The following is a 53,522-nucleotide window of genomic DNA, read 5'->3' as shown; positions in this document are numbered from 1 at the left end:
CGCCGACTCGGCCGACCCGAACATGGCCTCCTACCGCATCAGCGTCGACAACCTCGCCGACTGGATCGCCACCCGCGGCTACAGCGCCTCCTGACCGGCTATTCGCTGACAGGAGCGAGCACGAAGGGCCGGCCCCCACAAGGGGCCGGCCCTTCGTCGTGTCTCAGGACTCCGCGAGGACGGCGAGGATCCCCTCGCCGTACTTGGCCAGCTTGTTGTCGCCCACGCCGCTGATCCGGGACAGCTCGGCCAGCGAGGCCGGCGCCTCGGTGGCGATCTGCCGGAGGGTGGCGTCGTGGAAGATCACGTACGCGGGGACGCCCTGTTCCTTGGCGGTGGCCGCCCGCCAGGCGCGCAGCCGCTCGAACACGGGAACGGCGGCCGGGGCGAGGTCGGCCACCACGGTGGCCGCGCCGCGGGGCTTGGCGGACCGGCCGGCGGGCCGCTCGGGCTCCCGCCGCAGGGTGACGGTGCGTCGGCGGCCCAGCACCTCGGCGCTCGTCTCGGTGAGGGCCAGGGTGCCGTAGTCGCCCTCGACCGCGAGCAGGCCCTCGGCGAGCAGTTGCCGCACCACGCCCCGCCACTCGGCCTCGCGCAGGTCGGTGCCGATCCCGAAGGTGCTCAGCGAGTCGTGGCCGTGCTGGTCGATCTTGTCGGTGTGTTTGCCCAGCAGGATGTCCACGCAGTGCCCGGCGCCGAACCGCTGGTGGCGTTCCCGGTCGAGCCGGTAGACGGTGGAGAGCAGCTTCTGCGCGGCGACCGTGCCGTCCCAGGACTCCGGCGGCTCCAGGCAGGTGTCGCAGTTGCCGCAGTTGGCCGTGCCGCCCTCGCCGAAGTATTCGAGGAGCTGCGCCCGGCGGCACCGTACCGTCTCGCAGAGCGCCAGCATGGCGTCGAGGTGGGTGGCGAGGTTGCGCCGGTGGGCCAGGTCGCCCTCGGACGTCTCGATCATCTTGCGCTGCTGCACCACGTCCTGGAGCCCGTACGCCAGCCAGGCCGTCGACGGCAGCCCGTCGCGCCCGGCGCGGCCGGTCTCCTGGTAGTAGCCCTCCACCGACTTGGGCAGGTCGAGGTGGGCGACGAAGCGCACGTCGGGCTTGTCGATGCCCATGCCGAAGGCGATGGTGGCGACCATGACGAGCCCGTCCTCGCGCAGGAAGCGCTGCTGGTTGGCCGCGCGGGTCGCCGCGTCGAGCCCGGCGTGGTAGGGCAGCGCCGGGACGCCGTTGGCGACCAGGAACTCGGCGGTCTTCTCCACGGAGGCCCGGGACAGGCAGTAGACGATGCCGGCGTCGCCCCCGTGCTCGTCGCGCAGCAGGGCGAGCAGCTGCTTGCGCGGCTCCCGCTTGGGCACGATCCGGTACTGGATGTTGGGCCGGTCGAAGCTGGCCACGAAGTGCCGGGCGTCGGTGAGGTTGAGCCGGGTGGCGATCTCCGCGCGGGTGGCCCGGGTGGCGGTCGCGGTCAGCGCGATGCGCGGCACCCCCGGCCAACGCTCGTGCAGCATCGACAGGTTGAGGTAGTCGGGCCGGAAGTCGTGGCCCCACTGCGAGACGCAGTGTGCCTCGTCGATCGCGAAGAGAGCGATCCGCCCGCGCTCCAGCAGCGCGACCGTGCCGCGCGTGGCCAGGGCCTCCGGGGCGAGGTAGAGCAGGTCCAGCTCGCCGGCGAGGAACGCCGCCTCGACCCGCCGCCGCTCGGCGAGATCCTGGGTCGAGTTGAGGAACCCGGCCCGGACGCCGACCGCGGTGAGCGCGTCGACCTGGTCCTGCATGAGCGCGATCAGCGGCGAGACGACCACCGCCACGCCGTCGCGGACCAGCGCCGGGATCTGGTAGCAGAGTGACTTGCCGCCCCCGGTCGGCATCAGCACCAGCGCGTCACCGCCGGCCACCACGTGCTCGACGACCTCGTGCTGGAAGCCGCGGAAGGCGTCGTAGCCGAACACCCGGCGCAGGACCCGCAGCGCGTCCTCGGTCCGCTGATCGGTGGGGGAGACCATCCGCGCAGTCTACGAGCGCCCGCCGACAGCCCCCCGCCCCGAACGGCCGCGTGGCGGCAACCGACGGCCCCCGCAGCGACAACGGGACCTCCGTGCAGCGGCAGGCGGCCGCACCCCGGAGCAGCATCCGCACCTCCCGCGGAACGGCCACCGGACCTCGACAAAACGGACAAGCGCCTGTTCCGGTCGTCACCCCGTGGAATCCCGGGTGGGGTCGGAGCCGTTAGAGTCGCTGACTGACCACGCGCGGCCGACCGGCCGCGGCGCCACGGCTGGGGGTACGGGTGAGCGAGGCGCGGACGGCGGGAGACCTGGTGCCGACCAACGCGGAGACAGCTCTCGGGCGGCCGGCGCCGGCCGAGGCGGACACCACCCTGGTGGTGGTGACCGGCCTGTCCGGCGGTGGCCGCAGCACGGTGGCCCGGGCACTGGAGAACGTCGGCTTCTACGTGGTGGACAACCTGCCCCAGGCCCTCATGCTGGACATGGCCGAGCTGGCCTTCAAAGCCGGCGGCGCGGCCCGGCGTACGGCGATGGTGCTGGACGTCCGCTCGCGGGCCTTCTCCACCGACCTGGCCGGGGCGATCCGGGAGCTGCGCGAGCGCGGCTTCCAGCCCCGGGTGGTCTTCGTCGACGCCGACGACGAGGTGCTGATCCGCCGCTTCGAGAGCGTCCGCCGCTCGCACCCGCTGCAGGGCGACGGGCGGCTGGCCGACGGGATCGCCGTCGAGCGGGCGCTGCTGGAGGAGGCCCGGGACCAGGCCGACGTGATCATCGACACCAGCCACCTGAACGTGAACCAGCTCCGCCGCCGGGTCGAGGAGCTGTTCGGCGGCGAGGACTCGCGCCGGCTGCGGATCACGGTGCTCTCGTTCGGCTTCAAGTACGGGCTCCCGCCGGACGCCGACTTCGTGATGGACGCCCGGTTCCTGCCGAACCCCTACTGGGTGCCGGAGCTGCGCGAGCACACCGGTCGCGAGGAGGCGGTCAGCGCGTACGTGCTGGGCCAGGAGGGCGCGGACGCCTTCGTGGCCGGGTACGCGGACCTGGTCAACGCCACCACCGCCGGGTTCGAGCGGGAGGGCAAGCGCTATCTGACCGTGGCCGTCGGCTGCACCGGCGGCAAGCACCGCAGCGTGGCGATCGCCGAGGAGCTGGCCGCAAGGCTGCGCCGCTCCGGCATCGCCGCCAACCCGCAGCACCGGGACCTGGGGCGGGAATGACCCCGACGAGGGTGGTCGCCTTCGGCGGCGGGCACGGGCTGTCGGCGTCGCTGCGGGCGCTGCGGCACTGCGTACCCGGACTGGATCTGGACATCACGGCGGTCGTCACCGTCGGCGACGACGGCGGCTCCAGCGGGCGGCTGCGCGCGGAGCGCGGCGGCCTGCCCCCGGGCGACCTGCGGCAGGCGCTCGTCGCCCTGGCCGGCGATCATCCGGCCACCCGGCGCAGCGCGGCGCTCTTCCAACACCGCTTCGCCGCCGCCGGTGGCGGCGAAGCGGTGGACCCGCCCGCCGGCCAGGCCGTCGGGGGCAGGGGAGCGGCCGATCCGCTCGCCGGCCACGCGGTCGGCAACCTGCTGCTGCACGGGCTGACCGAGCTGCTGGGCGACCCGGTGGTGGCCCTCGACCACGCGGGCGCGATGCTCGGCGCGGTCGGCCGGGTGCTGCCGATGTCCCGGCAGCCGGTCGGCATCGAGGCGCGGGTGCGCGGCGCCGACCCGGAGCGTCCCGACGAGGTCCGCACGGTGCGCGGGCAGCACCAGGTGGCGGTCACCTCCGGCACGGTCGAGTCGTTGCGGCTGACCCCGGCCGCGCCGGCCGCCTGCGCCGAGGCGGTGGCCGCGGTGCACGCCGCCGACTGGCTGATCTTCGGGCCGGGCAGCTGGTACACCAGCGTGCTGCCGCACCTGCTGGTGCCGGGCCTGGCCGACGCGATCGTCTCCAGCCCGGCGCGCCGGCTGGTGACCCTCAACCTGGTGGCGGAGAAGGAGACGCTCGGCCTCTCCCTGCCCGACCATCTGGACACCCTCGGGCGCTATCTGCCTGAGTTGAAGGTGGACATGGTGCTGGCCGACTCCAAGGCAGTGGGTGACCCCGTGGCGGTCGAACGTGCGGCAGAATCGCTGGGTGCCCGGCTGGTCCTCGCTCCCGTCGCCGTCACCGACGGCACGCCCCGTCATGATCCGGCCGCCCTGGGCGCCGCGCTGGTGCCTGTCCTGGGCGCCGATCGTTAGACACGTACGTAATCACCGGCGACACGCCGGAACCGGTCCGTGAGGGGGCGCGCAACATGGCGATGACGGCTGCGGTCAAGGACGAGCTGAGTCGGGTCGACGTGCCCAAGCCCTGCTGCCGGCGGGCGGAGATGGCGGCCCTGCTCCGGTTCGCCGGCGGCCTGCACATCGTGTCGGGTCGCGTCGTGGTCGAGGCGGAGCTGGACACCGGCGCGGTGGCGCGGCGGCTCCGGCGGGAGATCGCCGAGGTCTACGGCTACCCGAGTGAGATCCACGTGCTCGCCTCCGGCGGCCTGCGCAAGGGCAGTCACTTCATCGTGCGGGTGGTCAAGGACGGCGAGGCGCTCGCCCGGCAGACCGGCCTGCTGGACGTGCGGGGCCGCCCGGTGCGTGGGCTGCCCCCGCACGTGGTGGCCGCCAACGTCTGCTGTGCGGTCTCCGCCTGGCGGGGCGCGTTCATGGCGCACGGCTCGCTCACCGAGCCGGGCCGGTCCAGCGCCCTGGAGATCACCTGCCCAGGCCCGGAGTCGGCGCTCGCCCTGGTCGGGGCCGCCCGCCGGATCGGCATCACCGCCAAGAACCGTGAGGTGCGCGGCGTGGACCGGGTGGTGGTCAAGGACGGCGACGCGATCGCCGCGCTACTCACCCGGATCGGCGCGCACTCCAGCGTGCTGGCCTGGGAGGAGCGGCGGGTGCGCCGCGAGGTGCGGGCCACCGCCAACCGGCTGGCCAACTTCGACGACGCCAACCTGCGCCGCTCGGCGCGCGCCGCGGTGGCCGCGGCCGCCCGGGTCACCCGCGCGCTGGAGATCCTCGCCGAGGACGCGCCCAATCACCTGACCTCGGCCGGCCGGCTGCGGCTGGAACACCGGCAGGCCTCCCTGGAGGAACTCGGCGCGCTGGCCGACCCGCCGCTGACCAAGGACGCCATCGCCGGCCGGATCCGCCGGCTGCTCGCGCTCGCCGACAAGCGGGCCCGCGACCTGGGCATCCCGGATACCGAAGCGGCCGTCACGCCCGACATGCTCGTGGTCTGATAGGACCGGTGAGGCGTCGAGCTGCGAAGGGGATCACCACCCGCCGCAGCGCGGCGGCGCGCGCTCGGATAAGGTCGCTGCGTACGGCAAGGGGGCCGGCAAAGGCACTCCTCGCCGTGCTCACCGCCTCGGGCGGTCTGGTCTCCTGGGACCGCGGCGGGGTGGCCGAGATGAACCGTCAACGGCCGGCTCCACCGGTCGGCGAACAATCTCCGCCGGCCGGGGTCTGACGCCGGCGGACCAGAACGCGAGGAGATGGGACCTGTGACCATCCGGGTTGGCATCAACGGCTTCGGCCGGATCGGCCGCAACTTCTTCCGGGCAGTGCTGGCGTCCGGCGCTGACATCGAGGTCGTGGCGGTCAACGACCTGACCGACAACGCGACGCTCGCCCACCTTGTCAAGTACGACAGCATCCTGGGTCGCCTCCCGCACGAGGTGAAGGCCACCGCCGACGAGATCACCGTGGGCGGCAAGACCATCAAGGCGTACGCCGAGAAGGACCCGGCCAAGCTGCCGTGGGGCGAGGTCGGCGCCGATGTCGTCATCGAGTCCACCGGTTTCTTCACCGACGCCACCAAGGCGAAGGCGCACGTCGACGGCGGGGCCAAGAAGGTCATCATCTCCGCCCCGGCGAAGAACGAGGACGTCACCGTGGTCATGGGCGTCAACCAGGACCAGTACGACCCGGCCAAGCACACGATCATCTCGAACGCCTCCTGCACCACCAACTGCCTCGCCCCGATGGCCAAGGTGCTGCACGACACGTTCGGCATCCAGCAGGGTCTGATGACGACCATCCACGCGTACACGCAGGACCAGAACCTGCAGGACGCGCCGCACAAGGACCTGCGCCGCGCCCGGGCCGCCGCGCTCAACATCGTGCCGACCTCGACCGGCGCCGCGAAGGCGATCGGCCTGGTCCTGCCGGACCTCAAGGGCAAGCTGGACGGCTACGCGCTGCGTGTGCCGATCCCGACCGGCTCCGTCACCGACCTGACCGTGACGGTCGGCCGGGAGACCACGGTGGACGAGGTCAACGCCGCGCTCAAGGCGGCCGCGGACGGCCCGCTCAAGGGCATCCTGGTCTACAACGAGGACGCGATCGTCTCCTCGGACATCGTCACCGACCCGGCGTCCTGCATCTTCGACGCTCCGCTGACCAAGGTGATCGGCAACCAGGTCAAGGTCGTCGGCTGGTACGACAACGAGTGGGGCTACTCGAACCGCCTCGTGGACCTCGTGAAGCTGGTGGGTAGCTCGCTGTGAGCATCCGCAACCTCGACGACCTGCTCGGCGAGGGGGTGTCGGGTCGGCGCGTGCTGGTGCGCGCCGACCTGAACGTCCCGCTCGACAAGCAGACCGGCGAGATCACCGACGACGGCCGCATCCGGGCCGTGCTGCCGACCCTGAGCGCGCTGGTCCAGGCCGGCGCCAAGGTGGTCGTCTGCTCGCACCTGGGCCGCCCGAAGGGCGCGCCGGACCCGCAGTTCAGCCTCCGCCCGGTCGCCGGGCGGCTCGGCGAGCTGCTCGGCGCGCCGGTGCACTTCGCCGAGGACACCGTGGGTGACTCGGCCCGGTCCACCGTGGAGGGCCTGGCCGACGGCCAGGTGGCCCTGCTGGAGAACCTGCGCTTCAACAAGGGTGAGACCAGCAAGGACGACGCCGAGCGGGGCGCGTTCGCCGACCAGCTCGCCGCCTTCGGCGAGGCGTACGTCGACGACGCCTTCGGCGCGGTGCACCGCAAGCACGCCAGCGTGTACGACGTGCCGGCCCGGCTGCCGCACGTCGCCGGCCGCCTCGTGCTGCGCGAGGTGGAGGTGCTCAGCAAGCTCACCGGCGCCCCGGAGCGGCCGTACGTGGTGGTGCTGGGCGGCTCCAAGGTCTCCGACAAGCTGGCCGTGATCGAGGCGCTGCTGCCCACGGTCGATCGGTTGCTCATCGGCGGCGGGATGTGCTTCACCTTCCTCAAGGCCCAGGGCCACGAGGTGGGCACCTCGCTGCTCGAGGAGGAGATGGTCGAGACCTGCCGCAACCTGCTGGAGCGCTCCGGCGGCAAGATCATGCTCCCGGTCGACGTGGTGGCTGCGGACGCGTTCGCGCCCGACGCCGCCCACGACACCGTGCCCGCCGACGGCATCCCGAGCCACCGGCTGGGGCTGGACATCGGCCCGGAGACCGTGGCCGGCTTCGCCGCCGCCCTGTCCCAGGCGAAGACGATCTTCTGGAACGGCCCCATGGGCGTGTTCGAGATGGCCGCGTTCGCCAACGGCACCCGGGGCGTCGCCGAGGCGATCACCAAGACCGATGCGTTCAGCGTGGTCGGCGGCGGCGACTCGGCCGCGGCGGTGCGGGCGCTCGGCCTGGACGAGTCCTCGTTCGGCCACATCTCCACCGGTGGCGGCGCCTCCCTGGAATACCTCGAGGGCAAGACCCTCCCCGGCATCGCGGCCCTGGAGAACTGAATGGCGAGCACCCCCCGCCGGCCGCTGATGGCCGGCAACTGGAAGATGAACCTGAACCACCTCGAGGCCAACCTGCTGGTGCAGAAGCTGGCCGCGAGCCTCAACGAGAAGCAGCTCACCGACGTCGAGACGGTGGTCCTGCCGCCCTTCACCGACCTGCGCACCGTGCAGACCGCGGTGGACGGCGACAAGCTGTTGATCGGCTACGGCGCGCAGGACCTGTCGCCGTACCAGTCGGGCGCGTACACCGGGGACATCGCCGGGCCGATGCTCGCCAAGCTCGGCTGCACCTACGTGGTGGTCGGGCACTCCGAGCGGCGGCAGTACCACCACGAGGACGACGCCCTGGTCAACGCCAAGGTGGCCGCCGCGCTGGCGAACGGGCTCACCCCGATCCTCTGCATCGGCGAGGGCCTGGAGATCCGCGAGCAGCTCAAGCACGTGCCGCACTGCTGCGACCAGCTCGACGGCGCGCTGAAGGGGCTCACCGCGGAGCAGGTCACCAAGGTCGTCGTGGCGTACGAGCCGGTCTGGGCGATCGGCACCGGCAAGACGGCGACCCCGGAGGACGCCCAGGAGGTCTGCGGCGAGGTGCGCAAGCGCCTGGTGGAGACCTTCGGCCAGGACACCGCCGACCAGGTCCGGATCCTCTACGGCGGGTCGGTGAAGTCCTCGAACGTGGCCGCGATCATGGGCCAGCCGGACGTGGACGGGGCCCTGGTGGGCGGCGCCAGCCTGGACGCCGAGGAATTCGCGCAGATCTGCCGGTTCCCGGAGCACATCGCCCGCTGAACGCTCGCTATCCTTGACGCTGCCCGTCCACCGGTCGGTGCCGCCGTGCCCGACACGACCGGGCAGTGATCGCAACGAGAGGACTGACCCCCGCCATGCCGATCTGGTTCGCCTACACGATGATCGTGTTGCTGGTCATCACGAGCGTGCTGCTCACCCTGCTGATCCTCCTGCACCGCGGTAAGGGCGGCGGGTTGTCGAGCATGTTCGGCGGCGGCGTCAGCTCCAGCCTGGCCGGCTCCTCGGTGGCCGAGAAGAACCTCGACCGCTACACCGTTCTGGTCGGCATCATCTGGTTCGCGTGCATCGTCGGGATCGGGCTCTGGCTCCGCCTCCAGACGGGCAGCGGCGCCTGAGCGAGCGCTCCGAGTCGTACAATCTGCGCGCGGTCCGTCACGGACCGCGCGCAGTTTGTTTCTCCGCACGTCGCCCGTCGCCCACCCCTTCGAGCGGCGGTCCCCTCCGACGACAGGAGCGAGCAGCCGTGTCCAGTGGCAACGTCATCCGCGGCACCCGGATCGGGTCCGCCCCCGAGCGGTTCGAGCAGCGCATCGAGCCGGCGCCGCGCCGGCCGGTCACCTACTGGTGCGCCAACGCCCACCGCGTCCAGTTCCTCATCGCCGCCGAGGCCGAGACCCCGGAGACCTGGGACTGCCCGCGCTGCGGCGAGCCGGCCGGCCGCGACCCGGGGAGCCCGCCGGGCCGGACCCGCGCCGAGCCCTTCAAGACCCACCTGGCGTACGTGCAGGAGCGGCGCACCCCGGAGCAGGGGGAGGCGCTGCTCGCCGAGGCCCTGGAGACGCTGCGCCGGCGGCGCGGCCGGGCCTGATGACGCGGGAGCCCCGACCCGCCCGGGCCGGGGCTCCGCCGTCGTTCAGCGCAGGCTGCGCAGCCGGGGCGGCACGTCGGCCGCCGCGGCCCGGTCCAGCAGCCAGAGGGTGCGGGACACCCCGCGAACCCCGGCCGCCGGAAGCTGCACCGGCCCGGCCCCGGCCAGGGCCATCCCGACCGCCCGGGCCTTGTCCGCCCCGGCGGCCACCAGCCAGACCTCCTCGGCCGTGTTGATCGTCGGGAGGGTCAGCGTGGTCCGCACCGGCGGCGGCTTGGGGCTGCCGCGCACCGCGCTGACCGGGCGGTTGTCGTGGTGCACCGGGTGCTCCGGGAAGACCGAGGCGACGTGCCCGTCCTCGCCCACGCCGAGCATCAGCACGTCGAAGTGGGGGAGGGCGGCCGTCCCCGGCCGGGCGGCCCGGGCCAGCTCCTGCGCGTAGCCGGCGGCGGCCGCCTCCGGGTCGTTGCCGGCCGGCCCGTCGGAGGCCGGCATCGGGTGGATGCGGGCCGGGTCCAGCGGGACCGCGTCCAGCAGCGCCGCCCGGGCCTGGGTCTCGTTGCGCTCCGGGTCGCCGGCCGGCAGGAACCGCTCGTCGCCCCACCAGACGTCGACCCGGGACCAGTCGACGGCGTCGCGGGCCGGCAGCTGCGCCACCGCCCGGTACACCGCCGCCGCGATCCGCCCGCCGGTCAGGACCACCGACGCCTGGCCGCGCTCGGCCTGCGCGTCGAGCAGCTTCACCACCAGCCGGGCCGCCACGGCCTGCGCCAGCAGGTCCGGGTCGGCGTGTACGGCGACACTCGCCTCAGTCATCCATCGCGCCTTCGTGCTCCGACCGCCCCGCGGCGGCCACCTGTGCTGTCCGACCGCCGAGCGGTCCGCGCGGCCCGCTCACTCGTTGGCGGTCGCGCCGGCGTGCGCGGTGACCCCGGCCTCGGCCCGCTGGGCGGTCGCCGGATCCTTCCACACGTGCACCCGCTGGGCGGGTCGCTGGTCGAGCGCGGTCAGCCCGGCGGTGGCGCCGAGCGCCTCCGCGTAGACCTGGTCGGCGTCGAGCCGGCGCAGCTCCTCGGCCAGCTCGTCGCCGAGCGGCCGGCGGACCAGCGGCAGCGTCCGGTCCTCCTGGCCGGTACGCCGGAAGACCGCCACGTTGTCGTCCCGGGTCAGCGTCAGCTGGTCGCCGTTGGCGCAGCGCAGCTGCACCTCCCGCATCCGGGGGAACTCGTCGGTGTGCTGCCAGACCGGGTCGATGCCGAGCCGGGCGACCAGCCAGCCGCGCATCAGCGCGGCCGTCGGGTCGGTGCGCGGCGCCACCACGGTCGCCTCGGTGACGCGGGCCTGGGTGGTGTCGAACGCCCCGGCGACCAGGGTGCGCCACGGGGTGATGCGGGTCCAGGCCAGGTCGGTGTCGCCCGGGGCGTAGTCCGCGGCCCGCTGCCGCAGCGCGGCGATCGGGTCGGCGGCCTGCGCCGCGTCGGTGATCCGGCGGTCGGCCACCACGCCGAGGAAGTCGGTGGCGATCTCCTCCGGCGGCTCGCCGTGCCACCAGGTCACCACCGGCACGTCCGGCACCAGCAGCGGCATCACCACCGACTCGGCGTGCAGCGCGAGCCGGCCGTACATCCGGGTCACCACCGCCTCGCACGGGCCGAGCCGGCCGCCGACGACGATCTCCGCGTCCAGCCGGTTGCGGTCCCGCTCGACGTCGGAGCGGACCACCACGAGCAGCCGGCACGGGTGGGCGGCGGCCGCGATGGTCGCCGCCGCCTCGGCCTCCCGGACCCGCTTCTCGTCCACCACCACGATCAGGGTGAGCGCCATGCCGCTGGCCACCCCGCCCGCGCTGCGCCGCTCGGCGGCGAGCGCCTTGACCACCTCGTTCCCGGTGGTGTCCCACAAGCCGATCAACGGAACCTCCTGGTTCGCTCGCTGTGCCCGCTCACGCTCTCCGCCAGGACCGGCCCTCGCGGGCCAGCATTTCGTCGGCGGCCCGGGGGCCCCACTCGCCGGCCCGGTACGGCTCCGGCTTCGTGCCCTCCCAGGCGTGCTCCAGCGGGTCCACCACCTGCCAGCTCTGCTCGACCTCGGCGGCGTCCGGGAACAGCGTCCGGTCGCCGATGAGCACGTCCAGCACCAGCCGCTCGTACGCCTCGGGGCTGGACTCGGTGAACGCCTCGCCGTACTGGAAGTCCATCGCGATGTCGCGGACCTCCATGGTGGTGCCCGGCACCTTGGAGCCGAACTTCAGCACCACGCCCTCGTCGGGCTGAACCCGGATGACGAGCTGGTTGGGGCCGAGGGACTCCATGTCGGCGGGGTTGAACGGCAGGTGCGGCGCCGTCTTGAAGACGATGGCCACCTCGGTGACCCGCCGGGGCAGCCGCTTGCCGGCCCGGATGTAGAACGGCACCCCGGCCCAGCGCCGGTTCTGGATGCCCAGCTTCACGGCCACGTACGTCTCGGTGGTGGACTCCGCCGGGACGCCCTCCTCGTCGAGGTAGCCGACGGCGCGTTCGCCGCCCACCCAGCCGGGCAGGTACTGGCCGCGGACGGTGTCCGCGGCGACGTCCTTCGGCACCGTGATGGCCTTGAGCACCTTGAGCTTCTCGGTGCGGATCTCGTCGGCGTCGAAGCTGGTCGGCTCCTCCATGGCCACCAGGGCGAGCAGCTGGAGCAGGTGGTTCTGGAGCACGTCGCGGGCGGTGCCGACCGAGTCGTAGAAGGCGGCCCGGGTGCCGATGCCGACGTCCTCGGCCATGGTGATCTGCACCGAGTCGACGTACTTGGAGTTCCACAGGGGCTCGAACAGGTTGTTGGCGAAGCGCAGGGCCAGGATGTTCTGGACCGTCTCCTTGCCCAGGTAGTGGTCGATCCGGAAGACGTCCTGCCGGGTGAAGACGTCGTCGACCAGGTCGTTGAGCGACTTCGCCGAGGGCAGGTCGTTGCCGAACGGCTTCTCCACGACCACCCGGCGCCAGCCGCCGGACTTGGCGTTGTCCGCCATGCCGGTGCGGGCGAGCTGCTTGAGCACCACGGGGAAGGCCGCCGGGGGGATGGAGAAGTAGAAGGCGGCGTTGCCCGGGATGCCGTGGGTGTCGCGCAGTTCGTCGAGGGTGGCGGCGAGGTGGTCGAAGGCGGCGTCGTCGTCGAACGAGCCGCCGACGAACTTGATGTTGCCGGCGAGCCGGGCCCAGACCTCCTCCCGCCAGGGGGTACGGGCGTGCTTCTTGGCCGCGTCGTGGGCCAGCGACTCGAAGTCGCCGTCGCCCCAGTCGCGCCGGGCGAAGCCCAGGACCACGAAACCGGGCGGCAGCAGCCCCCGGTTCGCCAGGTCGTAGACCGCCGGCAGGAGCTTCTTCTTGGCCAGGTCGCCGGTCACCCCGAAGATCACCAGAGCGCACGGCTCCGGGATCCGTGGCAGCCGGCGGTCCTGAGGATCGCGCAGCGGGTTCATGCCGCCTCCTCGCTCCGCCGATGTCACGTCATTCATCGTCACGTCAGTGTCCGTCCGGCCGCGTCCAGTAGCTGGGCGACGCCCGCCGCCCGCTCGGTCAGGTGCAGGCGCAGCACCGGCCGCCCGCGATCGGCGAGGGCCCGCCGGTCGCCGGCGGCCTGGGCCGCCTGAAGGTCTCCGAAGGTGTACGGGCGGCCGGGCACCGGCAGGTCGTCGGTGACCGCGCCGGTCACCTGGAGGTGGCTGCCGGCCCGCGGGCCGCCCTTGTGGTACTGCCCGGTGGAGTGCAGGTACCGCGGCCCCCAGCCGAAGGTGACCGGGCGCGCGGTCGCCCGCGCCAGCAGCGGGCGCAGCCCCACCACCGCCGCGTCGCCCCACCGGGCGAGGTAGGCGGTCACCGCCAGGTAGCCGTCGTCGCCCAGCCCGGCGAGCAGCCAGCGCAGCGCGCCGGCCAGGTCGGCGGGCGCCCCGGCCGGGGCGTACACCTCGATGGCGCCCTCGGTGGCCGTGGGCGGCCCGGCCGGCGGGCCGGCGGCGAGCAGCCGCGCCGTGTGCTCCTTGCTCTCGGCGACGTCGGGCTGGTCGAACGGGTCGACGTCGAGCACGGCGGCGGCGATCGCGGTGGCGTACTCCCAGGTCAGGAACTGCGCGCCGAGCGGACCGTTGACCGCCACGTCGGCGGGGGCGGGCGCGGTGCCCGGGCCCAGGGCGCCGCCGTAGCCGACGGTCAGCACGTCCGGCCCGCGGGCCCCGGGGGCGTCCGGGGACTCCACCACCACCGGCAGGATGCCGCGGCCGGCCTTGCCGGTGGACTCGGCGAGCAGTTGCTCGGCCCAGTCGCCCAGGCCGTCGAGCCCGGTGCCGTCGGACACCAGCGCGACGGTGGCCCGGCCGCTGGTGGCCGCCGCGGCGAGCGCCGCACCGAGGGCCAGGCCGGGGTTGTCCTGATCCCGGCCGAGGGCGCCGGCGAGAGCGTCGGCGTCGTCCAGCAGGTCGGCGACCGGCGCGCCGGCCAGCGCCGCCGGGACCAGACCGAACGCGGTGAGCGCCGAGTACCGGCCGCCCACCTCCGGGTCGGACTGGATCACCACGACGCCCAGCTCGTCGGCGAGCGCCTCCAGCGGGGAGCCGGGATCGGTGACCACCACGAAGTGCCGTGCGGCCTCCGCCCCGGTCAGCCCGGCGTCGAGGAACGCCTGCCAGTAGGCCCGCCGGATGCTGTCGGTCTCCACCGTGGCGCCGGACTTGCCGGCGACCACCACCACGGTGCGGTCCAGCCGGTCGGCGAGGGCCGCGCGGACCTCGCCGGGATCGGTGCTGTCCAGCACGGTCAGCGGCCGGCCGAGGGTCCGGGCGATCACCTCCGGGGCGAGCGAGGAGCCGCCCATCCCGGCCAGCACCACGTGGTCCAGGTCGGCCAGCTCCTCGGTCAGCTCGGCGAGCTGGGGGAGCAGCTCCCGGGCCCGCGCGTGGGTGTCCAGCCAGCCCAGCCGGGTCCGGGCCGTGGCCTCGGCGGCCGGCCCCCACAGGGTCGGGTCCTTGGCGGCGAGCCGGGCGGGTAGGTCGGCGGCGACGAGCGCGGCCCGCACGGACGCGGGCGCGGACGCGTCGACCGCGTCCGCGCCGTGCACGGCCAGCCCGGCGGCGATGTCCGCCCGGCCGGCCAGCAGGTCGCTCACCTCACCACTCCGTCCTCTCGGCGTGGCGCGTCCCACGGCACTCCCGTGGGACGCGTCCGGCGCCGTCCGTCACGCGTTGCCCCCGGCCTTCTCGGCGGCCTTCGCGTTGCCCTTGGCGGCCCGGCCCGGCCGGCCGATGCCCTTGGCCGCCTCGGCGAGGGACTTCTTGACCCCGTCGAGCAGTTCCAGCCAGCTCGTCTCGAACTTCTCCACGCCCTCCCGCTCCAGGGTGGCGATCACGTCGGACATGTCCACGCCGGCCGCCTCCAGGTCGGTGAAGACCTTGCGGGCCGCGTCGTACGCGCCGGTGACGGTGTCCTTGCGGGTCTCGCCGTGGTCGGCGTAGGCGTGGATGACCGGTTCCGGCATGGTGTTGACCGTGCCGGGGGCGATCAGCTCCTCGACGTAGATGACGTCCCGGTAGTCGGGGTTCTTGGTCGAGGTCGAGGCCCACAGCGGGCGCTGCGGGTGGGCGCCCGCGTCGGCCAGCTTCTTCCACCGGTCGGAGCCGAAGACCTCGCTGTAGCGCTCGTACGCCAGCTGGGCGTTGGCGATGGCGGCCTTGCCGCGTAGCGCCTTGGCCTGGTCGGAGCCGATCTTCTCCAGCCGCTTGTCCACCTCGGTGTCGACCCGGGAGACGAAGAACGAGGCGACCGACCCGATCTTCGACAGGTCGTGGCCGTTGGCCTTCGCCTGCTCCAGACCGGCCAGGAACGCCTCCATGACCTCCGAGTAGCGGTCGAGGCCGAAGATCAGCGTCACGTTCACGCTGATCCCCTCGGCCAGGGTCGCGGTGATCGCCGGCAGGCCCGCCTCGGTGGCCGGGATCTTGATGAAGAGGTTCGGCCGGTCGACCAGCCACCAGAGCGCCTTGGCCTCGGCGACGGTCCGGTCGGACTCGTGGGCCAGCCGCGGGTCGACCTCGATCGACACCCGGCCGTCCACCCCGGCGCTCTTGTCGTAGGAGGGGCGCATCACGTCGCAGGCCCACCGCACGTCGTACGTGGTGAGCATGCGGACCGCCTCCTCGACCTCGATGCCACGGGTGGCGAGGTCGCGCAGCTGCCAGTTGTACTCGTCGGCGTCACTGAGCGCCTTGGCGAAGATCGTCGGGTTGGTGGTCACCCCGGCCACGTGGGACTCGCGGCGGAGCTTGTCGAGCCCGCCGGAGCTCAGTCGTACCCGGGAAAGATCGTCGAGCCAGATCGCCACACCGGCGGCCTGGAGCTCGCTCAGCCTGTCCGTCATGCTGTCCACGCTCCCCTCAGTTGCCGGTCGTGAAACCGGTGATGTCGCCCACCCGGGTGAGCGCCGCGTGCGCGGCGGCCACGATCCGGTCGGGGGTGAACCCGAACTGCTCGAAGAGCACGGTGTGCGGCGCGCTCGCCCCGTAGTGCTCGAGGCTCACGCACTCGCCGCTGTCCCCGACGATCGCCCGCCAGGACATGGCGATGCCCGCTTCCACGCTCACCCGTGCCTTTACCCCGCGCGGCAGCACCGACTCCCGGTACGCCTCGTCCTGCTCGAAGAACCACTCCTGGCAGGGCATGGAGACGACCCGGGTGGGGGTGCCGTCGGCCTCCAGCCGCTCCCGCGCGGTGAGGCAGAGCTGCACCTCGGAGCCGGTGCCGACGATGATCACCTGCGGCTTGCCGCCGGACGCCTCGGCCAGCACGTAGCCGCCCTTGGCGACGCCCTCGGCGCCGGCCAGCTCGGTGCGGTCGACGGTCGGCAGCGCCTGCCGGCTGAGCGCCAGCGCGGTCGGCCGGTCGGTGTGCTCCAGGGCCTGCCGCCACGCCCAGGCGGTCTCGTTGGCGTCGGCCGGGCGGACCACGTCGAGGCCGGGGATGGCGCGCAGCGCGGTCAGGTGCTCCACCGGCTGGTGGGTCGGGCCGTCCTCACCGAGGCCGATCGAGTCGTGCGTCCAGACGTAGACCACCGGCAGCTTCATCAGCGCGGCGAGCCGCACCGAGGGGCGCATGTAGTCGCTGAACACCAGGAACGTGCCGCCGTACGGGCGGGTGCCGCCGTGCAGGGCCATGCCGTTGAGGATCGCGCCCATGGCATGCTCGCGGATGCCGAAGTGCAGCGTGCGGCCGTACTCGTCGCCCGGGAAGTCCTTGGTGGCGTGCTCCGCCGGGACGAAGGACGGCTCGCCCTTCATGGTGGTGTTGTTGCTCTCGGCGAGGTCGGCGGAGCCGCCCCACAGCTCGGGCAGCACCGGAGCGAGGGCCTCCAGGACCTTGCCGGAGGCGGCCCGGGTGGCCACGCCCTTGGCATCGGCCGGGAAGGTGGGCAGCGCGTCGGTCCAGCCCGTCGGGAGCGTACGGGTGGACATCCGCTCCCACAGCGCCTTGCGCTCCGGGTTGGCCTTCGCCCACGCGTCGAACGTCGTGGTCCACGCCGCCTGTGCCTCGGCGCCCCGCTCCATGACCTGGCGGGCGTGCTTGAGCACCTCCTCGTCGACCTCGAAGGTGCGCTCCGGGTCGAAGCCGAGGATCTGCTTGGTGGCCTTCACCTCGTCGGCGCCGAGCGCCGAGCCGTGGATCTTGCCGGTGTTCTTCTTGTTGGGCGCGGGCCAGCCGATGATCGTGCGCAGCGCGATGAAGGAGGGCCGGCCGGTCTCCGCCCGGGCGGCCAGCAGCGCCTGGTAGAGGGCTTCGACGTCCTCGTGGTAGTCGCCCTGGTCGGCGTCGCCGCGGCGCCAGTCGACGGTCTGCACGTGCCAGCCGTACGCCTCGTAGCGGGCCGCGACGTCCTCGCTCTTGGCGATGCGGGTGTCGTCCTCGATCGAGATCTCGTTGTCGTCGTAGATCAGGCAGAGGTTGCCGAGCCGCTGGTGGCCGGCGAGGGCGCTCGCCTCGTGGCTGATGCCCTCCTCGATGTCGCCGTCCGAGGCGATGCACCAGATGTCGTGGCGGAACGGGGAGTCGGCCCGGTCCGGCTCGGGGTCGAAGAGGCCGCGCTCGCGGCGGGCCGCCATCGCCATGCCGACCGCGTTGCCGATGCCCTGGCCGAGCGGGCCGGTGGTGGTCTCCACGCCGGGGGTGTGCCCGTGCTCCGGGTGACCCGGGGTGAGCGAGCCCCACTGGCGCAGCGCCTTGAGGTCGTCCAGGGCCAGCGGGTAGCCGGAGAGGAAGAGCTGGATGTAGAGGGTGAGGCTGGAGTGCCCGGCGGACAGCACGAAGCGGTCCCGGCCGGGCCAGTTCGGGTCGGCCGGGTTGTGCCGCATGACCCGGTTGAAGAGCAGATACGCCGCCGGGGCGAGGCTCATGGCCGTGCCCGGGTGGCCGTTGCCGGATTTCTCCACGGCGTCCATGGCCAGCACGCGGACCGTGTCGACGGCCCTGCGGTCGAGGTCGGACCAGTTGAGAGCGGGAAGCTCGGGTCGGTTGGCAGCCACGATGGTTGTGCTCCTCGGCAGATGGGCGGAACCCTCACTGATGACCCTATCGAGCGGCGCTAAACGTCCGCCCGGGGATCTCTGCATGCTGGTCTGTACGTCTCCGACCGGATCAGCCGTTCAACCCGAGGTGTGACGGCCCGCACCGTTGCCGGGTCTCCGGGGCAGCCAAAACGACGCCGCGTAGTGTGTGGGGCGGTGTGTGGACCCGGACGGGTCCGAGCCGACACCGACCTCCCCCGCCGAAGCCGGAAGGTGGCAATCCGTGAGCATGATCACCGAGCGCCCCGTCAGCGACTCTGCCGGGCACCCGCCGGTGCGCACGGTGGCGGAGGCACGGGCGACCGGCCGGCGGGACGTGCGGGCCGTGGTGGCCGCGTACGTGGCGCTCACCAAGCCGCGGATCGTCGAGCTGCTGCTGGTCACCACCGTGCCGGCGATGATGCTGGCCGACGGCGGCATGCCCTCGCTCTGGCTGGTGGCCGTGGTGCTGGTCGGCGGCTCGCTCGCCGCGGGGGCGGCCAGCGTGCTCAACTGCTACATCGACCGCGACATCGACCAGCTGATGCGGCGCACCAAGCGCCGGCCGCTGCCCGCGCACACCGTGTCGCCGCGCAGCGCGCTGATCTTCGGCCTGGTGCTCGCGGTGGTCTCGGTGGCGCTGATGGCCGCCGCCACCAACTGGCTGGCCGCCGGGCTGACCCTCGCGGCGATCGCCTACTACGACCTCGTCTACACGCTCTGGCTGAAGCGCACCACGGCCGCCAACACCTTCTGGGGCGGCGCCTGCGGGGCCGCGCCGGTGCTGATCGGCTGGGCGGCGGTCACCGGCTCGCTGGCCCCGGCCGCGTGGGGCCTGTTCGCGGTGGTCTTCTTCTGGCAGATGCCGCACTTCTACGCGCTGGCGATCAAGTACAAGGCCGACTACGCGCGGGCCGGCATCCCGATGCTGCCGGTGGTGGCCTCGGTCCGCCGCGTCAACGCGGAGATCATCCTCTTCTCCTGGCTGACGCTGCTCTCCTCGCTGGCCGTCTGGCCGCTCGGGATGAGCCCGATCTACGGTGTCACCGCGCTGGTGGTGGGCGGGATCTTCGTCGTGGAGGCGCACAAGCTCTGCCGGCGCGCAGCGCGCGGCGAGGCGGTCAAGCCGATGCGGCTCTTCCACTGGTCCACCACCTACCTCACCATCCTGTTCGCGGCCGTCGCGCTCGACGCCCTGATCTAGGTCCCTTTCCCGCTCTGACCGGGGTGGATGAGTTCCCCCTGTCGCGGATTTCATCAGAATTTTTTTCGGCCTGAGCCGGACGGGCTCAACCCGGACAGAATGTGACGATCTCCCCCGACCGATTTGGCCGGTCATAGCCGACATGTCTGGGCGAATTACCTGTGGTCTTCCTTAAACCTGTAGGTAATTGGCATCACATTCAGTTCATCGTTCTCGCACATCCGGGTGGATGTCTGCTTAGGCTTCGCGTCATGGCAGATGGTTCCGATACGACGCTCACGGCTGACAAGACCGCCGAACAGGCCCCCAACGGCCTGGTCGCGGGCATCAAGTCGTTCGCCGCCGGACACGGCGGAGCGAAGGCGGTCATCGAGTACGTGGGCAAGCGCGGCGCACGGATCGTCCTCGTGGGTGAGGACGGCGCGTGGGCCGACCAGTTCGCCGACGGCACCGACGTCGCGCGGCAGGCCTGCGCCACGGCAGGGGTCGCCGTCGAGAACGCCTGGGAGCGTGAGCTGATGGACCAGATGCGTCCGAGCAACGACCTCTGGCGGTCGATGGCCCGGCGCACGATGGCCCGTTGACATAAATTGACCAACCACCACCAGTCGACCCGGGGGGAACCCCGGGTCGCTCTCGTCACCTGCACCGCACTGCCCGACCTCGACCCGGACGACCGCCTCGCCCTCGCCCCGCTCGCCGCCCGCGGCGTCGCCGCCGAGGCGGTCGTCTGGGACGACCCGGCCGTGGACTGGTCCCGCTACGACCTGGTCGTGCTCCGCTCGCCCTGGGACTACGCGCTGCGTCGCGACGAGTTCGTCGCCTGGGCGCGCACGGTGCCCGCCCTGGTCAACCCGGCCGACGTGGTCGCCTGGAACACCGACAAGCGCTACCTGGCCGAGCTGTCCGCGGCGGGGGTGCCCACCGTGCCGACCGCCTGGGTCGAGCCGGGGGCCGACTGGACCCCGCCCGCCGGCACCGGGGAGTACGTGATCAAGCCGGCGGTCAGCGCCGGCAGCCAGGACACCGGCCGGTACGACCTGGCCGACCCGGAGCACCGGGAACTGGCCGTGGCCCACGTACGGCGGCTCTCCGCCGCAGGCCGGGTCACCATGGTCCAGCCGTACCTGAGCGCCGTGGACACCGCCGGGGAGACCGCGCTGCTCTTCCTGGCCGGGCCGGACGGCCTGGCGTTCAGCCACGCGATCCGCAAGGGGCCGATGCTGACCGGCCCCGACCGCGGCGTGGCCGAGCTGTACAAGGAGGAGCGGATCGACGCGCGGACGGCCACTCCGGAGCAGCTCGACACGGCGGAGAAGACCCTGGCCGTCGTGCCCGGGGGCACCGACCGGCTGCTCTACGCCCGGGTGGACCTGATCCCCGGCCCGGACGGGGCGCCCGTTCTGGTCGAGCTGGAGCTGACCGAGCCGAGCCTGTTCGTGGGTCACGCCGACGGTGCCCCGGACCGGCTCGCCGCGGCGATCACCACCCACCTGGCACGGCGGTCCTGACCCCGCGCTCCGGCCCGCTCCGAGCGGGCCGGAGCGCGGGGTCACTCCCCGTCGCAGTGGTTGCGCTCCCAGCGGCCGCCGATGGGAGGGGTCTCCAGCCGTACGGCCGCCTCGTTCCCGGCGAGGTCGTTGTCCTCCACCCGGCAGGACACGCAACTGCCGGAGCCGGTGATCCACAGCCCGTAGGTCTGGGTGTGCTCGTCCCGGTGCCAGATCCGGTTGCCGCGCACGGTGGCCGAGTCGAACGGGGCGTTGATGGCGATCCCGGCGCGCTCCGGCGGGCCGGCGGGCAGCTCGTACGGCGTGCCCGGCGCCGGGATGGCCTCGTTCCAGCCGGTGGCGCCGTCGGGCCGCACCTCGGCCAGGGACAGCTCGTTGCCGGTGTTGTCGGCCACCACCGCGGTCCGTGAGTCGACCCGCAGGATCTTGCCCCGGTGCCCACCGGGCGGCCAGTCCGCCGACCCGTCGGTGACCTGGCGGGGGGTGTACCGCACCGTGGCACCGGAACCGCCGCAGGCGGGCGCGGACCGCCGCCCGTTGTCCCGGATCCGGTTGTCCACCACCGCGGCGTCGCTCATGGGCCGGTCGATCCGGATCCCGTCCAGCGCGTTGTCCCAGATGTCGTTGCCCTGGATCACCACGTCCGCCGCCGCGCCCCGGTACCCGTGGCCCAGGTCGTGCTCGTGGTACCCGTAGCCGCCGTTGCGGCTGATCCGGTTGCCCCGCACCACGTACGGGCCGGGGGTGTTGCCCATGCTGATCCCGTCGCCGACGTTGCGGTCGATCACGCAGTCGACCAGCAGCCCGCCACGACCGGCGATCCCCGCCGTGCCGTTGGCCGAGACGTCGAAGCCCGCCTCCAGGTTGTTCGTGAGCGTGCAGGCCGACACGATCAGCCCGTCGGCGCCCCAGTCGGAGATGCCGAACCGGTTGGCCTGGCTGTGGCACCCGACGATGCGGAAGCCGCGCGGCCGGGCCCAGTAGTCCTTCTGCAGCTCCAGGAAGATCCCGTTGGTCCCGTTGCCGAGGGTGGTGCAGTTGGCGATGGTGAGCCGCTCCACGTCGCCCCAGCCGCCGATGCCGACGCCGATGCCCGCGCCGCCCATCTGCTCGCCGTTGTCCAGCCGGCCGCAGCCCACCACGACCACCCCGTCGATCAGGCTGTCCTGAAGGAAGTCGCAACCCAGGCCGGTCGCCCCGGTGTGGTGGATGTAGAGGTTGCGGAAGACGCCGCGCACCACGTACTGGAGCCCGAGGCCCTTGGCCAGGTAGTTGTACTGGGCCATGCCGACACCGGAGCCGTCGATCTCGAAGTCGGCGAAGGTGCAGTCGGCGATGTGCCGGTCCCGGTCCGCGCCGTGCTGCACGGTGGTCCAGTACGCCAGCGGGACCGGATCCCCCCGGTTGCCCTCGTTGCTGAGCAGGAACCGGGTCGCCGCCGGCCCCGCGCCGATCAGCGACACGCCGCTGCGCCAGACGGTGCCGGCGTCCCGGATCGAGTAGATGCCCGGCGGGCAGTAGATGACCCTGGCCCGGCCGTCGGCGTCGTACCCCTCGCCCAGCCGGTCCACCAGGGCGGCGAGCGCCGGCTGGTCGTTGGTGACGCCGTCACCGGTGAGCCCGAAGTCGTGGGCGTCGCACCAGAGCGGCGCGCCGGCCACCGGCGTCAGCCGCTGCGGGACGGTCGTGGACAGACCCTTGCGCGACACCGGCGGCTCCCCTCGGGCGGACGGTCCGTGGCGCGGACCGCATTCCCGCTGCCGGCGGGGGGTAACGCCGGGGGTGTCGGCGCCCGGTCGCGGGCCTCAGACGGCGGCGGTGACCGGCTGGTCGGCCGGGGCGGGGGGCGCCGCCGGAGCCGGCCAGGCGGCCGGGCGCCGCTCCCGGGTGGCCCAGAGCACGCCCAGGGTGGCCAGCAGCACGAGGCAGGAGCCGAGCATGTGCGCGGCGACCAGCACGGCGGGCAGGTGGGTGAAGTACTGCACGAAGCCGATGAGGCCCTGGCCCAGTTCGACCGCGACGAGCACGCCGGCGGCGCGGGCGGCCGGGGTGGCGCCCACCGCGCGGAACGCGAACAGCAGCGCCACCGAGAGCCCGATCAGCAGGAACACCCCGTCGGCGTGAACCTGGGAGATCGCCTCCGGATCCAGGCCGTTGCGGGCCGCGCCCTGGTCGCCCGCGTGCGGCCCGCTGCCGGTCACCCAGGTGCCGATCACCAGGACGGCCGCGCTCACCACCGTGGTGAGCGCGGCGAGGGTACGCAGCGGCGCCGGCACGGTCGGCGTCACCGGCCCGTCCGGCTCCGTGGTCCGCTTCCAGAGCGCGTACGCGGCGGCGATCACCGCCATCGAGGCGAGGAAGTGCAGCCCGACCACCCACGGGTTGAGGTTGGTGAGCACGGTGATGCCGCCGACGACGGCCTGGGCGGGGATGCCGAACAGCACGCCGATCGACAGCGGCAGCAGCCCCCGCGGGCGGGTCCGCTGGGCCAGCACGGCGAGCACCACGGCCAGCGCGATGACGCCCACGGCGAAGGTGAGCAGCCGGTTGCCGAACTCGATCGCCCCGTTGATGCCCATCTCCGGCGTGGCGATGTACGACTCGTCGGTGCACCGGGGCCAGGTCGGGCAGCCGAGACCGGATCGGGTGAGCCGGACGGCCCCGCCGGTGACCACGATCGCCACGTTCGCGATGATCGAGGTGTACGCGAGGCGGCGCAGCAGCGTGGGGGAGACCGGGAACCGGACGGAAGCCTTCACGGAGCGAATCCTACGCACCGTAGTTGATCCCGATCGGGTGACTCCGCGACACCGGTGGTCGGGATCACCGGACCCCGGGTTTGCGGGCCTCCGGCGAATTACGTAACGTTGGCGTTGTGAAAAACGCGGCGGCGCCTTCCGGGCACCAGTCGGCGACCGGTCCGGTCGCCGCCTCCGTCGTTCCCGCGGATCTCTCCACCCGTGACCGGGTCACCCAGCTGCTGCTGGAGCGGGGCGCGACCACCGCCGGCCAGCTCGGCTCGGCGCTGGGGCTCAGCCCGGCCGCGATCCGCCGGCACCTCGACGCGATGCTCGCCGACGGCGACGTGGAGGCCCGCGAGCAGGTCGTGCGGGGCAGCCGGGGCCGCGGCCGGCCGGCCAGGGTCTTCGTGCTGACCGAGGCGGCCCGGGTCCGCTGCGGCACCCACCACTACGACAACATCGCCGCCGCCGCCCTGCGCTGGATCGCCCGCACCGGCGGCTCGCCGGCCGTCGAGGCGTTCGCCGCCGAGCAGGTGTCCGCGCTGGAGGAGCGCTGCCGCGCCGCCATGGAGGACGCCGGCGACGACCCGCTCGCCCGGGCGGAGGCGCTCGCGGGGGCGCTGACCGCCGAGGGCTACGCTGCCAACGCGTCCACGATCGCCTCCGGCGGCCAGCTGTGCCAGCACCACTGCCCGGTGGCGCACGTGGCCGCCGAGTTCCCCCAGCTGTGCGAGGCCGAGACCGCGGTGATCTCCCGTCTGGTCGGCACCCACGTGCAGCGCCTGGCCACCATCGCGCACGGCGACGGGGTGTGCACCACGCACATCCCCACCCAGCCGCGTGCCCAGTCCGGTAACACCGTCACCACTGTGAGGACAGATAGATGACCGAGCAGATCGTCCAGCCCCTGACTCAGGAGGAGCAGCTCGCCGCCCTGGGCCGCTACGAGTACGGCTGGGCCGACCCTGACGTCGCGGGGGCGTCCGCCCAGCGCGGCCTCAACGAGGCGGTGGTGCGGGACATCTCGGCCAAGAAGAACGAGCCGGCCTGGATGCTCGACCTGCGCCTCAAGGGCCTGCGGCTGTTCGACCGCAAGCCGATGCCGGCCTGGGGCGCGGATCTCACCGGGATCGACTTCGACAACATCAAGTACTTCGTGCGGTCCACCGAGAAGCAGGCCACCAGCTGGGAGGACCTGCCCGAGGACATCAAGAACACCTACGACCGGCTGGGCATCCCCGAGGCGGAGAAGCAGCGGCTGGTCGCGGGCGTCGCGGCGCAGTACGAGTCCGAGGTCGTCTACCACAAGATCCGTGAGGACCTCGAGGAGCAGGGTGTCGTCTTCCTGGACACCGACACCGCGCTGCGCGAGCACGAGGACATCTTCAAGGAGTACTTCGGCACGGTGATCCCGGTCGGCGACAACAAGTTCGCCGCGCTGAACACCTCCGTCTGGTCCGGTGGCTCGTTCATCTACGTGCCGAAGGGCGTGCACGTGGAGATCCCGCTGCAGGCCTACTTCCGGATCAACACGGAGAACATGGGCCAGTTCGAGCGGACGCTGATCATCGTCGACGAGGGTGCGTACGTGCACTACGTCGAGGGCTGCACCGCGCCGCTCTACTCCTCGGACTCGCTGCACAGCGCGGTCGTGGAGATCATCGTCAAGAAGAACGCCCGGTGCCGCTACACGACCATCCAGAACTGGTCGAACAACGTCTACAACCTGGTGACCAAGCGCGCCGTCTGCCACGAAGGCGCGACCATGGAGTGGGTCGACGGCAACATCGGCTCCAAGGTCACCATGAAGTACCCGGCGGTCTACATGACCGGCGAGCACGCCAAGGGCGAGGTGCTCTCGGTCGCCATGGCCGGCGAGGGCCAGCACCAGGACGCGGGCGCCAAGATGGTGCACGCCGCGCCGCACACCTCCTCGACCATCGTGTCGAAGTCGATCGCCCGGGGCGGCGGCCGCACCTCCTACCGGGGCCTGGTGCAGGTGCTGGAGGGCTCGCACAGCAGCCGCAGCACGGTCAAGTGCGACGCGCTGCTGGTCGACACCATCTCCCGCTCCGACACCTATCCCTACGTCGACATCCGCGAGGACGACGTGTCGATGGGGCACGAGGCGACCGTCTCCAAGATCAGCGACGACCAGCTCTTCTACCTGATGAGCCGGGGCCTGAGCGAGGACGAGGCGATGGCCATGATCGTGCGCGGCTTCATCGAGCCGATCGCCAAGGAGCTCCCGATGGAGTACGCCCTGGAGCTCAACCGCCTGATCGAGCTCCAGATGGAGGGCGCGGTCGGCTGACCCCGGCCGCGTGGTGGCGGGCCGTGGCCGGCCCGCCCTCCGTTCACCTGACACCGTCGTCGCAGAACAGACCAAGGAAGAGATGACTACCCAGGCTTCCGCGCCGCCCGCGACCAAGTCGCAGGCGCTCCGCTCGTACGACGTCGCCGACTTCCCGGCCCTCACCGGCCTGGAGGAGGAGTGGCGCTTCACCCCGCTCAAGCGCCTGCGCGGGCTGGCCGGCGGGGCGCAGGCCGCGACCGGCACGGTCCGCCACGAGCACGGCGACCTGCCCGAGGGCGTCACCGTGGGCCGGATCGGCAAGGACGACCCGCGGGTGGGCAGCGTGCTCACCCCGTTCGACCGGATCAGCGCGCTGGCGTACGGCGGGGTGGACGAGGCGCTGCTGGTGCAGGTCGCCCGGGACGCCGTGGTCGAGACGCCGGTGAGCCTGCGGGTGGTCGGCGGGGGCGCCGACGCCCTCGCCCTCGGTCACACCTTCGTCGAGGTGGGCCGGTTCGCCGAGGTGACCCTGGTGCTGGAGCACGTCGGGTCCGCCACTCTGGCCGACAACGTCGAGGTGGCGGTGGGCGACGGCGCGAAGCTGACCCTGGTCACCGTCGCCGACTGGGCCGACGACGCGGTGCAGGCACAGCATCTCAAGGTCAAGCTGGGCCGCGACGCCAAGGTGATCCACGTGCAGGTCAGCCTCGGTGGCGACCTGGTCCGGCAGTACACCTCGGTGGAGTACACCCAGCGCGGCGGCGAGGCCGAGCTGTACGGCGTCTACTTCGCCGACTCCGGCCAGCACCTGGAGCACCGGCAGCTGGTCGACCACACGACGCCGGACTGCCGCAGCTACGTGGGCTACCGCGGCGCCCTGCAGGGCGACAGCGCGCACACCGTCTGGGTCGGTGACGTGCTGATCCGGGCCGAGGCGACCGGCACCGACACGTACGAGATCAACCGGAACCTGCTGCTCACCGACGGCGCCCGGGCGGACTCGGTGCCCAACCTGGAGATCGAGACCGGCGAGATCGCCGGCGCCGGGCACGCCAGCGCGACCGGCCGCTTCGACGACGAGCAGCTCTTCTACCTCATGGCCCGGGGCATCCCGGAGGCCGAGGCCCGCCGCCTGGTGGTCCGCGGCTTCTTCGCCGAGCTGATCAACAAGATTCCGGTCGACGAGCTGCGCGAGCGGCTCGGCGACGCGATCGAGGCCCGCCTCGCCAAGGCCGGCGCCTGATGATCAAGATCTGCTCCACCGAGGACGTGCCCAAGGGCACCGCGATCAGCGCCGACGTCGACGGCACGCAGATCGCGATCGTGCACGGCGAGGACGACGCGTTCTACGCCGTGTACGACGAGTGCTCGCACGCCGCGGTGGCCCTCTCCGAGGGCGAGGTCGACGGGTGCACGCTGGAATGCTGGCTGCACGGATCCCGTTTCGACCTACGGACCGGCGAGCCCACCGGGCTGCCCGCCACCGAACCCGTTCCCGTCTATCCCGTCGAAGTCCGCGACGGCGACATCTACGTCAGCCTGACGCCGAGCAATGGAGTGACCCGCTGATGAGCACCCTGGAGATCCGCGACCTGAAGGTGTCGGTCAAGCTGCCCGAGGGTGAGCTCAAGCCGATCCTGGCCGGCGTGGACCTGACCGTGAAGTCGGGCGAGACCCACGCGATCATGGGCCCGAACGGCTCCGGCAAGTCGACCCTCGCGTACTCGATCGCCGGCCACCCGAAGTACGAGATCACCGGCGGTTCGGTGACCCTCGACGGCGAGGACGTGCTGGCCATGTCCGTCGACGAGCGGGCCCGCGCCGGCCTCTTCCTGGCCATGCAGTACCCGGTCGAGGTCCCCGGCGTCTCGGTGGCCAACTTCCTGCGCACCGCCAAGACCGCCATCGACGGCGAGGCGCCGAAGCTGCGCACCTGGGCCGGCGAGCTGCGCGGCGCCATGGAGAAGCTCCAGATGGACCCGGCGTTCGCCCAGCGCAACGTCAACGAGGGCTTCTCCGGCGGCGAGAAGAAGCGGCACGAGATCGTGCAGCTGGAGCTGCTCAAGCCGAAGATGGCCATCCTCGACGAGACCGACTCCGGCCTCGACGTGGACGCGCTGCGCGTGGTCAGCGAGGGCGTCAACCGGGTGCGCGACACCGGCGACACCGGCCTGCTGCTGATCACCCACTACACGCGGATCCTGCGCTACATCAAGCCCGACTTCGTGCACGTCTTCGTGGCCGGCCGGATCGTCGAGCAGGGCGGCCCGGAGCTGGCCGACAAGCTCGAGGAAGAGGGCTACGAGCGGTACGTCGCCGGGGCCGGCTCGGCGCGGGCCTGAGCGAGCACCCGATGACCTCGATCGCGATCCCGCCGGGCATGCCGCAGTACGACGACGTGCCCCGCTTCGACGTGGCCCGGGTGCGCGCCGACTTCCCCATCCTCGACCGGGAGGTCAACGGGCACCCGCTGGTCTACCTCGACAGCGCCAACACGTCGCACAAGCCGCGGCAGGTGCTCGACGTGCTCGCCGAGCACTACGCGCGGCACAACGCCAACGTGTCGCGCTCGGTGCACACGCTGGGCACCGAGGCGACCGAGGCGTACGAGGGCGCCCGGGCGAAGATCGCGGCGTTCATCAACGCGCCCAGCGTGGACGAGGTGGTCTTCACCAAGAACTCCACCGAGGCGATCAACCTGGTGGCGTACGCGTTCTCCAACGCCTCGCTGCGCCCGGACGCCGACCCCCGGTTCCGGATCGGGCCCGGTGACGAGATCGTCATCTCCGAGATGGAGCACCACTCGAACATCGTTCCGTGGCAGCTCCTCGCGGAGCGGACCGGCGCGACCCTGCGCTGGTTCCCGGTCACCGACCATGGCCGGCTCGACGAGTCCGGCCTGGACGACCTGGTCACCGAGCGGACGAAGATCGTCTCGCTGGTGCACATGTCCAACATCCTCGGCACGGTCAACGCCACCGCGCGGATCACCCAGCGGGTCCGCGAGGTGGGCGCCCTGCTGCTGCTCGACTGCTCACAGTCGGTGCCGCACCTGCCCATGGACGTGGTCGACTACGACGCGGACTTCATCGTCTTCACCGGTCACAAGATGTGCGGCCCGACCGGCATCGGCGTGCTCTGGGGCCGGGGCGAGCTGCTCGCCGCGATGCCCCCGGTGTTCGGCGGCGGCTCGATGATCGAGACGGTGACGATGGCGCGCTCGACGTTCGCCGCGCCGCCGGCCCGGTTCGAGGCGGGCACCCCGCCGATCGCCGAGGCGGTCGCGCTCGGCGCGGCGGTCGACTACCTCACCGGCATCGGGATGCGGGCGATCCAGTGGCACGAGAAGGAGCTGACGGCGTACGCGCTGGACGCCCTCGCCACCGTGCCCGGGCTGCGCGTCTTCGGCCCGAACGTGCCGGTCGGCCGGGGCGGGACGATCTCCTTCGCGCTCGGCGACGTGCACCCGCACGACGTCGGGCAGGTGCTCGACTCGCTCGGCGTGCAGGTTCGCGTGGGGCACCACTGCGCCAAGCCGGTGTGCACCCGGTTCGGCGTGCCGGCCACCACCCGGGCGTCCTTCTACCTGTACACCACGACCGAGGAGATCGACGCGCTGGTGGCCGGTCTCGAGCAGGTGCGGAAGGTGTTCGACTGATGCAGCTCGACCAGCTCTACCAGGAGATCATCCTGGACCACTACAAGCACCCGCACGGCCGCGGCCTGCGGGACGCGACGGACCCGGCCGCCCGGGTCGGCGAGGCGCACCACGTCAACCCGACCTGCGGCGACGAGATCACCGTGCGGGTCGCCACCGACGGCAAGGTGTTCACTGACATCTCGTACGACGGGATGGGCTGCTCGATCAGCCAGGCGTCGGCCAGCGTGCTGCACGAGCTGCTGCGCGGGCGGGCCGCCGACGACGCCGCCACGGTGCACGAGGCGTTCGTCGAGTTGATGTCCGGGCGTGGCCAGGTCACGCCGGACGAGGAGGTGCTCGGAGACGGGGTGGCGTTCGCGGGTGTCGCGCGCTACCCGGCCCGGGTGAAGTGCGCGCTGCTGTCGTGGATGGCGTTCAAGGACGCCGCGGCACGCGCCGGGGTGGGCGTGAGCCCGGAGGTGAAGGCATGAGCAGCGAAGAGACCACCGCGACGCCGGAGACCGGCGCGGTGGCGACCGACGGCACGGCCCCGGCCGGTGACGCGGCCGCCAACGGCGCTGCGGCGGCCGGCGGCAAGGCCGCGATCGACGACATCGAGGAGGCGATGAAGGACGTCGTCGACCCCGAGCTGGGCATCAACGTGGTCGACCTCGGCCTGGTGTACGGCATCCACGTCGACGACCAGAACGTCGCCACCCTGGACATGACGCTGACCTCGGCGGCCTGCCCCCTCACCGACGTGATCGAGGACCAGGCCCGGCAGGCGCTGACCACCGGCCCGGGCGGTGGCCTGGTCGACGACATCCGGATCAACTGGGTCTGGCTGCCGCCGTGGGGCCCCGACAAGATCACCGACGAGGGCCGCGACCAGCTCCGCTCCCTCGGCTTCAACGTCTGACCGGTTCCCGGTCCCGTCGAGCGCGCCACCCCCGCGGGTGCCGCGCTCGACGCGTCTCCAGGCACGTCGCCCTCGCAGCACCCGAGCCGCAAACCGCACCAGATCTTGGTAGCAAGTGGCCCTTATGGGGGCCGTTTGCTACCAAGATCTCTATTGAGCTCTGCCTCATCGACCCGGAAAACGGGTGGCGGGGTGGGGGAGGGGCGGGCACCATGGGCGCGTGATCGAGGCGTACCCGAAGCAGGTTCCTGTCCGTGCGGCCACCGCCGCGCGTCGACAGCGCACCCTGCGACCGGCCGCCTCGACCCGCCGCCCACCGTCGTGACCGGGGCGTTCCTCGCCGGTCTGGTGGCCGGCTACGGCGTCGCCGTGCCGGTCGGCGCGATCGCGATCCTCATCCTCGGGCTCAGCGCCCGCACCGGCTTCCGGGTCGGCGCGGCCGCCGCGCTCGGGGTCGCCACCGCCGACGGGCTCTACGCGGCCGTGGCGGTGCTGGGCGGCGCCGCCGTCGCCGCCGTGATCGCGCCGATCGCCGCACCGCTGCGGCTGGTGGCCGCGGCGGTGCTGTTCGCCCTGGCCGCGCACGGCGCGTGGCGGGCGCTGCGTTCGCGCGCCGAGGCCAGGGCCGCCGCCGTCAACCGTGGCCTGGACACCGCGGGGCGGGCGTTCGGCGGCATCCTGGCCCTGACCCTGCTCAACCCGGCCACCGTCATCTACTTCGCCGCGCTCGTCCTGGGGCGCAACGACGCGACCGGCCGGGACCCGGTGGGCGCGGCGCTCTTCGTGCTCGGCGCCTTCCTGGCCTCGGCCAGTTGGCAGTTGCTGATCGCCGGCGGCGGCACCCTGGTGGGCCGGGTTCTCACCGGCCCCCGGGGCCGCCTGGTGACCGCGCTGGCGTCGAGCGCGATCATCGCCGCGCTCGCCGTCGTCGCGCTGCTGGGCTGACCCGCGGCAGCCGCCGTCCTGTCAGGAGTGCCACCTGTCCGGCTGATGTGGAGGATCGGTCGCCCGCCTAGGGTCTCTGACCATCTGTGGATCATCCGTGTACGCCCCGTCGATCCGGGAGTGTGCGCGGCTCCACCCACTCCTCATCGAGCAGGGGGACGACGACTTGATGATCACTTTGGTACGAGGACCGCGCCGGTCGGCAGACCGTCGGGGACGGCGCGGGCGGATCGCCGGACTCCTGGTCGCCGCGCTGGCAGCTTCCGTGCTGCCGGCGCTGGCGGCCCCGGCTCCGGCCGGCGCGGCCCCGCCCGCCGGGGGCCCGTGGCACAAGGTGGACGGCAAGCCCGCGCCGACCAAGGCCGGCCGGAAGGCGACCGTGCACGCTGACCGGCTGACCACCTACACGCTGGACCGGCAGAGCATGAAGGGCGTGCTCGACAAGGCGCCGCCGGAGCGGAACAAGTCTCTCCGCGCGTCGGCCCAGGTGGTGACACTGCCCGCGCCGGACGGGACGTTCCAGCGCTTCGAGCTGGTGGACTCGCCCGTCATGGAAGCCGGCCTGGCCGCGGCGCACCCCGAGATCAGCACGTACGCCGGCCGGGGCCTGGACGACCCGACCGCGACCGTACGCGCGGATCTGACGCCGCTGGGCTTCCACGCCTCGGTCCGCTCGGCGGCCGGGAACTGGTACGTCGACCCCTACTACCACCTGGACCAGAGCCTCTACGCGAGCTATTTCACCCGGGACCTGGCGAACCCGCACGGCGACCTCGTCGAGCGGGAGGACGTCATGGCGGCCGCCCAGGCCCTGGAGGGCGAGGTGGGCGTGGCCCCCGCCGAGGTTCCCGCCGGCCCGCTGGTGAAGCTGCGCACCTACCGGGTCGCCCTGGTGACCGACCCCTCCTACGCCACCTTCTTCGGCGCGGAGAACGTCACCGCGGCCAAGGTCACGCTGATGAACCGGGTCACCCAGATCTACGAGGACGAGACCGCGATCCGGCTCGTGCTGATCAACGACACCGAGAAGACCAACCTGAACACGCCGGCGCTCGCCACCGAGCCCAACGGCCCGTGTGGCGCGGCGGCCTGCTTCACCCCGGCGCAGCTCAGCTCCTGCGGCAGCGGCACGCTCAGCCGCAACCGGATCGTGCTGGGCCAGCTCGTCGGCGCCGGCAACTACGACGTGGGCCACATCGGCCTCGGCGTCAACGGCGGCGGCGTGGCCAGCCTCGGCGTCATCGGCGGCAACGGCAAGGCCCAGGGCTGCACCGGCCTGCCCACACCGGTCGGTGACTTCTACGCGGTGGACTACGTGGCGCACGAGATGGGCCACCAGTTCGCCGGTAACCACACCTTCAACGGCAACCAGTGGAACTGCTCGGGTGGCAACCGGAGCGCGGCCAACTCGTACGAGCCGGGCAGCGGGTCGTCCATCATGGCCTACGCCGGGATCTGCCAGCAGGACAACCTCCAGCCGCACAGCGACCCGTACTGGTCGCACCGCAGCTACACCGAGATCACCAACTACGTCACCTCGACCCGCCCGGCCATCAACGAGGTGCAGACGGTCTCGCTGCGCGACTTCGACACGGACGGCGACTCGTTCACGGTGTCCTGGAACGGCGTCGAGTCCGCACCGATCGTGCGGGGCGCCAACTACAGCACGGCCGGCATCAAGGCGGCCGTCGAGTCCATCGCCGGCTGGCCGGCCGGCGCGACGGTCACGGTGGCCGCCTTCGGCGGCACCGGCGTGCTCAACGACACCGGCTTCCAGGTGACCTTCGGCGGCACGCTGGCCGCCACCAACGTCGCCCCGCTCGCCCTGGCAGGCCTCTCCGGCGCGTCCGGGTTCGTGGGCGAGACCGCCAAGGGCGGCGCCATCGACAACGGCGGCTTCGTGGTCGAGGAGACCGCCAACCACGCGCCGGTGGTCACCGTGCCGGACACCGTCACCATCCCGGTACGCACCCCGTTCGCCCTGTCCGGCAGCGCCAGCGACTCGGACGGCGACGCCCTCACGTACCTGTGGGAGCAGAACGACCGGGGCGGCGCCGCCGGCACCGCGCTGGTGAACAACACCAAGGTCAACGGGCCGCTGTTCCGAGTGTTCGGCACGGCCGCCAACGTCTCGCCGAGCGACACCCTGAAGTACCACTCGCCCGGCCTGAACGCGGTGTCTGCCGACCCGACCCGGGTGTTCCCGGACCTGGCGCAGATCCTGGCGGGCAACACGAACGCGAAGACCGGCGCCTGCCCGGCCGCGCCGGCGCCGCCGGCCAGCGGTGGCGCCACCAACGTGCCGGCAGAGGTCATCGACTGCTACTCGGAGTTCCTGCCCACCCGGGACTGGGTCGGGTTCGCCAACGACCGGACCATGCACTTCAAGCTCACCGCCCGGGACGGCCGGCCGGGTGGCGGCGGCGTCGGCAGCGCCGACGTCGCGGTGGTGCTGGCGCCGGACACCGGGCCGTTCCTGGTCACCTCGCAGGGTTCGGCCGCCGTCCTGGACGGTGGCTCGACGCAGGCGGTCACCTGGGACGTGGCCGGCACCGACGCGGCGCCGGTGAACGCCGCCCAGGTGAGGATCACGCTCTCCGCCGACGGGGGGAGGACCTTCCCGTACGTGCTGGCCGAGAGCACCCCCAACACCGGCAGTGCGACGGTGACCCTGCCGAACGTGGCGACGAAGCAGGCGCGGATCCGGATCGAGGCGGTCGGGAACGTCTTCTTCGACCTCAACGACGCCGACCTCACCATCCGGGCCGTGCCCGTGGTGTCGAACGACGCCCCGGCGGGCGGGGCCGCCGTCCAGTACAGCGACGGGCTCGCGCCGACGGTCACGGTCACCGCGACCGACGCGGACACCGTCGGGGCGGAGCTGACCCCGACCGCCGCCGGCCTGCCCGCCGGGCTGTCCCTGGCCGTGTCGGCCACCTCCGGCGACGGCACGCCGGGTACGCGCAGCTGGACGGTCACCGGGACCACCGGCGCGGCGCCCGGCGACTACCCGGTCACCGTCACCGTCACGGACGGCACCGGCCTGGCCGCGGCCACCTCGTTCACGATCCGGGTCGAGGCCGAGGACGCGGCGGCGAGCTGGGCCGGTGACACGCTGGTGACCACCGGCGGCGCCGGGAGGGCCCTGCTGCGGGTCGTCGTCCGGGACAGCGCGATGCTGCCCGGCGCGACGGACACCACGGCGGGGGACATCCGCAACGCCACGGTCACCTTCGCCGAGGGCGGCGTGCCGCTCTGCACCGGCGTGCTGGACCTGCTCGGCGAGGCCGGCAGCAGCGCGTCCGCGTCCTGTGCGGCGACCCTGCCGGCGGGCAGCCACACCGTCACCGCGACGGTCGGCGGCCACTACACGGGCGGCACCAGCGCCCAGGTGACCGTGGCGGCCTCCGACGGGTCGTTCCTCACCGGCGAGGGCGCACTGGCCGCGGGCCGGTCCGCCGGCCGGTACGCGGCGGCCACCGGATCGCCGGTGACCGTCGACCTGGTCGCGAAGGCGGCCCAGCCCGGTAAGAGCCCGACCGGTTCCGCCACCATCGGGTTCCGATCGGGCGGCCGGAACTACGAGATCCGGGGCACCGCCGTCGAGGGCGTCGGCCTGACCGGCAGCGGCGGGGCGGCGCAGGTGCGCTACCGGGCCAGCCTGGTCGACGGCACCGGCGCGGTGGTGGCCACCGGGCTGACCCTGGCCGTGACGGCGGCCGACAAGGGTGCCCCCGGCCGGAACGACAGCGTCGGGATCACCCTGTGGCAGGGGGGTGCCCTGCTGTTCTCGTCCGACTGGACGGGGGCCGGCACCGCCGAGGTGAAGCTGACCAGCGGAAACCTCAGCGTCCACTGATCGAGGGGAGACGCGGGAGGGCACCGGGCCGGTGTCCTCCCGCGTTCCGTTTCTACCCTTGCCGTCCGGCCGTCACTCGGTGCCGTACCGTCGTCGCATGAGCAGTCGACCCGCGGCCGGGGGCGGCCGGTGGGTCGAGGTCGACCCGACCCGCGTGGCCCGCTGGGTCGAGGGCTTCGCCGACCGGCACGGCCCGCACACCACCACGGTCGAGGGGTACGGGCTGCTGCTCACCGCCCCCGACGGCGCCACCGCCGAGCTGCACACCCCGCCGGGCGCCCCGGCGGCCGCCGACGTGCCCGGGTTCGTGGCCGCGGCCGGCGCGTCCCGTCGGCTCGGCCTGCTGCTGGCCCGCAAGGGCGCGGTGGCGGTCGGCGTCGCCGACGGCCCCGACCTCGTCGTCTCCAAGGTGGACACCCGCTACGTGCAGGGACGCACCGCCGCCGGCGGCTGGTCCCAGCAGCGCTTCGCCCGGCGGCGGGACAACCAGGCCAAGGCGGCGCTGGGCGACGCGGCCGAGCTGGCCGTACGCCTGCTGCTGCCGGAGGCGCCGACCCTGACGGCACTGGTCTGCGGCGGGGACCGGCGGGCGGTGGACACGGTGCTGGCCGATCGCCGGCTGGCCGCGCTCACGGCGCTGCGCGCCGGCCGCCTCCTCGACGTGCCCGAGCCTCGGCGGGCGGTCCTGGTCGCTGCCGTCTCGGCGGCCCGGGCGGTCCACATCCTGGTCCGCTGAACGGGAAAGATCCCATCAAGACCACGCAATTCGGATCATCATTGATGCATTGAAATGGAGCGATGCATAGGGTCGGTGCCACGTGGTGGGTCTCCGGGCGACCCACCGGGGCAGCTTCGTCTCCGCAATCCAGGCACCGACATCGTTGGGAGAGAACAACTCCATGAGCGGACATCAGGACGGACGGCTGCGGGCCCGGTGGCGCCGTGCGACAAGGTTTCTCGCCGCTGCGGCGGCGATGTCCATCGGAAGCGCCGTGCTCACCGCTGCGCTGACGACGGGCACGGCGGGCGCGAGCCCCGCGCCCCGGCATGGCGTGCTCGCCGCCCCGGCGGTCACCAGCGTCACCGCGGGCGGCGCACACACGTGCGCGATCCGTACCGACGGGGGACTGCTGTGCTTGGGCTCGAACTACAGCGGTCAGCTCGGTGACGGGACCACCACGAACCGGAGCACCCCGACGCGGGTCGGCACCGCCACCTGGACCGGCGTCGACGCCGGCTCCGGCCACACCTGCGCGGTCCGGACGGACGGGACGCTGTGGTGCTGGGGCTCGAACTTCCGGGGCCAGCTCGGCGACGGGACCACCACCAGCCGCAGCACCCCGGTGCAGGTCGGCACCGTCAACTCCTGGGCCAGGGTCGACGCCGGCCCCGCGCACACCTGCGCCGTGCGGACCGACGGCACGCTGTGGTGCTGGGGTTTCAACCGGACATCGCAGCTGGGCGTCGGCAGCTCGCCGTATGTCGCGACGACCCCGGTGCAGGTCGGCACGGCGACCAACTGGGCGAGCGTCTCGACCGGCTTCGCGCACACCTGCGGTGTCCGCACCGACGGCACGCTGTGGTGCTGGGGCTACAGCTCGGACGGGCAGCTCGGTCTCGGCACCCTGGGCTCGCAGACGACGCCCGCACAGGTCGGGACCGCGACCACCTGGACCGGCGTCACGGCCGGCTACGCCCACACCTGCGGGGTCCGGGGCGGCACCCTCTGGTGCTGGGGTGAGAACGGTTACGGGCAACTGGGCGCGAGCGGCAGCTTCCAGACCGCGCCGGTCCAGGTCGGCACTGCCACCACGTGGAGCCGGGTCGGCGCGAGCGGCGACACCTCGTGCGCGTCCCGCACCGACGGCAGCCTCTGGTGCTGGGGCAAGAACTCGACGGGGCAGGTGGGCGACGGCACCACCACCCACCGGACCGCGCCGACCCGCGTCGGTGACGCCACCACCTGGACGGGCGGCCCCGCCGCCGCCGACCACAGCTGCGCGATCCGTACCGACGGCGGCCTGTGGTGCTGGGGCGACAACAGTGGGGGGCAGCTGGGCGACGGCACCACCACCCCACAGCCCACCCCGGGCCAGGTGACCCTGCCGGCCTGACCCGCCGGGGTCACGACATCGGGCCGTCGTCCTGCCCGCCGGGTGTCCCGGCATGCAGGCCGACGGCCCGAGGGGAACCGTTCCGGCTTACTGCGCCGTGCCGAAGGTGTCGCAGGCCTTCGGGTCGCCGGTGGAGAAGCCCTTCGTGAACCACTGCTTGCGCTGCTCGGAGGTGCCGTGGGTGAATTCGTCCGGATTCACCGGCCGGCCGGAGCGCTGCTGGATCGCGTCGTCGCCGATCTTCTCGGCCGTGTCGATGGCCTGCTGGATGTCCTGGTCGGTGATGCTCTTGAAGATCTTCTGGCCCTGCTCGTCGGAGGTGCCGGTGGCGTTCTTCGCCCAGGCGCCGGCGTAGCAGTCGGCCTGGAGCTCCAGCTTCACCGAGAGGGCGTTGGCGCTCTGCGGGTCGCGCTGCTGCTGGCGGCGCATCTGCGCCTCGGTGCCGAGCAGGTCCTGCACGTGGTGCCCGTACTCGTGGGCCAGCACGTACGGCTGGGCGAACTCGCCCTCGGCGCCGAGCTGGTCGGCGAGCATGCGGTAGAAGGTGAGGTCGATGTAGACCAGGTCGTCGGCCGGGCAGTAGAACGGGCCGACCCCGGAGTCGGCCGCGCCGCAGCCGGTGCTCACGTTCTGGCTGAAGAAGACGGTCTTCGACGGCTTGTACTGGTCGCCGAAGACCTCCGGCATGGCGGTCCGCCAGTACGCCTGGATCGAGTTGACATAGAGGGTGTTGCGGCAGTCGAGCTGCTTCAGCGCGTCCTGCGCGGAGCACTTCTGCTCCAGCGAGGTGTTGTCACCCTGGTCGGAGCCGCCGCCGTTGGTGGCCGCGTTCAGCCCGAAACCGCCGCCCACCAGGGCGACCAGGACGGCGATGATGAGGCCCACGATCCCGCCCCGGCCGCCGCCGATCGGAATCGGGATGCCCATCCCGCCGCCTCCGCCGGACCCTCGCCGATCCTCCACCTGGCTGGTGTCGACCCGCGCGTTCTCGTTCAGCTCCATGTTGACCCCGATCACCGATTAGTCCCTGTGTGGTGGTTGCGGTACCGGACCGGGTCCGGACGGGGTTTTCGGTACCCGATGATCTTGCGCGGTAATCCGGCGGGCCCGCCGCCGGACGCCCGGTACAATTGGCCCGTGCTGCGCTGCGAAGGCTGAACGGCCCCGCGCCGACGGGAACTGATGACCCGCCGGCGCTTTCGCGTGCCCTGAGTCAGCCTTCGCCGAAACCCCGAGAGCGAGTACCCCGACATGATCAACGCCACCGGCCTTGAGCTGCGCGCCGGTTCCCGGATCCTGCTGTCCGACACCACGCTGCGGGTGCAGCCGGGTGACCGGATCGGCCTGGTCGGCCGCAACGGCGCCGGCAAGACCACCACCCTCAAGGTGCTGGCGGGGGAGGGGCAGCCGTACGCCGGGCAGATCGACCGGCGCAGCGCGATCGGCTACCTGCCGCAGGACCCGCGTACCGGCGACCTGGACGTCACCGGGCGGGACCGGGTGCTCTCCGCCCGCGGGCTGGACGTGCTCATGGCGCAGATGCAGGAGCTGGAGGCGAAGCTCGCCGAGGGCGCCGACGACGACAAGCTGGTCCGCCGCTACGGCGCGCTGGAGGACCAGTTCGCCTCCCTGGGCGGCTACGCGGCCGAGGCCGAGGCGGCCCGCATCTGCGCGAACCTGGGTCTGCCCGACCGGGCCCTGGCGCAGACCATCGGCACCCTCTCCGGCGGCCAGCGCCGCCGCATCGAGCTGGCCCGGATCCTGTTCCGCGACGCCGGCGAGAACGGCGGCGGCATCCTGCTGCTCGACGAGCCGACCAACCACCTCGACGCCGACTCGATCACCTGGCTGCGCGGCTTCCTCGCCAACCACAAGGGGGGCCTCATCGTGATCTCCCACGACGCCTCCCTGCTGGAGGCGGTGGTCAACAAGGTCTGGTTCCTGGACGCCACCCGCTCGGTCGTCGACGTCTACAACCTGGGCTGGAAGGCGTACCTGGAGGCGCGGGAGACCGACGAGCGGCGTCGCCGCCGGGAGCGGGCCAACGCCGAGAAGAAGGCCGGCGCGCTGATGGCCCAGGCGGACAAGATGCGGGCCAAGGCCACCAAGACCGTCGCCGCGCAGAACATGGCCCGGCGGGCCGAGAAGCTGCTGTCCGGGCTGGAGGACGTCCGGGTCGCCGACAAGGTGGCGAAGGTGCGCTTCCCCACCCCGGCGCCGTGCGGCAAGACCCCGCTCACCGCGTCCGGCCTGTCCAAGTCGTACGGGTCGCTGGAGATCTTCACCGACGTCAACGTGGCGGTGGACCGGGGTTCGCGGGTGGCCATCCTGGGCCTCAACGGCGCCGGCAAGACCACCCTGCTGCGGATGCTCGGCGGCCTGCTCGAACCGGACACCGGTGAGGTGCGGCCCGGGCACGGCCTCCGGCTCGGCTACTACGCGCAGGAGCACGAGACGCTGGACGTCGAGCGGACCATCCTGGAGCACATGCGCAGCGCCGCGCCGGAGCAGACCGACACGGACCTGCGCCGGATCCTCGGCGCGTTCCTCTTCTCCGGCGAGGACGTCGACAAGCCGGCCGGCGTGCTCTCCGGCGGCGAGAAGACCCGGCTGGCCCTGGCCACCCTGGTCTGCTCCGGCGCCAACGTGCTGCTGCTGGACGAGCCGACGAACAACCTCGACCCGGTCAGCCGCGAGCAGGTGCTCGACGCGATCGCCCGCTACCCGGGTGCCATCGTCCTGGTCACCCACGACCCGGGCGCGGTCATGGCCCTGAAGCCCGACCGCGCCATCCTGCTGCCCGACGGCGACGAGGACGCGTGGTCCGACGACCTGCTGGAACTGGTCGAGCTGGCCTGATCCCCGTCAGGGGAGCAGGCGGGGGAGGACGCCGGAGGTGGTCAGGATGACCACGCCGAGGGCGATGAAGACGGCCGGGACCAGCCAGTGGCCGGTGCGGTCGACCAGGGACACCACCCGGGGGTGGCCGCCGAGCAGGGCGGCGGCCACGCACCACACCGCCACCAGGGCCGCGAAGACCAGCAGCCAGACCAGGCCGGTGGCCGGGTCGAGCGAGCGGAACACCGGCACGTAGACGGCGATGTTGTCGGCGCCGTTGGCCACCGTCACCCCGGCCACGCCGAGCAGGCTGCCGACCACGGCCGGCGGCTCGTCGGCGTCGCGCCGGCGGGCCAGCAGGGCGCGGACGCCCAGCGCGATCGGCAGCAATCCGAGCAGGCCGGTCCACGGGTCGGGCACCACCAGCAGCCCGGCGGCGACCACCACGGCGACCCCGACCAGCGCGCCGATGCCCGCGTACTGGCCGGCGACGATCTGCCAGGGACGGGGCCGGCCGGTGCTCCGGGCCGCCACGAACAACACGGTGAGCACGACGATGTCATCGATGTTCGTGGCGGCGAAGACGCCCGCGGCGGCGGCCGCCGCGGCCAGCAGGTCGATCACCCGAGAAGCGTACGGGTCGGCCGGCCGGGCGGCTCCTCATGATCCAGCCGGGCGGCGCCGGCTGACCGGTCAGAAGGATCACTCTATCGGGAAGCTGACATTGCATAGCGTGTCGGTTGGCGAATAGTTGATATCTGGCGCATGATCGTCCGAGGCGGTCTAATAGGTGGGACCGTATCCGAACCGCACAGTCTGGGACGTGAGGAATCAGCATGGCAGCCACCGGCACAGCCACCAGCACTGAGAAGGGTCGCCGGATCGTCGGGGCCGAGCGGCAGACGCTCGCCAAGGACCTGGTAAAGCGGTACACCTCGGGTGAGAGCATCCGTGCGCTCGCGGCCTCGACCGGCCGCTCCTACGGGTTCATCCACCGGGTGCTCACCGAGTCCGGGGTGCAGCTGCGGCAGCGTGGCGGCGCCCGGCGCCGCAAGAAGGCGTGACCCGCCCCCCAGCGTCGTCCATCAGCGCTGTGCTCCGGGCGGTCCGGTGACCGCCGAGACGACCGGAGTACGACTCGACTGCGACGGGCCGGTTGCGACGGTGACGTTGTGCCGGCCCGACGTGCTCAACGCGCAGACCCCGGCCATGTGGCGCGCGATGAGCGACTTCTCCCGGGAACTGCCGGGCGACGTCCGCGTCGTCGTGGTGCGCGGCGAGGGCCGGGCCTTCTCCGCCGGCCTCGACCTGTCGGTCGCCGGCTCCTCCGGCCCGGGCTCCTTCGCCGAGCTCTCCACCCTGCCTGAGCAGGAGTGCGCCGAACGGATCGCGGAATACCAGGGCGGCTTCACCTGGCTGCACCGGCCGGACGTGATCTCGATCGCCGCCGTGCAGGGCCACGCCATCGGCGCCGGCTTCCAGCTCGCTCTCGCCTGCGACCTCCGGGTGCTCGCCGAGGACGCCAAGCTCTCCATGGCCGAGGTGACCCTCGGCCTGGTCCCCGACCTGGCCGGCACCAAGCGTCTCGCCGAGCTGGTCGGCTATTCCCGCGCGCTGGAGATCTGCGCCACCGGCCGCCGGATGGACGCCGCCGAGGCGGACCGGATCGGCCTGGCCACCCTCGTGGTGCCGGCCGCGGAACTCGACGGCGCGGTACGCGACCTGACCGCCGGCCTGCTGGCCAACAACCGGGACGCGATCGTGGAGATCAAGGCGCTGCTCGCCGGCGCGGGCGGGCGCAGCCACGCCGAGCAGCAGCGGGCCGAGCGGGAGGCACAGACCCGGCGGATCCGCGACCTGGCCGGGCGGGGCGAATAGTAAGGACCATCCGGGAAGATCCGGGTTACTCGCGAGGTTGTCGTAGTCGTCGGGAGAATTGATCCCGACGGTCCACGGCTGCCGACGACCCGGAGGTGACGAGTGTCCAACCCGATGGCCGGTGGCGGCATGGGCGGCTGGAGCATGCTCCGGTCGATGCGCAACCGCGACGAGATCTCCACCCACCAGCTCAAGCGCGGCACCGCCAAGCGGATTGTCGCGTTCGCGCAGCCCTACCGCCGCGACATCGTCGTCTTCCTGGTCACCGTGGTGATCGCCGCGGTGATCGGGGTCGCCACCCCGCTGCTCGCCGGTGACGTCATCGACGCGATCGCCGGCGGCGGCGCAGACGCGGGCGCCACCGTGGTCCGGCTCGCCCTGATCATCGCCGTGCTGGCCGTGGCCGACGCGCTCTTCTCGCTGGCCCAGCGGTGGTATTCGGCGCGGATCGGCGAGGGCATCATCCTCGACCTGCGCACCCGGGTCTACGACCACGTCCAGCGGATGCCGCTGCAGTTCTTCACCCGCACCCAGACCGGCGCGCTGGTCAGCCGGCTCAACAACGACGTGCTGGGCGCCCAGCGGGCGTTCACCTCGACGCTGTCCGGCGTGGTCAGCAACGTCATCCAGCTCGTGCTCACGGCCGGGGCGATGCTCGTGCTGTCCTGGCAGATCACCGTGCTGGCACTGGTGCTGCTGCCCATCTTCATCATCCCGGCCCGCCGGGTCGGGCGGCGGCTGGCCGAGATCACCCGCGAGTCGTACAACCTCGACGCCAAGATGAACGCGACGATGACCGAGCGGTTCAACGTCGCGGGCGCCCTGCTGGTCAAGCTCTTCGGCTCGCCCGACGTCGAGGCGGCCCGGTTCGCCGGCCGGGCCGAGCGGGTCCGCGACATCGGCATCCAGTCGGCCATGTACTCGCGCACCTTCTTCGTGGCCATGCTGCTGGTCGCCTCCCTGGCCCAGGCACTCACCTACGGGCTGGGCGGCTGGCTCGCCGTCACCGGTGCGGTCAGTGCGGGCACCGTGGTCAAGCTGGCGCTGCTGCTCACCCGGCTCTACGGCCCGCTCACCGCGCTCTCCAACGTCCGGGTCGACGTGATGAGCGCGCTGGTCTCCTTCGACCGGGTCTTCGAGGTGCTCGACCTGCGCCCCGGCATCGACGAGAAGCCCGACGCCGTGCCGGTGCCGCGGGGCAACGGCCGGGTCGAGTTCCGCGACGTGCGGTTCCGCTACCCGAGCGCCGCCGAGGTCTCGCTGGCCTCCCTGGAGGAGGTCGCCGCCCTCGACCGCACGGTCAACGAGCCGGTGCTCAAGGGCGTCTCGTTCGCCGTCGAGCCCGGGCAGATGGTGGCCCTGGTCGGCCCCTCCGGCGCCGGCAAGTCCACGCTCTCGATGCTGATCTCCCGGATCTACGACGTGAGCGACGGCCAGGTGCTGGTCGGCGGCGTCGACGTCCGGGACGCCACGCTCGCCTCGCTCCGCGACGAGATCGGCGTGGTCACGCAGGACTCGCACCTGTTCCACGAGACCATCCGGGAGAACCTGCGCTACGCCAAGCCGGACGCGACCGACGACGAGATCTGGGCCGCGCTGGCCGGCGCGCAGGTCGCCGACCTGGTCCGGGCCCTGCCCGACGGGCTGGACACCACGGTGGGCGAGCGCGGCTACCGCTTCTCCGGGGGCGAGAAGCAGCGCATCGCCATCGCCCGGCTGCTGCTCAAGGCCCCGTCGATCGTGATCCTGGACGAGGCCACCGCGCACCTGGACTCGGAGAGCGAGGCGGCGGTGCAGCGGGCGCTGTCGGTGGCGCTGACCGGGCGTACCGCGCTGGTGATCGCGCACCGGCTGTCCACCGTCCGCGAGGCCGACCAGATCCTCGTCCTCGACGAGGGGCGCATCGTCGAGCGCGGCCGGCACGACGAGCTGGTCGCCGTCGGCGGCCTCTACGCCGAGCTCTACCGCACCCAGTTCGCGGTCACCGACTCCCCGGCCCCCTACGTCGAGCCGGAGCAGCCGGAGCCGGTGGTCACCACCGTGCCGGTCGGCACGTACGTGGCGCAGGAGGCCCTGCCCCCGGCCGCGGCCAACTGACCGCCGGGCCTACGAGGCCAGCCGCTCCCGCGCGTCGCGATCCGACCGCCTGGGACCGGCGGCCCCGTCGGAACGGTTGACCTCCGCCCACACCGCGTCGAGGGAGAGGCCGAGGACATCGGCGATGGCGGCGATGGTCGGGAAGGCCGGAGTGGCCACGCGACCGGACTCGATCTTCCGGAGGGTCTCCGGCGAGACACCCGCGTCCAGCGCGGTGACGAGCATCGAGCGCTCGCCCCGGGCCTGGCGCAGGAGGGCGCCGAGGCGCTGCCCGCGTTCGACCTCCGCGGGAGTGAGCGGCAACCTGACCATGACACCGATTCTAGTACCGGGATAATATGGCCGGGATACTTATTGGCTGAACGAGTAAGGCGTCGCATGATCGAGATCCTGGATCCCACCGAACTGCCCCGAGCCAGGGCGGCCGGCAGCCTCGTCGCCCACATCCTGCAGACGCTGCGGGGTCGCTGCGAGGTGGGTACGAACCTCCTGGACATCGACCGCTGGGCCCGGTCCATGATCGTCGAGGCCGGAGCGCAGTCCTGCTACGTCGACTACGAGCCGTCCTTCGGGCGCGGGCCGTTCGGCCACTACATCTGCACGTCGGTCAATGATGCCGTGCTCCACGGGCTGCCCCACGACTACGCGCTCGCCGACGGCGATCTGCTGACGCTCGACCTCGCCGTCTCCAGCGGAGGGGTGGTCGCCGACTCCGCCGTCAGCTTCGTGGTGGGCGACTCGAAGCCCCCGGAGAGCGTCGCGCTGATCGGCGCGACCGAGCGCGCGTTGCAGGCGGGGATCGCCGCGGCCGGGCCGGGGGCGCGCATCGGGGACATCTCCCATGCCATCGGTTCGGTCCTCCGCGACGCGGGCTACTCGGTCAACACCGAGTTCGGCGGTCACGGGGTCGGGTCGACGATGCACCAGGACCCGCACGTCCCGAACACCGGGCGGCCGGGCCGGGGATACCGGCTGCGTCCCGGGCTGTTGCTGGCCCTGGAGCCGTGGGTCATGGCGGACACCGCCGAGCTCCGCACCGACGCCGACGGCTGGACTCTGCGCAGCGCGACCGGCTGCCGGACGGCGCACAGCGAGCACACGATCGCCATCACCGACGACGGGGCCGAGGTGCTCACCGTGCCGACGCGGGCGTGACCCCGGTGCCCTGACCACAGAGGCTCAGGGTGCCGGGTGGCCCGCGAAATCGGCGAGCGCCCCATGCTCATACGTAGTTACAGTGCGGGTTCGGCCTCGACGCCACGTCGATGATGTCGTTGAGTCTGTCCCGGGCGGTGATCAGCTCAGCGATCTGTGTGTTGATCCGGTCCCGCTCCACCGCCAGCCGTTCGCGCGACTCCGGCGTGCTGACCTTGGCGTCCACGCACGGCAGGAGCTCCGCGATCGTCCTGCTGGACAGTCCCGCGCCGTACAACTGCTGAATCAGCCGCACCCGGTCGACGGCCGAGTCCCCATAGTGTCGCTGCCCGCTCTCACTCCGCGTCGAGGTCAGCAACCCCTGCTCCTCGTAGTACCGCAGGGCGCGAACACTCACCCGCGTCCGGGCCGCCAGGTCCCCGATCCGCACAGTGACCCACCTCGCAATACTTGCCTCTGACGTCAACGTGAGGTTCTACCGTACCGGCATGCAGATCAACGGCACGAAAGCCCTCGTAACGGGCGCCAACCGTGGGCTCGGCAAGGCCTTCGCCGAGGCTCTCCTCGCCCGCGGCGCCACCACCGTCTACGCGACCGCACGCCGTCCCGAGCAGATCAACATTCCCGGCGTCGTCCCCCTTCAGCTGGACATCACCGACCCGGCGTCCATCGACGCCGCGGCAGCCGAGGTGGGCGACCTCGACATTCTCATCAACAACGCCGGCATCTCCACGGACGCGCCCCTGCTCGGACCGTCCACGGAGAACATTCGCCGCGAGTTCGACACGAACTTCTGGGGCACCCTCAACGTCACCCGCGCCTTCGCCCCGAGACTCGCCGGCGGCGCGATCCTCACCGTCATCTCCGCCCTGAGCTGGTACGCCTTCGCTCCCAGCAGCAACGGCTACGCCGCCTCCAAAGCCGCGGAATGGTCTCTCACCAACGGCATCCGACTCGAGCTGGCCGGCCAGAAGACCCAGGTCACCGCCCTGGCTCTGGCAATCGCCGACACCGACATGATGGCCGGCTACGACATCCCCAAACTCCCACCCCACGAGGTGGTCTCCATGGCTCTGGACGGCCTGGAAGCGGGCAAGCTTGAAGTGATCGCCGACCGTCCCACCGCCAACGTCAAGGCGTCGCTCTCCCGCGATCCCGCCCTCTTCTACGCCGACATCCCCGCCGCCCTCTTCGGCTGACACGTGGGCCGACCTGGCACCCGAGCAGCCTGACCCCGACATCTCAGCCGCTCCTGGTCGGAGCACTAGCCGCCGGCGGTCACCGCGGCGCGCAGCTCACCGAAGGCGGCCCCGAGCGTCTCCGGGGTGAAGTGCGCGTTCAGCCCGCTCGGGTTGGGCAGCACCCAGAGCCGGGCCGCGCTGAGGGGTTCCGGCTGCGGCCCGAAGCCCGCCTTCGGGCGGGCGAACCCGATCCGGTACGCGGTCACCCCGACCACCGCCACCCAGCGCGGCCGGTAGCGCGCCACCTTGGCGGCCAGTTCCCGCGCCCCCTCGACCAGCTCCTCGGCGGTCAGCTCGTCGGCACGGGCGCTGGCCCGGGCCACCATGTTGGTGATGCCCAGCCCGAGGCCGGGCAGCTCGTCCTGCTCGCTCGGGTGCAACTGGCGCGGGGTGAAGCCGCCCCGGTGCAGCGCGGGCCAGAACCGGTTGCCCGGGCGGGCGAAGTGCCAACCGGTGGCCGCCGACCACAGGCCCGGGTTGATGCCGACGAAGAGCACGTCCAGCCCGGGCGCGATCAGGTCCGGGAGGAGCCGGTCGGCGGCCGCCGCGAGCTGTTCCCGGCTGGGGCGCGGGTAGCGGCGGGCCGGTGACCCGGGGACGGGGTCCGGCCGGCCGCCGGCGGGGCGGCGTCGGTCGCTCACCGGCGCACCGTCACAGGCCGCGCAGCGCGCCGCCGTCGACCGGCACGGTGACCCCGGTGACGTAGCCGGCGGCGGGGGAGATCAGGAAGGCGGCCACCCGGCCGAACTCGGCGGGGTCGCCGATGCGGCCCAGCGGGATCGACGCCTCCGCCTCGGCGCGGGCGCGCTCCGCGTCGCCGCTCGCGGCCAGCAGCTCCCGGTTGCGGTCGGTCATGATCCGCCCCGGCAGCAGGCTGACCACCCGTACGCCGCGTGGGCCGTGCTCGTCGGCCAGGTCCTTGGCCACCCCGGCCAGGCCGGGGCGCAGGCCGTTGGAGATGCCGAGCCCGGGCAGCGGGCTGCGCACCGAGGTGGACAGCACCAGCCCGATGGCGCCCCCGTCGGTGAGCGCGGCGGCCACCGTGCGTGCGGTGCGGACGGTGCCCAGGAAGACCGTCTCGAAGGACTCGCGCCACTGCGCGTCGGTGACCTGGGCGGCGGTGCCCCGGGGCGGGCCGCCCACCGAGATGAGCGCCCCGTCGAGCCGGCCGAACTGCTCGCGTGCCGCCGCGACGAGCCGCTCCGGGGTGCCCGGGTCGGTGAGGTCGGCGGTCAGCCCGATGACCCGCTCCGGCCCACCGAGCGCCTCGACGGCGGCGGCCACCCGCTCCGGTGCCCGGGACGAGATCACCACGCGGGCGCCGTCGGCGACGAGCTGCTCGGCGGTGGCGAAGCCGAGGCCGCCCGAGGCGCCGGTCAGCACGTACACCCGGTCCGCGAGTCCGAGATCCATGGGGCCGATCCTGCCGTACCGCGGAGGGGCCTGCCACCCGCTCTCAGCGCGGCGCGGGCCGCAGCAGGCGTACGCGACCGGCGAGCTGGGCCGCGACGGCGCCGCCGGCCCGCGCGACGGCCGGCAGCCGGCGGGGGCGGGGGGCGGTACGGCCGTCGTAGCGGCTCGCGGCCTCGCGGGCGGCCAGTTCCTCGGCCCCCAGCGGCGGCAGCGTGCCCTGGTCGCGCAGCTCCCGGGCCAGGTCCCAGCCGTCGCGCAGCGAGCCGTTGGTGGGGCGGCCGGCCGCCCAGCCGGCGAAGGTGGCCGCCCAGGCGTCGCCGAGGCCGGCCGCGAGCAGCGGCCAGTGCCGGGCCACGTCGCCGGCGCGCTTACGCAGCAGGGCCCGCCGGGCCGCCTCCACCGGCGCGGCGGCGAAGCCGGTCGGCAGCGGCCCGCCGGCCACCAGCGCCGCCACCAGCTCCGCCTGCCGCGCGGCGAGGTCCCCGCCGGTCACCTCGCCGCCGGGCGCCTGGACGTGTCGGCCGCCCGGCGTGGCCGGCTCCCCGCCGTTCACGTGACCACCGGGTACCCGGAGGCGGTGGCCAGGGCGTCCAGCTCGCCGCGCAGTTCCGCGGCGGGCGGGTAGTGGCCGTCGCGTTCCAGCAGCAGCGCCGGGGGCCGGCGGCGGCCGCACAGCTCGCGGACCAGGTCGAGCACCTCGGCGGGCACCGGGTCGGTGTGCGTGTCGTGGTAGAAGCCGCCGTGCTCGGCGCCCCCGGCCACGTGGACGTAGGCGATCCGGTCCAGCGGCAGCCGGTCCAGCAGGGCGGCCGGGTCACCGCCCCGGTTGCGGGCGTTGGCGTGCACGTTGGCGATGTCGAGCAGCAGCAGCGCGCCGGTGGCGTCGAGGATCTCGGTGAGGAAGTCGGCCTCGTCCAGCTCGTCGTCCGGCCAGTCGAAGAGCGCGGCGATCGGCTCCAGGGCCAGCGGCACCGGCAGCTCCGCCTGCGCCCGCCGCACGTTGGCCACCACGGCGGCCACCGCCTCCCGGCTGCGCGGCAGCGGCAGCAGGTGACCGGCCTCCAGGCCGCCGGCCCGCACGAACGCGATGTGCTCGCTGACCAGCGGCGCCGCCAGCGCCGCGGCGACGCCGGCCAGGTGCGCCACCCGGGCCGGGTCGACCGGGTCCGCGCCGCCGAGGGAGAGCTTCACGCCGTGGGGTACGACGGTGACGCCCCGTCCGCGCAGCTCGGCCAGGCCGTCGGGGAGCGGCCCGGCCGGGGCGACCGTCTCGGCGACCACCTCGACGAACCGCAGCCCGGGCAGGCCGGCCACGAATCCGGCGATCTCCGGCCGCCACCCGATGCCCACCCCGGAGGGCCCCGCGGTCATCCGCCGCACCCGCCACCGCCGCAGCCGCCACCGCCCCCGCAGGAACTTCCGCCGCCGCACGAGCTGCCGCCCCCGCAGGAGCTGCCCCCGCCGCAGGAGCTGCCCGAGCTGCCGCTCGCCCCCATGGCCTGGCGCTGGATCTCGGCCTGCTCGGCGAAGCCCGGGTCCATGCTCCAGAGGGTGGCGGTGCCGAAGAGCGCGACGCCCATCGCCGCGTCGGACGGGCCGTAGGTGGCGTACGCCGGTGCGGCGGCCGGCCGCAGCCAGGTGTGCTGGCGGCGCAGCTCGCGCAGCGCCCGGGTGGCCGCCCGGGTGCGCCAGGGCACCCGGTTGAGCAGCAGGAACGCGATGAAGAGCGGCACCAGGGTGAGCATCAGCCAGCCGGCGGGCCGGCTGTTGGAGAGGCCGACGAAGGCCCGGACGAAGCCGAGTGCGAGCAGGGCGCCGACGAGCAGGGCGCCGCGGCGCAGCGTCGCCCGCCGCTCCTTGTCCAGGGCCAGACCGCGGCGCACGAGGCCGTCGCGCAGCTCGTCGAGGGCGCGCCGGACCCACTCGTCCTGGCCCAGCTCACGAGTGCGCAGGTGCCGGCCGGCCGCGTGGTGAATGGCCTGGTCGAGCGGGGTGACGCCGGCCGGCAGCGAGCCGCCGGTGGTGAGCCGCCGGTCGGGGCGTACGCCGACCGCGCCGGCCCGGCGCAGCCCGCCGAGCGCGGTCCATACGGCGAGCTGGTCGCCCCCGTTGAGGTATGCGGCCTGCTGCGGCCCGAGCGGTCCACCGTCGTGCACCGGGGTGCCGGCCAGCGCGCGCCGCCGGTACGCCACGGCGCCGGCGACCAGCACCACGGCCGCCACGACGTACCAGCGGAGGAAGACGGGGCCGGGGATGCCCCAGGTGTCGCCCGCGAGGACGGTCATGCTCTGCTCCTGTCGCGAGGGGGTCGCGGCCCATTGTGGAGCAGGTGCGCCAGCGTTGATCTCCCCGGTGGGTCGAGTTACCGGACCGAGACCCGGGGCCGGTCAGTGCCGGCGCACGGCCTCCTCGACCAGGTCGAGCACCCGGCCCAGGTCGCCGGCGGGGCGCCCCATCGCCAGGTGCAGCACCAGCCCGTCGTACGCCAGCTCGAGGAACTGGGCGAGCACGTCGATCGGCACATCGTCGCGGAGCACGCCGGCCTCGCGCTGGCGGAGCAGGCGCTCCCGGGTGGCCTCGGCGATGGCGGCCGAGCGTTCGGCCCAGCGCCGGGCGAACGCGGGGTCGGTGCGCAGCCGCCGGGAGACCTCGAGCTGGCTGCCGAGCCAGCCGGTGGTGTCGGGGGAGACCGCCCGGGCCAGCAGGTCGCGCATCACCTGGACCAGGCCGTTGCGGGCCACGGTCTCCACCATGACGGCGGCGTCGTCCTCGGCCACGGCGAGGAAGAGCGAGTCCTTGTCGCGGAAGTGGTGGAAGATCGCGCCCCGGGAGAGCCCGGTGGCCTCCTCCAGCCGGCGGACGGTGGCACCCTCGTAGCCGTGGCGGGCGAAACACGCCCGCGCGGCGCCGAGGATCTCCTGGCGGCGCGCGTCGAGCTGGTCCTGGCTTACTCTGGGCACGGAACGATCGTTCCAGGTGGGCCGGGCCGATGCAAACCGTACGTACGGCTTGAGATGCGGTTTTCGCATGATCACTCGGTCGGCCGCGCCGGTTAGGATCCTCCGGTGACCCAGGCCGTGCCCCTCCCCACCCGCCCGCTCACCGTGGCCGCCGTGCAGGCCGAGCCCGTGCCCGGTGACGTCGCCGGCAACGCCGCCACCGCCGCCCGCCTCGTCGGCCGGGCCGCCGGCGCCCGGGTCGTCGTCCTGCCCGAGCTGTTCCTGCCCGCGTACCACCCGCCGACCCTCGGCGCCGACCCGACCGGCACCGACGTGGCCGCCGACCCCGAGGGCCGGGTCGACGATCCGCGGCTGGACCCGCTGCGCACGGCGGCCCGCGACGCCGGGACCTGCGTGGTGATCGGTGCGGCGGTCCGCCACCCCGACTCGCGGCGCACCATCTCCTCGCTGGTGGTCGATCCGGCCGGCGCGGTCACCGCCGCGTACGACAAGCAGCAGCTCTGGAGCGGCGAGCGCGAGCTGTTCGACGCCGGCCGGCGGGGCGCCTCGCTGCGGGTCGACGGCTGGCTGTTCGGCCTCGGCATCTGCTACGACGGCTGCTTCCCCGAGCACGGCCGGGCCGCCGCGCTGCACGGCGCGCACGGCTACCTCTGCCCGAGCGGCTACCTGGCCGGCTCCGAGCACCGCCGCGACCTCTACTACGCGGCGCGCGCCCTGGACAACACCATGTACGTGGTCTTCGCCAACGCCGTCGGCGGCCGGGACCCGTGGCGGTTCAACGGCGGCGCCGCCGTCTACGAGCCCGAGGGCCGGCCGCTGGCCCGTGGCGCGGACACCGGCGAGGAGGTGGTGGTGGCGACCCTCGACCCCGCCGCCCTCGGCGCCACCCGCGCCGCACACACGATGCTCACCGACCGCCTGCCCGACCAGGGACTCTCGCGGGCGACGCTCGTCGGCTGACGGACGGCGCGATGCCCTGCGGGGCCTGTCGGTGGCGCACCCCGGTCCCGTAGGGTGCCCGAGTGCCGTTGCTCCTGCTCGATCTGGACAACACCCTGCTCGACCGCGACGGGCCGTTCCGCGCCTGGGGTGAGCGGTTCCTGGACAGCATCGGCGCGCCGCCCACCGACATCGACTGGTTGCTCTCGGTGGACGCCGACGGCCTGACCGACCGCTGGGACGTCGCCGACGCGATCCGGGACCGCTACGGGCTGCGCATCCCCTCCATCGACCTGGTCGAGGAACTGCACGACGGCGTGGTGGCGCTGACCCGGCTGGACCCCCTGGTGGCCTGCGCGCTGCGGATCGCCGACGACGCCGGCTGGGTGCCCGTGGTGGTCACGAACGGCACGTCCCGCCAGCAGGACGCCAAGATCCGCCGGACCGGGCTGGACCGCTACGTCGCCGACTGGGTGATCTCCGAGGAGGCCGGCGTCAGCAAGCCCAACCCGCGGATCTTCGCGCTGGCCGCCCAGCGGGCGCGGATGCCGCTGCGCGGCGCCTGGGTGATCGGCGACAGCCCGGAGGCGGACATCGGCGGCGCGACCGCGGTCGGCCTGCCCAGCGTCTGGCTGCACCGCGGGCGCCGCTGGTCGGACACCCGGTTCGCGCCCACCCGCACGGTGGACGGGCTCATCGCCGCGGTGGCCGCCGTCCTGGCCGGCTGAGCGGTAATTCGGTTGACCCGCCCGGGGCCGCCCGTGACCATGGTGCGGCGCGAGGGCGCAACCGGGCGGTGCCCGGTCGAGGAGAGGAGGTCGGTCATGGCCGTCTTTGCAGGGTCGTACCACCTGCCTCCACCAGCCTCGATCGAAGGACCGATCCACCCGTGCGCGATCACGACTTCCCGGCGCCGCAGCGCCGTGGCCGCGGCAAGAGCCGCTTCGACGACGACGAACCCACCTTCCTGAAGCGGGGCCGGCACGCCGAGCCGGCCCTCGCCGACCCCGACGCCGAGCCGGACGGGGAGGACCGCTGGTCCTCCTGGGACCAGGCCGTGCACGGGCCCGAACCCCACCCGGACTGGCTGGTCACCGAGCTGGCCGCGAAGGACACCGAGTTGGGGGTGCTGAAGACCGGCAAGGAGGCGGACGTCCACCTGGTCCGCCGGGCGGTGCCGGAGACCGGCCGGGGCTGCCTGCTGGCGGCCAAGCGGTACCGGGACCCCCAGCACCGCCTCTTCCACCGGGACGCCGGCTACCTGGAGGGGCGCCGGGTGCGCCGCTCCCGGGAGATGCGGGCGATGGCCGGCCGTACCTCGTTCGGCCGGCAGATGATCGCCGGGCAGTGGGCGGCGGCCGAGTTCGCCGCGCTCGCCCGGCTCTGGGAGATCGGCGCCGCCTCCGGGCGGATCGCCGTGCCCTACCCGGTGCAGCTGCTCGGCACCGAGGTGATGCTGGAGTTCGTGGGTGATGCCGAGGCGGGCGAGGCCGCGCCCCGGCTGGCCCAGCTCCGGCCCGAGGGCGCCGACCTGCGCGACCTGTGGGAGCAACTGGTCGACGCCCTGGTCGTGCTGGCCCGCGCCGGATATGCCCACGGCGACCTGTCTCCGTACAACCTGCTGGTGCACGCGGGGCGGCTGGTCATGATCGACCTGCCGCAGGTGGTCGACGTGGTGGCCAACCCCCAGGGCGCGGAGTTCCTGGGCCGGGACGTCCGGGTGGTCGGCGCCTGGTTCACCGCCCGCGGCCTGCCCGCCACGGACACCGATCCGGAGGCGCTGACCGAGGTGCTGCTGCGGGAGGCGGGCCTCCGCTGAGTGCGGGGCGTCGGCGGCCCGGCCGGGCCGCC

General features: G+C 73.1%; 51 protein-coding genes and 1 pseudogene. 33 read left to right on the top strand and 19 right to left on the bottom strand.

What is annotated here, in order from left to right:
* Nucleotides 1–94 (top strand): annotated as a pseudogene (locus ABZW14_RS30950) (phytochelatin synthase); the annotation flags it as partial.
* A 69-nt stretch (nucleotides 95–163) separates the two neighbouring features.
* On the opposite strand, the gene recQ reads toward ABZW14_RS30950, so the two are convergent.
* Nucleotides 164–2,002: a DNA helicase RecQ gene (gene recQ, locus ABZW14_RS30945; RefSeq protein WP_355353593.1), complete on the bottom strand. Its 1,839-nt coding sequence runs from the start codon at nucleotides 2,000–2,002 to the stop codon at nucleotides 164–166.
* A 314-nt stretch (nucleotides 2,003–2,316) separates the two neighbouring features.
* Between recQ and rapZ the strand changes: the two genes are divergently transcribed.
* From rapZ to ABZW14_RS30905, 8 genes are all read left to right on the top strand, one after another.
* Nucleotides 2,317–3,225 carry an RNase adapter RapZ gene (rapZ, locus tag ABZW14_RS30940; protein ID WP_091270109.1) on the top strand — a complete coding sequence of 303 codons (909 nt, stop codon included), beginning with the start codon at nucleotides 2,317–2,319 and terminating at the stop codon, nucleotides 3,223–3,225.
* Nucleotides 3,222–4,238, top strand: a complete 1,017-nt coding sequence (locus ABZW14_RS30935; RefSeq protein WP_355353590.1) for a 2-phospho-L-lactate transferase CofD family protein — start codon at nucleotides 3,222–3,224, stop codon at nucleotides 4,236–4,238. Before rapZ ends, ABZW14_RS30935 begins: the two co-directional genes overlap by 4 nt.
* A 56-nt stretch (nucleotides 4,239–4,294) precedes the next feature.
* Nucleotides 4,295–5,275, top strand: a complete 981-nt coding sequence (gene whiA / locus ABZW14_RS30930) for a DNA-binding protein WhiA (RefSeq protein WP_088999356.1) — start codon at nucleotides 4,295–4,297, stop codon at nucleotides 5,273–5,275.
* A gap of 264 nt (nucleotides 5,276–5,539) precedes the next feature.
* Nucleotides 5,540–6,544, top strand: coding sequence for a type I glyceraldehyde-3-phosphate dehydrogenase (gap, locus tag ABZW14_RS30925; RefSeq protein WP_091270107.1), 1,005 nt, complete (start codon nucleotides 5,540–5,542; stop codon nucleotides 6,542–6,544).
* Nucleotides 6,541–7,740, top strand: coding sequence for a phosphoglycerate kinase (locus ABZW14_RS30920; RefSeq protein ID WP_355353586.1), 1,200 nt, complete (start codon nucleotides 6,541–6,543; stop codon nucleotides 7,738–7,740). Before gap ends, ABZW14_RS30920 begins: the two co-directional genes overlap by 4 nt.
* Nucleotides 7,741–8,532, top strand: a complete 792-nt coding sequence (gene tpiA / locus ABZW14_RS30915; protein WP_355353583.1) for a triose-phosphate isomerase — start codon at nucleotides 7,741–7,743, stop codon at nucleotides 8,530–8,532. It abuts the gene before it with no gap.
* Nucleotides 8,533–8,627: 95 nt separating this feature from the next.
* Nucleotides 8,628–8,888, top strand: a complete 261-nt coding sequence (gene secG / locus ABZW14_RS30910; protein WP_355353580.1) for a preprotein translocase subunit SecG — start codon at nucleotides 8,628–8,630, stop codon at nucleotides 8,886–8,888.
* 128 nt (nucleotides 8,889–9,016) lie between these two features.
* A complete protein-coding gene (locus ABZW14_RS30905; RefSeq protein WP_355353577.1) occupies nucleotides 9,017–9,361 on the top strand; it encodes an RNA polymerase-binding protein RbpA in 345 nt (114 codons plus the stop codon).
* A gap of 45 nt (nucleotides 9,362–9,406) precedes the next feature.
* Here ABZW14_RS30905 and pgl read toward each other — a convergent pair whose 3' ends face one another.
* The 6 genes from pgl to tkt all read right to left on the bottom strand — a co-directional run bounded on the left by pgl (nucleotide 9,407) and on the right by tkt (nucleotide 17,900).
* Nucleotides 9,407–10,177, bottom strand: coding sequence for a 6-phosphogluconolactonase (pgl, locus tag ABZW14_RS30900; RefSeq protein ID WP_355353574.1), 771 nt, complete (start codon nucleotides 10,175–10,177; stop codon nucleotides 9,407–9,409).
* A 78-nt stretch (nucleotides 10,178–10,255) separates the two neighbouring features.
* The gene (locus ABZW14_RS30895; RefSeq protein WP_355353571.1) at nucleotides 10,256–11,272 is read right to left on the bottom strand and encodes a glucose-6-phosphate dehydrogenase assembly protein OpcA; all 1,017 of its coding nucleotides are present in this window, start codon (nucleotides 11,270–11,272) and stop codon (nucleotides 10,256–10,258) included.
* Nucleotides 11,273–11,303: 31 nt separating this feature from the next.
* Nucleotides 11,304–12,818, bottom strand: a complete 1,515-nt coding sequence (gene zwf / locus ABZW14_RS30890; protein ID WP_355353568.1) for a glucose-6-phosphate dehydrogenase — start codon at nucleotides 12,816–12,818, stop codon at nucleotides 11,304–11,306.
* Between the two features lie 38 nt (nucleotides 12,819–12,856).
* Nucleotides 12,857–14,497: a glucose-6-phosphate isomerase gene (locus ABZW14_RS30885; protein WP_355353565.1), complete on the bottom strand. Its 1,641-nt coding sequence runs from the start codon at nucleotides 14,495–14,497 to the stop codon at nucleotides 12,857–12,859.
* A 69-nt stretch (nucleotides 14,498–14,566) separates the two neighbouring features.
* On the bottom strand, nucleotides 14,567–15,745 hold the full coding sequence (tal, locus tag ABZW14_RS30880) for a transaldolase (RefSeq protein WP_355353562.1): 1,179 nt from the start codon (nucleotides 15,743–15,745) through the stop codon (nucleotides 14,567–14,569).
* A 16-nt stretch (nucleotides 15,746–15,761) separates the two neighbouring features.
* Nucleotides 15,762–17,900 carry a transketolase gene (tkt, locus tag ABZW14_RS30875; RefSeq protein ID WP_355353559.1) on the bottom strand — a complete coding sequence of 713 codons (2,139 nt, stop codon included), beginning with the start codon at nucleotides 17,898–17,900 and terminating at the stop codon, nucleotides 15,762–15,764.
* A 265-nt stretch (nucleotides 17,901–18,165) separates the two neighbouring features.
* Here tkt and ABZW14_RS30870 point away from each other — a divergent pair, with 265 nt between their 5' ends.
* The 3 genes from ABZW14_RS30870 (at nucleotide 18,166) to ABZW14_RS30860 (ending at nucleotide 20,636) form a co-directional block, all read left to right on the top strand.
* Nucleotides 18,166–19,125, top strand: coding sequence for a heme o synthase (locus tag ABZW14_RS30870; protein WP_355353557.1), 960 nt, complete (start codon nucleotides 18,166–18,168; stop codon nucleotides 19,123–19,125).
* A 251-nt stretch (nucleotides 19,126–19,376) separates the two neighbouring features.
* Nucleotides 19,377–19,709, top strand: coding sequence for a hypothetical protein (locus ABZW14_RS30865; protein WP_355353554.1), 333 nt, complete (start codon nucleotides 19,377–19,379; stop codon nucleotides 19,707–19,709).
* 6 nt (nucleotides 19,710–19,715) lie between these two features.
* Nucleotides 19,716–20,636 (top strand): hypothetical protein, encoded by a 921-nt coding sequence (locus tag ABZW14_RS30860; protein ID WP_355353551.1) that lies wholly within the window; start codon nucleotides 19,716–19,718, stop codon nucleotides 20,634–20,636.
* Between the two features lie 41 nt (nucleotides 20,637–20,677).
* Here the strand turns inward: ABZW14_RS30860 and ABZW14_RS30855 are convergent, their stop codons facing one another.
* Together ABZW14_RS30855 and ABZW14_RS30850 are read right to left on the bottom strand one after the other, a co-directional pair.
* On the bottom strand, nucleotides 20,678–22,345 hold the full coding sequence (locus ABZW14_RS30855) for a right-handed parallel beta-helix repeat-containing protein (RefSeq protein ID WP_355353549.1): 1,668 nt from the start codon (nucleotides 22,343–22,345) through the stop codon (nucleotides 20,678–20,680).
* Between the two features lie 96 nt (nucleotides 22,346–22,441).
* Complete coding sequence (locus tag ABZW14_RS30850) at nucleotides 22,442–23,413, bottom strand: COX15/CtaA family protein (protein ID WP_355353546.1); 972 nt, start codon at nucleotides 23,411–23,413, stop codon at nucleotides 22,442–22,444.
* Nucleotides 23,414–23,511: 98 nt separating this feature from the next.
* Between ABZW14_RS30850 and ABZW14_RS30845 the strand changes: the two genes are divergently transcribed.
* The 12 genes from ABZW14_RS30845 to ABZW14_RS30790 all read left to right on the top strand — a co-directional run bounded on the left by ABZW14_RS30845 (nucleotide 23,512) and on the right by ABZW14_RS30790 (nucleotide 37,150).
* Nucleotides 23,512–24,264 (top strand): ArsR family transcriptional regulator, encoded by a 753-nt coding sequence (locus tag ABZW14_RS30845; protein WP_355353543.1) that lies wholly within the window; start codon nucleotides 23,512–23,514, stop codon nucleotides 24,262–24,264.
* On the top strand, nucleotides 24,261–25,691 hold the full coding sequence (gene sufB / locus ABZW14_RS30840; RefSeq protein WP_212834256.1) for a Fe-S cluster assembly protein SufB: 1,431 nt from the start codon (nucleotides 24,261–24,263) through the stop codon (nucleotides 25,689–25,691). The genes ABZW14_RS30845 and sufB overlap by 4 nt, the downstream gene beginning before the upstream one ends.
* Nucleotides 25,692–25,773: 82 nt before the next feature.
* On the top strand, nucleotides 25,774–26,916 hold the full coding sequence (sufD, locus tag ABZW14_RS30835) for a Fe-S cluster assembly protein SufD (RefSeq protein WP_355353540.1): 1,143 nt from the start codon (nucleotides 25,774–25,776) through the stop codon (nucleotides 26,914–26,916).
* A complete protein-coding gene (locus tag ABZW14_RS30830; protein ID WP_091270089.1) occupies nucleotides 26,916–27,242 on the top strand; it encodes a non-heme iron oxygenase ferredoxin subunit in 327 nt (108 codons plus the stop codon). The genes sufD and ABZW14_RS30830 overlap by 1 nt, the downstream gene beginning before the upstream one ends.
* Nucleotides 27,242–28,015 carry a Fe-S cluster assembly ATPase SufC gene (gene sufC / locus ABZW14_RS30825; protein ID WP_091270088.1) on the top strand — a complete coding sequence of 258 codons (774 nt, stop codon included), beginning with the start codon at nucleotides 27,242–27,244 and terminating at the stop codon, nucleotides 28,013–28,015. The genes ABZW14_RS30830 and sufC overlap by 1 nt, the downstream gene beginning before the upstream one ends.
* Before the next feature lie 11 nt (nucleotides 28,016–28,026).
* Complete coding sequence (locus ABZW14_RS30820; RefSeq protein WP_355353536.1) at nucleotides 28,027–29,331, top strand: cysteine desulfurase; 1,305 nt, start codon at nucleotides 28,027–28,029, stop codon at nucleotides 29,329–29,331.
* Entirely contained in the window at nucleotides 29,331–29,804 is a 474-nt protein-coding gene (gene sufU / locus ABZW14_RS30815) for a Fe-S cluster assembly sulfur transfer protein SufU (RefSeq protein ID WP_355353533.1), read from the top strand. The genes ABZW14_RS30820 and sufU overlap by 1 nt, the downstream gene beginning before the upstream one ends.
* A complete protein-coding gene (locus tag ABZW14_RS30810; protein ID WP_355353530.1) occupies nucleotides 29,801–30,232 on the top strand; it encodes a metal-sulfur cluster assembly factor in 432 nt (143 codons plus the stop codon). The genes sufU and ABZW14_RS30810 overlap by 4 nt, the downstream gene beginning before the upstream one ends.
* Before the next feature lie 321 nt (nucleotides 30,233–30,553).
* The gene (locus tag ABZW14_RS30805; protein ID WP_355353527.1) at nucleotides 30,554–31,177 is read left to right on the top strand and encodes a LysE family transporter; all 624 of its coding nucleotides are present in this window, start codon (nucleotides 30,554–30,556) and stop codon (nucleotides 31,175–31,177) included.
* A gap of 265 nt (nucleotides 31,178–31,442) precedes the next feature.
* Nucleotides 31,443–35,036, top strand: a complete 3,594-nt coding sequence (locus tag ABZW14_RS30800) for a M12 family metallo-peptidase (protein WP_355353524.1) — start codon at nucleotides 31,443–31,445, stop codon at nucleotides 35,034–35,036.
* Between the two features lie 97 nt (nucleotides 35,037–35,133).
* Nucleotides 35,134–35,772 carry an acVLRF1 family peptidyl-tRNA hydrolase gene (locus ABZW14_RS30795; protein WP_355353521.1) on the top strand — a complete coding sequence of 213 codons (639 nt, stop codon included), beginning with the start codon at nucleotides 35,134–35,136 and terminating at the stop codon, nucleotides 35,770–35,772.
* Nucleotides 35,773–35,935: 163 nt separating this feature from the next.
* Entirely contained in the window at nucleotides 35,936–37,150 is a 1,215-nt protein-coding gene (locus ABZW14_RS30790) for a hypothetical protein (RefSeq protein WP_355353518.1), read from the top strand.
* 87 nt (nucleotides 37,151–37,237) lie between these two features.
* On the opposite strand, the gene ABZW14_RS30785 is transcribed toward ABZW14_RS30790, so the two are convergent.
* On the bottom strand, nucleotides 37,238–38,152 hold the full coding sequence (locus ABZW14_RS30785; protein WP_355353602.1) for a neutral zinc metallopeptidase: 915 nt from the start codon (nucleotides 38,150–38,152) through the stop codon (nucleotides 37,238–37,240).
* 249 nt (nucleotides 38,153–38,401) lie between these two features.
* Between ABZW14_RS30785 and ABZW14_RS30780 the strand changes: the two genes are divergently transcribed.
* The gene (locus ABZW14_RS30780; protein ID WP_355353515.1) at nucleotides 38,402–40,009 is read left to right on the top strand and encodes an ABC-F family ATP-binding cassette domain-containing protein; all 1,608 of its coding nucleotides are present in this window, start codon (nucleotides 38,402–38,404) and stop codon (nucleotides 40,007–40,009) included.
* 6 nt (nucleotides 40,010–40,015) lie between these two features.
* Here ABZW14_RS30780 and ABZW14_RS30775 read toward each other — a convergent pair whose 3' ends face one another.
* A complete protein-coding gene (locus ABZW14_RS30775; RefSeq protein WP_355353512.1) occupies nucleotides 40,016–40,612 on the bottom strand; it encodes a cadmium resistance transporter in 597 nt (198 codons plus the stop codon).
* A 212-nt stretch (nucleotides 40,613–40,824) separates the two neighbouring features.
* Here ABZW14_RS30775 and ABZW14_RS30770 point away from each other — a divergent pair, with 212 nt between their 5' ends.
* From ABZW14_RS30770 to ABZW14_RS30760, 3 genes are all read left to right on the top strand, one after another.
* Nucleotides 40,825–41,052, top strand: coding sequence for a helix-turn-helix domain-containing protein (locus tag ABZW14_RS30770; RefSeq protein ID WP_007462679.1), 228 nt, complete (start codon nucleotides 40,825–40,827; stop codon nucleotides 41,050–41,052).
* Nucleotides 41,053–41,098: 46 nt separating this feature from the next.
* A complete protein-coding gene (locus ABZW14_RS30765; protein ID WP_355353509.1) occupies nucleotides 41,099–41,866 on the top strand; it encodes an enoyl-CoA hydratase/isomerase family protein in 768 nt (255 codons plus the stop codon).
* Between the two features lie 114 nt (nucleotides 41,867–41,980).
* Nucleotides 41,981–43,963 (top strand): ABC transporter ATP-binding protein, encoded by a 1,983-nt coding sequence (locus tag ABZW14_RS30760; RefSeq protein WP_355353599.1) that lies wholly within the window; start codon nucleotides 41,981–41,983, stop codon nucleotides 43,961–43,963.
* A gap of 9 nt (nucleotides 43,964–43,972) precedes the next feature.
* On the opposite strand, the gene ABZW14_RS30755 is transcribed toward ABZW14_RS30760, so the two are convergent.
* On the bottom strand, nucleotides 43,973–44,275 hold the full coding sequence (locus ABZW14_RS30755) for a helix-turn-helix transcriptional regulator (RefSeq protein WP_355353506.1): 303 nt from the start codon (nucleotides 44,273–44,275) through the stop codon (nucleotides 43,973–43,975).
* Nucleotides 44,276–44,341: 66 nt separating this feature from the next.
* Between ABZW14_RS30755 and map the strand changes: the two genes are divergently transcribed.
* On the top strand, nucleotides 44,342–45,118 hold the full coding sequence (gene map / locus ABZW14_RS30750; protein WP_355353503.1) for a type I methionyl aminopeptidase: 777 nt from the start codon (nucleotides 44,342–44,344) through the stop codon (nucleotides 45,116–45,118).
* A 67-nt stretch (nucleotides 45,119–45,185) separates the two neighbouring features.
* Here map and ABZW14_RS30745 read toward each other — a convergent pair whose 3' ends face one another.
* Nucleotides 45,186–45,548, bottom strand: a complete 363-nt coding sequence (locus tag ABZW14_RS30745; protein ID WP_355353500.1) for a MerR family transcriptional regulator — start codon at nucleotides 45,546–45,548, stop codon at nucleotides 45,186–45,188.
* 58 nt (nucleotides 45,549–45,606) lie between these two features.
* Here ABZW14_RS30745 and ABZW14_RS30740 point away from each other — a divergent pair, with 58 nt between their 5' ends.
* Nucleotides 45,607–46,317 (top strand): SDR family oxidoreductase, encoded by a 711-nt coding sequence (locus ABZW14_RS30740; RefSeq protein WP_355353497.1) that lies wholly within the window; start codon nucleotides 45,607–45,609, stop codon nucleotides 46,315–46,317.
* A gap of 65 nt (nucleotides 46,318–46,382) precedes the next feature.
* Here the strand turns inward: ABZW14_RS30740 and mug are convergent, their stop codons facing one another.
* The 6 genes from mug to ABZW14_RS30710 all read right to left on the bottom strand — a co-directional run bounded on the left by mug (nucleotide 46,383) and on the right by ABZW14_RS30710 (nucleotide 50,732).
* Complete coding sequence (gene mug, locus ABZW14_RS30735) at nucleotides 46,383–47,000, bottom strand: G/U mismatch-specific DNA glycosylase (RefSeq protein ID WP_355353494.1); 618 nt, start codon at nucleotides 46,998–47,000, stop codon at nucleotides 46,383–46,385.
* 10 nt (nucleotides 47,001–47,010) lie between these two features.
* Nucleotides 47,011–47,772 (bottom strand): SDR family oxidoreductase, encoded by a 762-nt coding sequence (locus ABZW14_RS30730; RefSeq protein WP_355353492.1) that lies wholly within the window; start codon nucleotides 47,770–47,772, stop codon nucleotides 47,011–47,013.
* A 43-nt stretch (nucleotides 47,773–47,815) separates the two neighbouring features.
* Nucleotides 47,816–48,265, bottom strand: coding sequence for a hypothetical protein (locus tag ABZW14_RS30725; protein ID WP_355353596.1), 450 nt, complete (start codon nucleotides 48,263–48,265; stop codon nucleotides 47,816–47,818).
* Between the two features lie 56 nt (nucleotides 48,266–48,321).
* Nucleotides 48,322–49,143, bottom strand: a complete 822-nt coding sequence (locus ABZW14_RS30720; RefSeq protein WP_355353490.1) for a DUF692 domain-containing protein — start codon at nucleotides 49,141–49,143, stop codon at nucleotides 48,322–48,324.
* Nucleotides 49,140–50,057, bottom strand: coding sequence for a TIGR04222 domain-containing membrane protein (locus ABZW14_RS30715; protein ID WP_355353488.1), 918 nt, complete (start codon nucleotides 50,055–50,057; stop codon nucleotides 49,140–49,142). The genes ABZW14_RS30720 and ABZW14_RS30715 overlap by 4 nt, the downstream gene beginning before the upstream one ends.
* Nucleotides 50,058–50,159: 102 nt before the next feature.
* Entirely contained in the window at nucleotides 50,160–50,732 is a 573-nt protein-coding gene (locus ABZW14_RS30710) for a TetR/AcrR family transcriptional regulator (RefSeq protein WP_091270071.1), read from the bottom strand.
* A 105-nt stretch (nucleotides 50,733–50,837) separates the two neighbouring features.
* On the opposite strand from ABZW14_RS30710, the gene ABZW14_RS30705 reads away from it, so the two are divergent.
* The 3 genes from ABZW14_RS30705 to ABZW14_RS30695 all read left to right on the top strand — a co-directional run bounded on the left by ABZW14_RS30705 (nucleotide 50,838) and on the right by ABZW14_RS30695 (nucleotide 53,490).
* Entirely contained in the window at nucleotides 50,838–51,692 is an 855-nt protein-coding gene (locus ABZW14_RS30705; RefSeq protein ID WP_355353485.1) for a carbon-nitrogen hydrolase family protein, read from the top strand.
* Nucleotides 51,693–51,754: 62 nt separating this feature from the next.
* The gene (locus tag ABZW14_RS30700) at nucleotides 51,755–52,399 is read left to right on the top strand and encodes an HAD family hydrolase (protein ID WP_355353482.1); all 645 of its coding nucleotides are present in this window, start codon (nucleotides 51,755–51,757) and stop codon (nucleotides 52,397–52,399) included.
* A gap of 161 nt (nucleotides 52,400–52,560) precedes the next feature.
* On the top strand, nucleotides 52,561–53,490 hold the full coding sequence (locus ABZW14_RS30695) for an RIO1 family regulatory kinase/ATPase (RefSeq protein WP_355353479.1): 930 nt from the start codon (nucleotides 52,561–52,563) through the stop codon (nucleotides 53,488–53,490).
* Nucleotides 53,491–53,522 lie beyond the last annotated feature (32 nt).

It is taken from the genome of Micromonospora sp. NPDC004551 (assembly GCF_040609975.1).
Taxonomy (GTDB): domain Bacteria; phylum Actinomycetota; class Actinomycetes; order Mycobacteriales; family Micromonosporaceae; genus Micromonospora.
The sequence above is the reverse complement of the archived record's forward strand: the minus strand, read 5'-3'. Positions and strand labels throughout refer to the sequence as shown.

What these genes read in the sequence shown, in the direction of transcription:
- ABZW14_RS30865 (WP_355353554.1), top strand. Translation starts at nt 19,377, where the DNA reads ATGGCAGATGGTTCCGATACGACGCTCACGGCTGACAAGACCGCCGAA.
- ABZW14_RS30820 (WP_355353536.1), top strand. Translation starts at nt 28,027, where the DNA reads ATGACCTCGATCGCGATCCCGCCGGGCATGCCGCAGTACGACGACGTG.
- ABZW14_RS30715 (WP_355353488.1), bottom strand. Translation starts at nt 50,057, where the DNA reads ATGACCGTCCTCGCGGGCGACACCTGGGGCATCCCCGGCCCCGTCTTC.
- sufD (WP_355353540.1), top strand. Translation starts at nt 25,774, where the DNA reads ATGACTACCCAGGCTTCCGCGCCGCCCGCGACCAAGTCGCAGGCGCTC.
- secG (WP_355353580.1), top strand. Translation starts at nt 8,628, where the DNA reads ATGCCGATCTGGTTCGCCTACACGATGATCGTGTTGCTGGTCATCACG.
- ABZW14_RS30830 (WP_091270089.1), top strand. Translation starts at nt 26,916, where the DNA reads ATGATCAAGATCTGCTCCACCGAGGACGTGCCCAAGGGCACCGCGATC.
- ABZW14_RS30790 (WP_355353518.1), top strand. Translation starts at nt 35,936, where the DNA reads ATGAGCGGACATCAGGACGGACGGCTGCGGGCCCGGTGGCGCCGTGCG.
- zwf (WP_355353568.1), bottom strand. Translation starts at nt 12,818, where the DNA reads ATGAACCCGCTGCGCGATCCTCAGGACCGCCGGCTGCCACGGATCCCG.
- ABZW14_RS30810 (WP_355353530.1), top strand. Translation starts at nt 29,801, where the DNA reads ATGAGCAGCGAAGAGACCACCGCGACGCCGGAGACCGGCGCGGTGGCG.
- ABZW14_RS30785 (WP_355353602.1), bottom strand. Translation starts at nt 38,152, where the DNA reads ATGGAGCTGAACGAGAACGCGCGGGTCGACACCAGCCAGGTGGAGGAT.
- ABZW14_RS30770 (WP_007462679.1), top strand. Translation starts at nt 40,825, where the DNA reads ATGGCAGCCACCGGCACAGCCACCAGCACTGAGAAGGGTCGCCGGATC.
- tpiA (WP_355353583.1), top strand. Translation starts at nt 7,741, where the DNA reads ATGGCGAGCACCCCCCGCCGGCCGCTGATGGCCGGCAACTGGAAGATG.
- ABZW14_RS30935 (WP_355353590.1), top strand. Translation starts at nt 3,222, where the DNA reads ATGACCCCGACGAGGGTGGTCGCCTTCGGCGGCGGGCACGGGCTGTCG.
- ABZW14_RS30720 (WP_355353490.1), bottom strand. Translation starts at nt 49,143, where the DNA reads ATGACCGCGGGGCCCTCCGGGGTGGGCATCGGGTGGCGGCCGGAGATC.
- recQ (WP_355353593.1), bottom strand. Translation starts at nt 2,002, where the DNA reads ATGGTCTCCCCCACCGATCAGCGGACCGAGGACGCGCTGCGGGTCCTG.
- tal (WP_355353562.1), bottom strand. Translation starts at nt 15,745, where the DNA reads ATGACGGACAGGCTGAGCGAGCTCCAGGCCGCCGGTGTGGCGATCTGG.
- ABZW14_RS30760 (WP_355353599.1), top strand. Translation starts at nt 41,981, where the DNA reads ATGGCCGGTGGCGGCATGGGCGGCTGGAGCATGCTCCGGTCGATGCGC.
- ABZW14_RS30780 (WP_355353515.1), top strand. Translation starts at nt 38,402, where the DNA reads ATGATCAACGCCACCGGCCTTGAGCTGCGCGCCGGTTCCCGGATCCTG.
- ABZW14_RS30795 (WP_355353521.1), top strand. Translation starts at nt 35,134, where the DNA reads ATGAGCAGTCGACCCGCGGCCGGGGGCGGCCGGTGGGTCGAGGTCGAC.
- whiA (WP_088999356.1), top strand. Translation starts at nt 4,295, where the DNA reads ATGGCGATGACGGCTGCGGTCAAGGACGAGCTGAGTCGGGTCGACGTG.
- sufB (WP_212834256.1), top strand. Translation starts at nt 24,261, where the DNA reads ATGACCGAGCAGATCGTCCAGCCCCTGACTCAGGAGGAGCAGCTCGCC.
- ABZW14_RS30730 (WP_355353492.1), bottom strand. Translation starts at nt 47,772, where the DNA reads ATGGATCTCGGACTCGCGGACCGGGTGTACGTGCTGACCGGCGCCTCG.
- sufC (WP_091270088.1), top strand. Translation starts at nt 27,242, where the DNA reads ATGAGCACCCTGGAGATCCGCGACCTGAAGGTGTCGGTCAAGCTGCCC.
- ABZW14_RS30755 (WP_355353506.1), bottom strand. Translation starts at nt 44,275, where the DNA reads ATGGTCAGGTTGCCGCTCACTCCCGCGGAGGTCGAACGCGGGCAGCGC.
- map (WP_355353503.1), top strand. Translation starts at nt 44,342, where the DNA reads ATGATCGAGATCCTGGATCCCACCGAACTGCCCCGAGCCAGGGCGGCC.
- ABZW14_RS30740 (WP_355353497.1), top strand. Translation starts at nt 45,607, where the DNA reads ATGCAGATCAACGGCACGAAAGCCCTCGTAACGGGCGCCAACCGTGGG.
- sufU (WP_355353533.1), top strand. Translation starts at nt 29,331, where the DNA reads ATGCAGCTCGACCAGCTCTACCAGGAGATCATCCTGGACCACTACAAG.
- pgl (WP_355353574.1), bottom strand. Translation starts at nt 10,177, where the DNA reads ATGACTGAGGCGAGTGTCGCCGTACACGCCGACCCGGACCTGCTGGCG.